Genomic DNA, 57,671 nt, shown 5'->3' with positions numbered 1-57,671 from the left:
CTTGATGTTATGGTGACAAAACGGAAGTCATCCTCCAGAGAATGCAAGATCGCAAAGCCAACATCACCAACTTTGATAGTCAGCTCTGCCTGAAGAGACGACCCCACGTTGCCAGCTTCACGCTCAACCTCAATTGCCTTGGTGATTTCAGAGCGAATTTCTCGAATACGACCCCACTTTGCAAGTAATTCATCGGCGTGAATAATTTCTGGGAACTGCCCAAACTCCTCCATAAATATCGATTCAGGAGCGTTGGTATTCGATCCGTGAGGGAAGTCCTTCCAGGCTTCTTCTGCTGTGAAGGTTAGGAATGGCGAGAGCCACTTTAATAGATTGCGGGTTATCTGGAATAAGGCATTCTGGGCGGCACGACGATCAGGCGAATTTGGCGCGCTTGTATAAAGACGATCTTTGAGGATATCTAAATAGAAACCTCCTAAATCCTCGGAGCAAAAAGTTAGCATGCGAGCTACTGCTGGCTGAAACTCATAAGAGTGGTAATGTGCTTCAACGTCATTTTGCAGTTGATTAGCCAGAGCAACTACGTAACGATCAATCTCAAGCCATTGTTCCGCAGGCATTGAATGTTTGCTCGGATCAAAATCAGAGAGATTGGCTAGCAAGAAACGTAAAGTATTGCGAATTCGACGATAACTTTCGGTTACGCGTTTAAGAATCTCATCAGAGATTGTCATTTCTCCAGAGTAGTCAGTTGAGGCAACCCATAAGCGAATAATTTCAGCACCGAGTTTGTCTGCTATCTGCTGTGGTGCGATGACATTCCCCACGGACTTGCTCATTTTGCGACCTTGACCATCGACGGTAAAGCCATGTGTCAGGAGGGCTTTGTAGGGAGGCTTGCCATCGAGCATCGCACCTGTGAGTAATGAGGAGTGGAACCAGCCGCGGTGTTGATCTGAGCCCTCTAAATATAAATCTGCTAGTCGGCCATCAGGTTTTTCTGCATCAGCGATAAGCAACTCGTCTCGATGTGAGCCACGATTAACGTGCCAATGCGTTGTGCCAGAATCAAACCATACATCTAAGGTGTCGCGATTCTTTTCATAATGTTTAGCTTCTTCGCCAAGAAATTCAGCAACTTCTAATTTTTGCCAAGCTTCAACGCCTTCTTTTTCAACCCGCTTAGCAATTTCTTCAAGTAACTCAATAGTGCGTGGATGTGGCTCACCACTTTCTTTGTGAACAAAGAAGGCCATTGGCACACCCCATTGGCGCTGTCGCGACAAAGTCCAGTCAGGACGATTTGCAATCATGCTCTTGAGCCGTTGTTTGCCCCATGCTGGAAAGAACCCAGTGCTTTCTATTCCAGCTAATGCTGTCTCTCGCAAGCTGGCTTTGTCATCCGCTGGCTTGTTATCCATGCTCGCAAACCATTGTGAGGTCGCACGATAAATAATGGGTGACTTATGACGCCAGCAATGCATATAAGAGTGGGTATACGTTTTATCGCGTAGCAAGCTTCCCGCTTCACGCATTGCTTCAACGATCTTTGGGTTTGCTTTCCAGATATATTCGTTGGCAAAGAGGGGTAACCAAGATGCATATACGCCATGACCCATGACTGGGTTCAGAATATCCTTATCAGCCAGTTTGTTTGATTTGCAGGATTTAAAGTCCTCTTCACCGTAAGCGGGAGCAGAGTGAACAATACCGGTGCCGGTATCTAGGGTGACATATTCTGCTGGATAGATTGGGGAGAGACGTTTATAACCTTCATGCAAAGGTGCAAGCGGGTGCCAGAAAGAGATATTGGCTAGCTGTTGTCCTTGGCAACTAGCAATGACTTTACCTTCTAGCCCATAATCTTGCAGACAAGTTTCTACACGATCTTGTGCAAGGATTAGGAGTTTGTCACCAACATCAACCAGAGCGTAGTTGAGCTCTGGATGAACATTCATCGCTTGGTTAGCAGGAATAGTCCAAGGAGTGGTTGTCCAAATGACAATTTGGCCTGGTTTGTTTGGAAGTTCGGTTAATCCAAAAGCTTTTGTTAGATGCGGACGCTGAGCATCGTCAAATGCAAATCCGACATCTACCGTTGGATCGGTTTTATCTTGGTACTCCACTTCAGCTTCAGCAAGAGCAGATCCGCAATCAAAACACCAGTTCACTGGTTTTAAGCCCCGGAATACGTAACCCTTTTCCCAGATTTTTCCTAATGCGCGGATTTCATCGGCTTCATTGCGGTAGTTCATAGTGAGATAGGGGTTGTTCCAATCACCCAATACACCCAAACGCTCAAAATCTTGCTTTTGTTTTTCTACCTGAACATGTGCATAAGCGCGGGCCTTGGATTGCACCTCAGCCGTCGGTAGATTTTTGCCAAATTCTTTTTCAATCTGGATTTCAATTGGCATGCCATGACAGTCCCAACCGGGAACATAGACAGAGTCAAAGCCCATGAGCCAGCGTGACTTCACGATCATGTCTTTCAGAATTTTATTGACAGCATGACCAATATGGATATCACCGTTTGCATAGGGAGGGCCATCATGCAAGATAAACTTTGGCTGGCCTGCATGGGCCGCACGAATTTTTTCGTAGAGCTTATTTTTTTGCCATTCGGCTACCCATTTAGGTTCGCGCTTAGCGAGGTCTCCCCGCATTGGAAACGCGGTATCTAGAAGATTAACAGGATAGGAGTTTTCTTTTTCAGACATATGTTTTTTTCTGGAAATAATTTCTGGCATGCGCTGCATCTGCTGCAATCGCTTTTGTAAGGGTTTCGAGATCGGGATACTTTGCCTCATCACGAATTTTTTCTAATAGCTCTACGGTGATGATCTTGCCGTAGACATCTGAGTTGAAGTCAAAGATATGCATCTCTAGTAATACTCTGCCTTCATCTTCTACGGTTGGTCTAACGCCCAGGCTAGCCACGGCCTGCAGGGGTTTATCAGCAAGCCCTAATACTTGGGCGGTAAAGATGCCGGTTGTTGCAGGCTTGCGATGATGCAAGTGATTAGCAACTGCTAAATTTAAAGTTGGGAAACCGAGTTTCCGACCCAGTTGTTGACCATGAATCACGTGACCAGAAATTCCGTATGGTCGCCCTAACAATTTTTCAGTTTGCTTCATATCTCCGCTAGCAAGTGCAGCGCGTAAAGCAGAGCTTGAAATGCGCGTGCCATTTTCTTCAATGGTTTGAAGGCTGGATACTTCAAAACCGTATTTTTCACCTGCTGCCTTAAGGTTAGAAAAATTACCCGCACGTTTTGCGCCATAGCAAAAATCATCGCCAATCAAAATCCATTTAGCATTCAGTTTTTTGACAAAAATTTCTGAAACAAATTCTTCCGGTGAGAGTTTGGCAAAAGCTGAGTTGAAATGTTCAACAACAACGCGATCAATTCCAATTTCGGCCAGTGCAGCTAATTTGTCACGCAAATTGAAAATGCGAGCTGGAGCCTGTTCAGGCAAGAAGAATTCCTTTGGGTGTGGCTCAAAGGTTATGACGCAGCTATCTAGACCCCGCTCTTTGGCGCCACCTACGAGTTCTTGAAGAAGGGCGCGATGGCCCCTGTGCACGCCATCGAAATTACCGATAGTTAGGGCACAAGCTGGTCCTACAGAAAACTGGGTGGGGCCACGGAATACGTTCACAAAATCGCTTTCAGGGTAGCTATCAATTATATTGTGGGCATGCCTTCTATCGTCACCTTAATCTCGGGCCGCGGATCTAATTTCGAGGCGATCGTTAAAACCGCTCAAAAAGAGCAATGGCCAGTTACATTTACTGGAGTGATCGCCAATCACTCAGCCGCTAAAGGCCTTGATTTTGCTCGCTCGCAGGGTATTCCTGCCTTTGCCATTGAGCATAAAGAGCATGTCTCCCGAGAATCTTTCGATGCGGCACTGATCCAGAAAATTGATGCCTTAGGCGCTGATTTAGTAGTCCTTGCTGGTTTTATGAGAATTCTGACCCCGGGCTTTATTCGCCATTTTGAAGGCCGTTTAATCAATATTCACCCGGCGCTTCTGCCAGCCTTTTCTGGATTGCACACTCATGAACGGGCTTTGGAGGCAGGCGTTAAAGAACATGGGGCCACGGTCCACTTTGTGACTGAAGGGGTGGATGAGGGGTCAATTATTTGTCAGGCTTCCGTACCTGTACTTAATGGCGATGATGCTGATACCTTGGCCGCTCGTGTTTTGGCTGCTGAGCATCTAATTTACCCACGGGCCGTAAAATGGTTTCTTGATGGACGATTGCGAATAGAGGGCAATCAAGTGCAGTTACAACCCCCAGAGTCGGAATTTTTTAAATTATGAGTACAGAACGTTTTCCCCTTAAATCTGGCGGCAGATTAGCTCCTCATAAAAGCTATGCCACCAAATTGAAAGAGTCTTTGCGTTGCTCGGAGCGTCGCAATGCTAGTGGCAATTTGATTGCGCCTGAAGGCCAAAAGAATTTCTCAAATGCAAAAGCGTTGCCGCAACATGCCATACATCTCGAGCGTTTACTACCAGAGTTACTGAGTTTTGAGCAACCCGCTGATCGAGTAGTAAGTCGTTATTTTCGCGCTGAACCACAACTCGGAAATCGTGATCGCGCTTTAATTGCTGAGAGTGCCTTTGCGATTCTTCGTCGCAAGAATGAGTTCTCGCAATTTGCTTCTAGCGGTGAGGGTTCCCAAGCTAGACGCTTAGCCCTCTTAGGTTTACTGTCTGCTCTATCAGAAGGCGGCTTAGGATCTGCCAATCGTGCAGAGAGTGCGATTGCCGACTTGGCCCATGTTCTCAAGCCCGGTGAATATGAATGGTTACAACGTTTTACAACCGTTGATCCCGCTGCGTTAAACCCTCTGGTTCGTAATAATTTGCCCGAGTGGTTATGGGAAGCATTTGGAAAATATCCTGGTGAAGAATCGCGCGAAGAACTCGCGAAGTCATTAATGCATCCTGCACTTTTAGACTTGCGTGCGAACACCATGAAAACCAATCGCGAAGAATTACTCGCGCAAATGAATGCATTGGGCGGACGTTATCAAGCAATACCCACTCCATATGCACCCGATGGTGTACGCATCATGGGTAAGCCCGCATTGCAAAATACTGCAGGCTTTAAAGCAGGCATGTTTGAAGTGCAAGATGAGGGTAGTCAACTCTTGGCCTACTTGTTGGCGCCTAAACGTGGAGAGATGGTTGTCGACTTTTGTGCTGGTGCTGGCGGTAAGACCTTGGCAATTGGGGCGCTGATGCGCTCCACAGGGCGCTTATATGCTCTAGATACCTCAGCGCGTCGTTTGGCAAATTTGAAGCCACGACAGGCTCGTAGCGGTCTCTCAAATGTCCATCCAATTTGGATTGATAGTGAGCATGACGCCAAAATTAAACGTTTGGCTGGCAAGATTGATCGTGTTCTTGTAGATGCCACTTGTAGTGGTATGGGTACCTTGCGTCGTAACCCGGACCTAAAGTGGCGCCAAACTCCTGTAGGGGTATTAGAGCTGAACCAGAAGCAAATGAGTATTTTGCACTCCGCCACTCGACTCCTGAAGCCAGGAGGACGGCTGGTTTATGCCACTTGCAGTCTTTTGCCTCAAGAAAATCAAGCAATTGCTGAAGATTTTCTGGCAAAACATCCCCAATTTGAGATCGTTCCTGCAGCAGACGTTCTTAAGCCATTGTTTCCTAAGGATAAATTACCATTGGGATGCAGTCTTGGTAATCCATGGTGGCAGTTATGGCCCCATATTCACGGCACGGATGGCTTCTTTGGGGCAGTCTTTCAAAAGAAGGCTGCTGCTCCAACTGCTGACTCTGTAAAACCCCCTCAAAAAGAGACTCAGATCAAACCCAAGAAGGCCCCTGAGGATTTAAAATCAAGTTTTAGACCTCTTTAGGGAGTCCCTTTTGAATATAGCTTCAAGTTTTGATTTATTTCTCCATTGGCTTGCTAATGGATATTTAGACTGGTCATGGTGGCAGATTACACTTTTCACTCTAGTCGCCACTCACATCACAATCGCCGCAGTTACGATTTTCTTGCATCGTTGTCAAGCGCATCGTGCTTTAGACCTGCATCCTGTTGTTTCCCATTTCTTCCGCTTGTGGCTATGGTTAACAACCGGCATGGTGACTAAAGAGTGGGCAGCGATTCATCGTAAGCACCACGCTAAATGTGAAACCGTTGATGATCCTCATAGCCCACAAATTTTGGGAATCAAGACCGTTCTCTCTCGTGGTGCTGAACTTTATAAAAAAGAAGCTGCCAATCAAGAGACTTTAGATAAATTTGGGCATGGCACTCCTGATGACCGACTCGAACACAATATTTATTCTAGGTTCTCCTGGCAGGGAGTTGCCATCGTGCTTATTATTGATGTGTTTTTATTTGGCGCGATTGGTTTAACTGTTTGGGCGGTCCAGATGTTGTGGATCCCAATTACTGCAGCTGGTGTCATTAATGGCATTGGTCACTACTGGGGTTATCGTAATTTCGATTGCGAAGATGCTTCTAGAAATATTCTACCTTGGGGCATTTTGATTGGTGGTGAAGAGTTGCACAACAATCACCATACCTTCGCTACCAGCGCGAAGCTCTCCAATAAATGGTACGAGTTTGATATTGGCTGGATGTATATCAAGATGATGAGTGCGGTAGGTTTAGCGACTGTGAAGAAGACTCCACCTAAGCCAGTATTAAGCGACTTGCGTCCAGCCGATCAGAATACTTTAGAGGCCATTATCGCAAATCGTTATGAAATTATGGCGCGCTATAGCAAGACCTTGCGTAGCTTCTTTAGTAATGAGGTGCAGCATATGCAAGTATTGGCAGCTCACTTGAGCGGTGAGCGTACCTGGTTATCCAAAGAGGAAACTCGTTTGACTGACGAAGAGAAGGCGAAGCTTGAGGAGCTGATGGCAAGTAACGCGCAGTTACGCAAGATGATTGAAATGCGTCGTGATCTTCAGGCGATATGGGGTCGATCGTCAGCCACCAAAGAGCAATTACTGTCTCAGTTACATACTTGGTGTCAGCGCGCTGAAGAAAGTGGTTTCACAAGTTTGCGTGAGTTCTCCTTGAGCTTACGCCGTTATGTATAAGCAGTGATCTATGAGAGTTTTTATTTGCATGAAGCGGTTGTTTAATTACTTCAGTTTTGACTCTTTGTAAGCAACGTGCTTGCGAATAGTTGGATCAAACTTCATGATCTCCATTTTTTCAGGCTTAGTACGCTTGTTTTTTGAAGTAGTGTAGAAGTGACCAGTACCTGCTGATGACTCCAGCTTGATTTTTTCTCTGCCGCCTTTAGCCATTTATGTGCTCCTTAAATTTCGCCACGTGCACGTAGATCAGACAACACGGCATCGATGCCGTTCTTATCGATAACGCGCAAACCAGCATTGGTTAAGCGCAAGCTAATCCAACGGTTTTCAGATTCAACCCAGAAACGACGGTTTTGCAAATTCGGCAAAAAGCGACGCTTCGTTTTATTGTTTGCATGGGATACATTGTTGCCAACCATCGGCTTCTTCCCAGTGACTTGGCAAACTTTTGCCATGACATAACTCCATTCATTAATTGCGAAAAAAGAAAATTGTATCAGTCCCAACCTATTTTGGGCTAGTCTTGAATGCTTTTAACTTTGGTCTGTGCAGTCAAAATCTGCTGAAATCAACCAAAAAACCACCAAAATATTCAATAAGTTATTAATTACTATCAATTTTATTCAATTTCTATAAGCTCAGCATCAGAAAAAGAGAAAAATCCGCTACCCCTCACAATGTAGTGATCCAGGAGCTGAATATCTACTAATTGCAGGGCATGGGCGAGGACCTTGGTGAGCTCTTGGCCGGCTGTGCTGGGCAGTGGATTGTCGCTAGGGTGATTATGAGCCACGATGAGGGCGCTGGCATTCTTGGCGAGAGCCTCTTGAAGGATTTCTTGAGGATAGATTGCTGTTTGACTAATTGAGCCTCTAAATAGCTCCTCGCATTCAATCATTTGGCGATGAAAAAATAGGGTCCTGGGAGAGGCCATCTTCTAGGCTTCGTTTAATAAGTCTTGATGGGTACAGGCTAAGAGCCTGGGGAGACTTCCAAAGTGATGAAGCAAGTCCTTGGCGAGGGCTGCAGCACTTTTTCCTTTGACCCCGACCCGCAAAGAAAGATGGCGAGCAACTCTGCATCTGAAAGTGCCGCTGCACCCTTTAAGCGAAGTTTTTCTCTGGGCTGCTCATTTTTTGGCCAGTGGGTAATTGGAGAGTGCATAGTTAACGCAGGCCTAGATACAATCACCTTATGACCAAGCTTACTGTTTTGCCTAATTCCTATTTGACTCTCAACTATCGGCTCATCTTGCCCAATGGGGAGGATTGCATCAATACTTTTGTTGATCGTCCTGCGACGGTTTTGATGGGGTCTGGACAATTTGCTCCTTGCTTCGAAAAGGTTTTATTGGGTCTAGGTGTTGGTGAGCAAAAAAGTGCACTACTTGCGCCTGAGGAAAGTTTTGGCGAGCGCAAAGAAGATGTAGTCCAATGGGTCTCTTGGAAAGCTCTGAAAGAAGGTCGTGATGATGATGTGGAATTTAACCCTGGCGATGTGATTGAATTTAATGCGCCAGGCGGGGCTCAATACGCCGGGGTTTTGCAATCGATTGATGATGAGGGTGCATGGTTTGACTTTAACCATCCTCTTGCGGGAAGACCTGTGACTTTTGAAGCAGAGATTGTGGCGATCCTGTAAACCATGACAGATACAAACAACGCAGAAATTTTGATGGCTCAACCGCGCGGATTTTGTGCGGGCGTTGATCGTGCCATCAATATTGTGAACGAGGCACTCATTCGTTTTGGCGCACCAATCTACGTTCGTCATGAGATTGTGCATAACGCTTATGTAGTGAATGAATTGCGCGGTAAGGGTGCGGTATTTGTAGAGGATCTGCAGGAAGTTCCCAAAGGTGGAATCGTTGTATTTAGCGCTCATGGAGTTTCCCAAGAAGTGCGCAAGAATGCTGAAGCGCGTGGTTTGAGGATCTATGACGCAACCTGCCCTTTGGTCACCAAGGTGCATCTTGAAGTGATCAAAATGTGTAAAGATGATTTTACCGTATTGATGATTGGTCATGCAGGACACCCTGAAGTCGAGGGAACTATGGGACAGGTCAAAGAAGGGGTGTTTTTGATAGAAAACATTGAAGATATCGATTCATTACCATTTTTTTTTGATGAAAGGATTGCCTTCGTTACTCAAACTACCCTTTCGGTAGACGAGACAAAAGAAATTGCTGAAGCATTAGCTAAAAAGTTTCCCAATATTGTGCAGTCGCGCAAGCAAGATATTTGTTATGCTACCCAGAACCGTCAAGACGCTGTGAAATTTATGGCACCTCAAGTTGAGGTTGTTATTGTGGTGGGAAGTGCATCTAGCTCGAACTCAAATCGTTTGCGTGAACTTTCTGAAAAGTTAGGTGTACCTGCTTACATGGTAGATGGCCCTGAGCAGCTTAAGCCTGAGTGGTTTGCTGGCAAAAGACGGGTAGGTTTAACTGCTGGCGCATCAGCACCAGAAAATTTGGCGCAGTCGATTGTGAGTCGTATTCAGGAGTTTGGTCCAAGGCAGGTGCGTGCATTAGATGGTGTTGTTGAGGATGTGACATTTTCTTTGCCGAAAAATTTAGTTGACTGAAGTATTCAGTCATAACAAAGGAGCGGTCAATGAGCAAATCAAATATAATTTTTGTGAAAAGCGCTATTGCACTAGCGGCAGTGACCTTGATGATGGTAGGTTGTGGCAAAAAAAGGGGGCGACAAGACTGCTGTGGCTCCTGCTGATGGAGTTGAGGTCAATATTGGACATGTGGCTCCGCTGACTGGAGCAATTGCGCATTTAGGCAAGGATAATGAGAATGGTGCACGCGCCCCTAGCCCTTGAAGAAATTAATAATGCAGGTTTAACCATCGATGGTAAAACAGTGGTTCTTACTTTAGTGCCCGAAGATGATGCTGAAGATCCGAAGACGGCTACGCAAGTGGCACAAAAATTAGTAGATGCCAAAGTGGTGGGAGTAGTAGGTCATTTAAATTCTGGAACAAGTATTCCAGAATCACGTATTTACAGCGATGCTGGCATTACTCCAGTTTCTCCTTCTGCAACTAATCCCGACTACACCAAGCAAGGTTTTAAAACAACCTATTGTTTGGTAGCAACTGATGCACAGCAAGGACCGGCTCTAGCAAATTACGTTGTTAATACCTTAAAAGCAAAAACGGTCGCCATCATTGATGGCTCCACTCAGTATGGTAAAGGCTTGGCCGACGAATTTGAGAAAATAGTTAAAGCAGCTGGTTTGAAGGTGGTCAACCGTGGTGAGGCGAGCAATAACAAAGCAACCGATTTCAAAGCCATTTTGACCAAGATGAAGGGTAGCAAACTAGATATCATTATGTACGGCGGTATCGATGCCACTGGCGGCCCTTTGACAAAATAAGCTGCTGAACTCGGTATCAAGGCTAAAGTAGTTGGTGGCGATGGTATGTGTCCAGAGAAGCTTGCTGCTGGTCTACGGTGTTCTTGGGATCATTAATTTTGCGCATGGCGAAGTGCAAATGATTGGCGCCATGATTTCATTGGCATTGCTTCGTGTAATTCTTGATCTCCCCAGCGGTCTGCCGGGGTGGCTAACACTTTTAATTGTCCTGCCAGTTACCATGGCAGCGTGTACTGGCTTGAGTGACTGGATTTGGCGAATAGCTTATCGTCCCTTACGGAAGGCTCCTCGTCTTGCACCACTAATTTTAGCAATGGGCATGTCTATTCTTCTGCAGACAATTGCAATGATGATTTGGTCTCACAATCCAATGACTTATCCGCAATTATTGCCCTCTACGCCAATCGACGTATTTGGAAACGGTGCCACGATTACAGGTAAAGAGATTGTGATCATCATTGTGGCTTTGCTGGTGATGTGAGGACTTCTATTTTTAGTGGAGAAAACAAAACAATTATGGCAATGTTCATTTTTATATGGGCTTTATTCCTGGGCTCAAAGCCTTTACTGCCGCTGTCCTTGGAGGCATTGGAAATTTACAGGGGGCTATGCTAGGTGGCTTGCTTTTTGGTTTAATTGAATCACTAGGCGCTGGGTATATTGGCGAGCTAACAGGCAGGGTGTTTGGTTCAATCTATCAAGATATCTTTGCATTTCTGGTTTTGGTGTTGGTTTTGCGACCCATTGGCTTCTTGGGCGAGCAGGTTTCAGATCGTGCCTAAAATTTTTTTCACCAATTGTCTGACTCGCACAACCTATCTATGGTTTGTGGCGATTGCCTTAATTCTCCTGCCCTGGGTGGCTGGTGCTGCTGGCGGTAACTACTGGGACGGGTACTCGACTTTGCTCTGCTCCACATTGTTCTGGCTCTGGAACTAAATGTGGTGGTGGTGGGTTTTGCTGATCTTTTGGATTTAGGTTACATCACCTTTTATGCACTTGGTGCGTACAGTTTTGCTTTGCTCGCTTCACCTCATTTACCTTCTCAGTTTGAAACTATTGCAGCCTCTGTTCCAGAGGGGATGCATTTTCACCTTGGAGGGTTGCGATTTTCTCTATCATTTTGGCTGCTTTATTTGGTATTGTTTTAGGTTTGCCAACCTTGCAGTTACGTGGTGACTATTTAGCAATTGTGACCTTGGGTTTTGGAGAAATTATTCGTATCTTTATGAATAACCTTGATCGCCCCATTAACCTGACGAATGGCCCAAAAGGAATATCCGGAATCGATCCTCTGCAGCTTTTTGGAATCTCGTTTACTAAGCCATTAGATTTAGGCTTTATGTAGATACTCGGTTTGTGCTGAGTGTTTTACTTATTTCTTTTGTTAGCAATTGTTTGTTTGCATTTATAAGATTCGCGTATCGGGCACGCTTGGATAGCCATTCGAGAAGATGAGATTGCAGCTAAGGCTCGCAAATATGAAGTTACTGGTATTTGCTATTGGCGCCTCTTTTGCTGGGGTTGCCGGTGTTCTTTTTTCTGCCTTCCAAGGCTTTATGTCGCCAGAGTTCTTACGTTTGGGAATCCATCGTTGTCTTAGCCATGGTTGTTCTCGGTGGGATAGGGCACATTCCTGGAGTGATCTTGGGTGCAGTTCTGTTGACAGTATTGTCGGAAATCTTGCGTGGGATTTCTCAACCCCTTCAGCCGTTCTTATTTGGTCACGTTGTCCTTGATGTGGAAATCATTCGTCAACTCATTTATGGCTTAGTTTTGATTTTGATCATGCTCTATCGCCCTGGCGGAATTTGGCAAAAGCGTGGAGGTGAACGATGAGCTCATCTTTGCTGTTAGATGTTGTAGACGGCTCTAAGCGCTTTGGTGGTTTGCAGGCGCTTGAGTCTGTTGGTTTACAAGTGCCCAACATGATGCAATCGTTGGTTTGATAGGTCCCAATGGCGCTGGTAAAACCACATTTTTTAATGTCATTACCGGTTTATATCCTGCAGATTCAGGAATTTTTTATTTGATAGTCAGTCCTATTTTCTAGAGTCAGTTTCTGCAGTCACTAAGGCTGGGTTGGCAAGAACATTTCAAAATATTCGTCTCTTTGGTGAAATGTCAGTTCTTGAAAATGTGATGGTGGGATGTCATTGCCGTACTGGTGCTGGCGTACTTGGGGCGATATTCCGCTTTCCATCCGCCCAGCGTGAAGAGCGGGCTATAGGTGACAAAGCGAAGCAACTGTTGACTTATGTTGGATTGAGTGAGTATGCGCAGATGGAGACGCGGAATCTCTCATATGGTCACCAGCGCCGTCTAGAGATTGCAAGAGCATTGGCAACTGAACCGAAACTTTTGGCGCTCGATGAGCCAGCTGCTGGCATGAATGTTACAGAGAAGCTAGAGCTACGCGATTTACTTTTACGGATTCGTGCTGATGTGATGGTAAGACCATTCTTTTGAATGAGCACGATGTCAGCCTGGTAATGGGTATTTGCGATAGTCTTACCGTACTTGATTACGGCAAAGTAATTGCTTCGGGTAAGCCCGCAGAGGTTCGGGTGCATCCAGAGGTAATCAAAGCCTACCTTGGGCAGAGGGCCGTCTAATGAGTACCTTGCTAAAAATGTGAAAGATCTAAAAGTGTCCTATGGCGGCATTAATGCTGTGAAAGAAATCAATCTATATGTGAATCAAGGGGAGTTAGTTGCTTTAATTGGCGTCAAGGGTGCAGAGCTCAAGTCTTAAAGCGATTGCAGGTTTGTTGGTTCCATTAGCTGGTGAGATTGAATGTTCTAAACAGCCCGCTAAAAAACGATCCGCTTATGAGTTGGTTCAACTTGGTTTGGGAATGGTTCCAGAGGATCGTGGAGTCTTCAAGCGCATGACGATCCTAGAAAATCTCCAAATGGGTGCTTATTTAAAATCGAATACTCAAGAAATTGAGCGCAAGCTTGAAGAGGTGTTTTTATGTTTCCCAAGACTTAAAAAGTGCTTATCTCAGTTGGCTGGCACCCTCTCCGGGGGTGGGCAACAAATGGTTACTATGGGTAGAGCGATGATGGCTGAGCCAAAATTACTATTGCTTGGCGAGCCCTCAATGGGCTTATCTCTCATCATGGTAGAAACGAGTTTTGATGTGATTTGGAGTTTGTCTGCGAGTGGAATGACTATTTTGTTAGTAGAGCAGAACGCTCGTTTGGCTCTGCAGATGGTAGAGCGGGCTTATCTCATGGAGAGCGGTTTGGTTACCCTAAGTGGATCAGGTAAAGATCTGCTTGAAGACACTAGGGTAAGGAATGCCTACTTGGGTGAGTGAGAAGGCAGAGCTGAAGACTCTTAAGCAACTTCTTTAAGCAGCTCACGCAACATGCTGCTCGTCTGAAGAATTTCTTCATCAGAGACATTTAAAGCGGGCATAAAACGGAGTAAATTTGGTCTTGGTGAGTTAATCAGCAAACCTTCAGGGTTGCGATCTCGCGCAAGTTCAACCAGTTTTGGGCCAATATCTTTACCCAGCATGAGGGCACGTAACAAGCCTTCACCACGTTCACCCTCTAAATTAAATTCTGCAGCCAGTTTGAGTAACTCGGATTTGAGCAATGCCCCTTTGGCTTTTACATTTTCCAAAAATCCAGGGGCAAGTAATTGTTCAATCACGCTGATCCCTACAGCAGCCATTAATGGATTGCCGTTATAGGTGCCGCCTTGATCACCAGGCACAAAGCAAGCAACTTCATTCGTTGCCAGTAGCGCTGCCAACGGAACACCACCACCAATTCCTTTACCCAAGGTCATGATGTCAGGCTCGATACCGTAGTTTTGGTAAGCAAAGAGTGTTCCAGTACGACCGCAACCTGCTTGCACTTCATCGGCAATCAATAGAATATTGTTTTTTTTGGTGAACTTGCGTAGTTCACGAATAAATTCATGGGTAGTTGGTATAACGCCACCTTCGCCTTGAACTGGCTCTAGCATGACTGCCACGGTTTTATCGGTCACTAGCCTTTGCACAGACTCTAAATCGTTTAAATCTGCTTTAGGAAATCCTGCCACCTGAGGGGCGAACATCGTATCCCAGTTTGGTTTTCCAGAGGCGCTCATGGTGGCCAAGGTGCGACCATGAAAGCTGTGATCAAAGGTAATGATTTCAAAGGCGCCAGCTTTGTTCAGTTGCCCCCACTTGCGGGCAAGCTTGATCGCACCCTCGTTAGCTTCTGCACCGCTATTTGCAAAAAAGACTTTGTCAAAACAACTATTTTCTGTCAGTAAATTAGATAGGCCAACCATAGGTTCGTTGTAAAACGCTGGGCTAGGATTGATTAGCTGCTTTGCTTGAGTGTTGAGCGCCTCAATCATGCCTGGATTGCAATGACCCAAGCAATTCACAGCCCAACCCTGTAAGAAATCTAAATAGCGTTTGCCATTATTATCACTTAGCCATGAGCCTTTACCTTTAACCATGATCACCTCAGGACGAGGGGTGATAAACATAACTGAATGGGTATCAATGGGCTGGATTGACTTATTCATGCTGGTTTAGGGTGATAGGTTGGTGAGGTTAAGTTTGTATTATCTCGCTAAATCGACTTTTACTGTTCTTAGACTGTGGCTAAATCAGCCGCGCTGGTAAAGGAGTTCGCAAAGAATTCTTCTTCAGGGAGATGACATTTAGATGAAAAGCCGTTTCGGCGGTATTAACCATTACCGGAGCCCCGCAGGGGTATACCTGGAAATCCTGTATATTGGGGTGGTCTACCATGACGGCTGATGGACAAAACCAGTGCGCCCTAGACGGCTGTCTTCCACTAAGGCAGCCGAAATCACAGGGGTGTATTTAAAGTCTGGCACTTCTTTTTCTCCAAGATTTGAATGGTTCATCTAAATACAAATCACTGGGACGTCTTCCACCCCAATATAAGTGCATAGGTTGTGCCATTTTCTTTGCTTGCATTTATTCGATGATGGATTTGATGGGGGCAAAGCCTGTACCTGCGACAACAAACAGAATCGGTTTTTTGGAGCCTTCTCTTAAAAAGAAGCTGCCTAGGGGCCCCTCAAAATGAAGAATATCTTTTTCTTTTAAGGCGGGAGTGACTGTCCCGAAGACAAAATCCGTAAATAAACCACCTGGAAGATGGCGGATATGCAGCTCAAGGGGCCCTCCTCTTGAGCTGGTGCGTTAGCAATGGAGTAAGCGCGACGCTGACCATCTTTGAGAAGAACTGCCCCGCTAAAAACTGGAAGCGTTCAGCGGCAGGTAGCTGGAGCTTTAGAATCGCTACAGCATCACTGGGTTTGCTGATGGTGTTGACTCGGCGCGGGATCTTACGAATAGCAATATCTGCCTGCACCTTGGACTTCCCGGGCCTCAATGAGGAGGTCCGATTGGGGATGGGAGCAGCAAAACAAAATGCTCCCAGCCGTTTCACTGGTCTTACTAAGAGCGCTATCGCTATGCTGACCATGACTCACTTGACCTTCTAAAACTTTATCCTTGAAAGAGTCACAGGCCCTATTTTTACAGCCATAGGGTAGGTTAATTCCTTGACGTAGGGCGGCCTTCCAGAAGCGTTTCGTCTAGATTCATAGTAAATGGTTTGCCGCTCGTTTTGAGCGTGACTTGATAAGACACTCTCATTCCTTTTAATAAGTCGTTACGATGTTACTTATGCAATCTTTTGGTAAACCTTCAGTCCTGATCATTGGTTGTGGAGATATCGGACGTCGCGTAGCTACCAGGCTTGTTCGAGGCCATCGTGTTTTTGCTCTGACTTCTCAACAAAATCGCTTTCAGGAGTTGAGGGAGGTTGGCGCAATTCCCATTTTGGGTAATCTAGATCATCCAGAATCTCTATGGCGTCTTGATGGTCTAGCGCAAACTGTTATTCATTTGGCGCCGCCTCAAAATAGTGAAAATCGTGATTGCCGAACCCGCAACCTAATTCGAATTTTAGCCCAAGGCTCTAATACCGTCAGGCGCCTCATTTATATCAGTACTACGGGTGTTTATGGTGATCAGCGAGGCGCTAAAGTAAGCGAGACAACCCTAGTCAATCCAGAGAGTGACCGCGCTAAAAGACGGGTAGATGCTGAGTGTGTACTTCGATTATGGGCACCAGCCCACGGTATTGTATTAACCATTTTGCGAGTGCCTGGAATTTATGCTGCCAATCGCCTCCCGATAGATCGTCTTCATGCGCAAACCCCTGCCCTAGTGCCAGAGGAAGATGCCTATTCCAATCATATTCACAGCGATGACTTGGCGCGGCTAATTTGTGGGGCTGTTTATCACGGCAAGCCCCAGCGCATCATTAATGCTTGCGATGGTGGTGAAACCAAAATGGGTGATTACTTTAATGAGATCGCTGATGCTTTTGGCTTGGAAAGACCCAAGCGCTTACCCGCTAGTGAGTTGCAGAAAATGGTGAGTCCTATGCTGTGGTCATTTATGCGCGAATCTCGCAGGGTCACGAGCACCCGCTTACAAGAACTCAAAACGCCACTACGCTATCCAAGCGTAGGACATTTTTTGAAAACTATTTCCAAGAATTCTTGAGACCAACCGTACGATTAAATACGGGTTTGCCAGGCTTGGAATCATTCATGTCTGCAATAAAATAACCATGGCGTTCAAATTGAAAACGATCTTCAGATTTGACATCCTTCATGCAGGATTCTAGGTAGGTAGAAATGGTTTGCTTGGAGTCAGGATTAATGGTGTCCAAGAAATTCTTATCGCCGCTGTCTGGATGTGGATCGGTAAAGAGGTGGTCGTATAAACGTACTTCAGCCGGAATAGCATCCGCAGCGCTGATCCAATGGATATTGCCTTTAACCTTATAGTTATTAGAGCCAGGCGTACCGCTTTTGCTATCTGGAAAGTAGATCACCTTGACTTGAGTGACAGTTCCCTGTGGATCAGTCTCAAAACCAGTGCATTCCACCACAAAGCCATGGCACAAGCGCACACGACTACCGGGTTGATCGCCAATCGGTGGGTATAGTCGGAAGAAGCCCTTTCCAGGCTCTTGCATAAAGTCATCGGCTTCAATCCATAACTCGCGTGTGAAATGGAATTCTCGATTACCCCATTCTGGATGATTAGGATGGCGAGGTGCAGAGCAGGATTCGCTTGTAGAGGCATCAAAGTTTTGCACAACTAGTTTGAGTGGTTTAAGTACTGCGGTAGCACGAGGAGCGCGAAGCTCCAGATCATCTCGGAGCGCTTGATCTAAGGTCCTCATATCAATCCAGCTATCGGCCTTAGAAACGCCAATGCGCTCGCAGAATAAGCGAATACTCTCTGGTGTATAGCCACGTCGGCGAATGCCAACCATCGTTGGCATTCTTGGATCATCCCAGCCCTCAACATGCTTTTCTTCAACTAACTGCAGAAGTTTGCGTTTGCTGGTGATGGTGTAGGTTAGATTTAGACGAGCAAATTCATATTGATGTGGCACGGGGTCTTTGAAGACGCCTAATTCTTTAAGTGAATTTACTATCCAGTCATAAAGTGGACGATTGTTCTCAAACTCCAGAGTACAGATGGAGTGAGAGACGTTTTCTAGGGCATCAGAGATGCAGTGTGTGAAGTCATATAAAGGGTATATGCACCACTTACTGCCAGTGCGATGATGATCAGTATGGCGAATGCGATAAACCACAGGATCACGCATCACGATATTGGGGTGTGCCATATCAATCTTCAAGCGAAGAACATGTTCACCATCTTTAAATTTAGCATCACGCATCTCTCGAAATAGCTGCAGATTTTCTTCTGGGCTGCGGTCGCGATAAGGGCTATTTATTCCTGCTTGGCCGAAGTGACCGCGATTTGAGTGAATGTCATCGGCGCTTTGACTATCAACATAGGCCTTGCTATTCTGAATCAGGATCTCAGCAAACTCATAAAGTTTGTCGAAGTAGTCGCTGGCATGATAAAGATGGGTGCCCCAATCAAATCCTAACCACTTCACCGCATCCAAAATACTGTCAGCGTATTCAATATCTTCTGTGACTGGATTAGTGTCATCCAGGCGCATATTGCAGCGCGCCCCTCCTGATTGATTGTTGTAATCAGCAGCCAAGCCAAAATTCAAGCAAATACTTTTGGCATGACCAATATGCAGATAGCCATTTGGTTCAGGTGGGAAACGCGTAATGATCGATGGGATCGCTTCGCCTGCTAAATTTGTACGTTGTGAAAAAGCCCCACTGGCTAAATCGTGATCGATGATCTGACGCAAGAAATTAGATGGCTCGGTAACTGCGCTGGTATTGGCTTTGAATGGTTTGCTATCTTGAGACATAGCCACATTGTAGAGAAAACCTCAGTCCATAAAGAAAAAGCCTGCAAACTACTGCGGCGGGCTCTTTTTTCGAGAGGAGCGGGAATTAATCCTCGACGAAAACCTCTTCACGAGGCTGCTTCACTGCTGGTAATACCACGATCACAACTAAGAGGGCTGCGGCAATCAGCAAACCTAAGGAGAGTGGGCGGGTTACAAAGGTTGTAAAGTCGCCCCGAGATAGCAATAAGGCACGGCGGAAGTTCTCTTCCATCATGGGTCCAAGAACGAAACCCAAGAGTAATGGAGGGGGTTCGCAACCCAGTTTGAAGAATAGGTAGCCAATCAAGCCAAAGCCTGCAGTGACATATACGTCAAACACGGTGTTATTCACCGTGTAAACACCGATACAGCAGAACACCAAAATTGCTGGGTAGAGAAAACGATACGGAATCTTCAAGAGCTTCACCCAGATGCCGATGAGTGGCAAGTTCAGGAGAATCAACATCATGTTACCTATCCACATAGAGGCGATTAGACCCCAGAACAATGCTGGGTTACTGGTCATTACTTGTGGGCCTGGTTGAATGTTATGAATAGTCATCGCACCAACCATCAAGGCCATTACCGCATTTGGTGGAATGCCTAATGTTAGCAATGGAATGAATGAGGTTTGTGCAGCAGCATTGTTTGCTGCTTCAGGACCAGCAACCCCTTCAATTGCACCTTTGCCAAATTCATGGCTGTACTTGGAGGATTTTTTCTCGACAGAATAGGCGCCGAAGGCTGCCAGAGCAGCACCGCCTCCTGGCAAGATACCCAGAATGGAACCAATGGTGGTGCCACGCAAAATTGAGGGAATCATGCGTTTAACGTCATTTTTAGTGGGAACCATGCTGGTGAGTGTGTTGAGGAATCCCTCATCATCACCGGATTTCTCCAGGTTGCCCATAATTTCGGCAAATCCGAAGACGCCCATGGCAACGGCTACGAAGCCAATACCGTCGCTCAACTCGGGAATATCGAATGCATAGCGTGAAACGCCAGAGTTCACATCGGTGCCAATCAAGCCAATCAAGAGCCCTAGGATGATCATGCCGATCGCTTTGATTAAAGAGCCAGAGGCCAACACAACCGCACCGATCAAGCCCAAGACCATCAGCGAGAAATACTCTGCTGGGCCAAACTGAAAGGCTAGTTGAGAGAGGGGTGCTGCAAAAGCAGCCAATACCAAAGTCGCTACGCAGCCTGCAAAGAAAGAGCCCATACCAGCGGTGAAGAGTGCAACACCAGCACGCCCATTACGAGCCATTTGGTATCCATCGATTGCGGTTACGACCGAGGACGTCTCTCCCGGAATATTGAGAAGAATTGCTGTGGTTGATCCGCCGTACTGTGAGCCGTAGTAAATACCAGCCAACATAATTAAGGCGGCGATTGGAGGTAACGCATAGGTCGCAGGTAACAGCATTGCAATTGTGACGATTGGTCCCAGGCCAGGCAAAACACCAATTAAGGTACCTAAGATACAGCCAATCAGGCAGTACAGAAGATTCTGGAGTGTGAACGCGGTATCAAAACCGAGAGCTAGGTTTGTGAATAAATCCATTTTTCAAAGTCCCGGTTTGTTATTGTTGTAGAAATACAGGCAGAAGCGGGAACTGAAGTTTCAATCCCAACGCAAATACTGAATAAGTAAAGGTCACCAAAAAGGCCGCATTAATAAGAGTGCCTTTCCAAGTAAATTCTTTGCTGGTGCTAGCGGCAACAAAAACCAAAACCACTACAGCAATCAAGAAGCCCAGATGCGGAAGTAAGAGGCCATAGAGAACTACTGCACCAGTTATTTGCGCCATGATGCGCCAATTAAATTTAGGGATAGATGCAATGGCTGCTTTTGCACCAAAGGCCTTCATAGTTACCAAGACGCCCAAGAGGAACATCAAGATGCCTAAATAGAAGGGAAAATAGCCTGGACCCATTTTGGCGGCAGTTCCCATTGGATATTGGGTTGCCACGATGGCAAAGAAGGCGCCGATGACTATGTACATGACCCCAGCCCCAAAATCCCGTTGATTGCGAATTTTCAAGATGCTCTCCCTGTTGTCGACTTACCTGCCAATTTTTATTGATGTCGTCGAATTGTAAGGCAGGTTTGGGCCTTATGACCTAGCGTTTGCCCTAGGCTAGTGCCAATGCGATAATTATTGTTATGAAAGTCTCCCAAATTCGCCAGACTTACCTGGATTTCTTTGCCCAAAATGGCCACCAAATCGTCTCCTCCAGCCCTGTAGTGCCGGGTGATGATCCTACCCTGCTATTTACCAATGCAGGTATGAACCAATTCAAGGACGTATTTTTAGGCTTTGATAAGCGCCCCTATCACCGTGCGACGACTGCCCAAAAGTGCATCCGAGCGGGGGGTAAGCACAATGACTTGGATAACGTCGGTTACACGGCTCGTCACCATACTTTTTTTGAAATGCTGGGAAATTTCTCTTTTGGAGACTATTTCAAAAAAGAGGCGATTCAATTTGCCTGGGATTTATTAACGCAGGTATTCATGTTGCCAAAGGAAAAGCTCTTAGTTACCGTATATGCCGAAGATGACGAGGCTTATGAGATTTGGAATAAGCAAATAGGTGTTCCAGCCGATCGCATCATTCGTATTGGTGATAACAAAGGTGCGCGCTATGTCTCTGATAATTTTTGGATGATGGGCGATACAGGCCCCTGCGGCCCTTGCACTGAAATTTTTTATGACCACGGCGAACATATTGCTGGCGGCCCCCCAGGCAGTCCGGATGAGGACGGTGATCGTTTTATCGAAATTTGGAATAACGTGTTTATGCAGTTCAATCGTGATGAAGCGGGTGTGATGCATCCGCTATCTAAACCTAGCGTTGATACTGGTATGGGTCTCGAGAGAATTGCCGCAGTTTTGCGGCACGTACACTCCAATTATGAAATCGACCTCTTTGTCAATCTCCTCAAGGCGGCAAAGGATGCGGTTGATGCAGCCGGAGGTGAAAACTGTGATGCTGATAGCCCTTCATTAAAGGTAATTGCTGACCATATTCGGGCATGTAGTTTTATTGTTGTAGATGGTGTGATTCCTGGTAATGCTGGACGTGGCTATGTGCTGCGTCGCATAGCACGGCGTGCGATTCGTCATGGCTATAAGCTGGGTGCGCGCAAGCCATTCTTCTATCAACTGGTGCCTGCACTTGTGAAAGAGATGGGTGATGCTTATCCAGAATTGCGTGCTGCACAAGACAAAGTTAGCGCAATCATTAAGCAAGAAGAAGAGCGCTTTTTCCAAACGATTGCCAATGGCATGGAAATTTTAGATGGCGCCTTAGCTGGTGGTGCAAAAGTAGTGGACGGTGAAACAGCGTTCCGTCTGCATGATACCTTTGGCTTCCCCTTAGACTTGACTGCTGACGTTTGTCGTGAGCGGGGTGTTTCTGTCGATGCGGGTGGGTTTGAGGTGGCGATGCAAAAGCAGCGCGACCAAGCGAGAGCAGCTGGTAAGTTCAAAGTAGCACAGGGACTGGAATACAAAGGTAAACCTACCCAGTTCCATGGGTATGACACTCTAAAACATGAGGGTGCCAAGGTAACCGCACTCTATGTGGATGGTTCCGCTGTGCAGTCGGTTAAAGCGGGCGATGCAGTAGTTATTGTTTTAGACAATACTCCTTTCTATGCTGAATCCGGTGGCCAGGTCGGCGACAAGGGTGAGCTTCGTAACGAAAGCGTCCGCTTTGCCGTAGAGGATGCCTTCAAGATTCAGGCCGACGTATTTGGCCATCAGGGCGAAGTCCTTGAAGGTGAGATTAGGGTGGGTGATTCTCTGAATGCCCTAGTTGATGCTCAACAAAGAAGCGATACGATGCGTAACCATAGTGCAACCCATATCTTGCATAAAGCATTACGCGAAGTGTTGGGTGACCATGTGCAGCAAAAGGGATCTTTAGTTGATGCAACAAAAACCCGTTTTGACTTTACGCATAACGCCCCGATTACGGCTCAACAAATTCGCCGTATTGAAGACATCGTTAATCAAGAGATCTTGGAAAACACTGCAACCTCAGGCAAAGTGATGTCATTGGATGACGCTCAAAAAACTGGCGCAATAATGCTCTTCGGCGAAAAGTACGGCGAAGAGGTACGCGTTTTAGAGATTGGTAGCTCGAAAGAGCTGTGTGGTGGCACTCATGTTGCCCGTACCGGCGATATTGGAAGTTTGAAGATTGTTTCAGAAGGCGGTGTTGCTGCCGGTATTCGTCGCGTTGAGGCAGTCACAGGTAATAATGCACTGCATTTCTTGCAAGGCTTGGAAGATAAGATTAATGAGGCTGCAAGTATTCTTAAAACCCATCCCGGGGATTTGGTAAATCGCGTTGCCCAACTACAAGAAAATCTACGTCAAGCTGAGCGCGAATTAGAGAAGGTAAATTCGAAGTTAGCTGCAAGCCAGGGCGATGAGCTAGCTGGGCAAGCGATTGAGGTAAACGGCCTCAAAGTTCTTGCTGCGCGTCTTGATGGCGCAGATGCTGGCGTACTTCGTGAAACTATGGATGCGCTCAAGGCCAAGTTGAAAACTGCAGCGATTGTGTTGGCATCTGTACAAGGCCATAAAGTCCACTTGATCGCCGGAGTGACTGCCGACGCTATTGCTAAGGTAAAAGCAGGTGATCTCGTGAACTTTGTGGCTCAGCAAGTAGGCGGCAAAGGAGGCGGTAAGCCCGAAATGGCTATGGCTGGCGGTACTGATGCAAGTAAATTAGGCGCTGCATTAGCAAGCGTAAAAGATTGGGTGGCTCACAAATGAGTGATACTGTGAATATTGCATTTAATGCGGAAGTTGATGCTATTGGCATGAACTGCCCCTTGCCTATTTTGCGGACCAAAAAAGCGTTGGCTACTATGCAGTCTGGCGATGTACTAAAGATCAAAGCCACAGATGCTGGTGCTACTCACGATTTCCCAGCATTTGCCAAGCAGACAGGCAATGAGTTGCTGGCGAGCACCACAGAGGGTGATGTGTTGGTTTTCTTTATGAAGCGTAGATAACGGCAAATACTTTTGCTCAAAATCAAAAGGCAGAGACTGATCTCTGCCTTTTTAATACCTGCTAGAAAGATTTAAGTTAAGGAGCGGCTCTTTAAGTAGGCTGCAAAGTCTGTGGAGACTTCTGGGTGACGCAAGGCAAACTCTACTGAGGCCTTGAGATATCCCAATTTGCTGCCGCAGTCATAGCGCACACCATCGTACTCATATGCAAAAACGGCCTCCTCTTTCAACAAAGAGGCGATTGCATCAGTCAGTTGAATCTCCCCGCCAGTGCCTGGCTTGAGATTACGAATATGGGTAAAGATATCAGATGAGAGAACATAGCGTCCGACAACAGCAAGGTTCGACGGCGCATCTTTGGGTTGCGGTTTTTCTACGATTCCATCTAGGCGATAAATCCCTTGAGAAACCTCAGATCCCGAAACAATGCCATAAGAGCTACTTTTAGCTGGATCAATGTTTTCAACTGCGAGCACTGACCCATTCTGCTCTTCAAATACTGTCAGCATTTGCTTCAGTACAGGAGGCTGACCATCCAAGAGGTCGTCAGCCAAAATGACAGCAAATGGCTTATCACGAACTAATTTTTCAGCGCACAAGACGGCATGACCCAAACCCAATGCTTCAGGTTGGCGAACATAGACGCAGTCGACATGACTGGGTTTAACACTACGCACAATCTCGAGAAGAGCTTGTTTATTTTTTGCCTCTAATTCAGCTTCCAGCTCATAAGCTTTATCGAAGTGATCTTCAATAGCACGTTTGCTACGACCGGTTACGAAAATCATCTCTGTAATGCCGGCTGCAATCGCTTCTTCAACAGCGTACTGAATCAGCGGCTTATCAACCACATTGAGCATCTCTTTTGGGCTGGCTTTGGTGGCTGGCAAAAAGCGTGTTCCTAAACCCGCTACTGGGAAAACTGCTTGAGTCACTGCTCTAGTACGTAGTGGCATTTCACTTCCAATCGCTGTGTAAGGCTACGGTTTATTTCAGACGCTCTAATTGTGCAACAAGCTTCTGATGGTTTTTCTCAAAACCTGCAAGACGTTGTTTTTCTTGAGTTACCACCTCGGCTGGGGCACGAGCTACAAAGCTCTCATTGGTTAATTTGCCCTTAGCTTTATTCATTTCATTGGCGAGGCGCTCAATTGCTTTGCCTAGACGAATACGCTCAGCAGCAACGTCAACTTCAATCTTCAGGAGTAGTTTGATATCTCCAACTAGCGCGATTGGTGCTCCAGGAGCATCTTTTTCTAGAGCAGACTCGTCGTTGTAGATTTTGACTTCAGTTAGCTTAGCAAGCGCCATGAGGTAAGGGGTGGCTTTTTCCAAGAAGACTTGCGGCCCACAAATCCAGAGGGGCACTTTTTGACCTGGAGGGACTTGCATCTCCCCACGCAAATTACGACAAGCATCCACAATTGCTTTGATCTGTGTAACCCAAGCTTCACTTTTTTCATCAATCTTCTCAAGTTGCGCAGTAGGGTAGGGCTGCAGTGCAATGCTTTGTTTGCTTTGCTTTGCTAGCTCTTTCCCAGACTTGGGTCCTACGGTTTGCCAAAGTGTCTCGGTAATAAATGGGATCAATGGATGCGCCATGCGCAATATCGTTTCCAAAACACGCAACAGGGTCCGACGGGTAGCGCGTTGTTGTGCTGGCGTACCAGTTTGTAATTGCACTTTGGCAAGCTCAAGATACCAATCGCAATACTCGTCCCAGACAAACTGGTAAATACTGCTTGCGATATTGTCAAAGCGATACGCTTTAAAACCTTTTGCAACTTCAGCCTCAGTTCTTTGGAGTTGTGAAACGATCCACTTATCTGCAGGTGAAAAATCGAGGTAGCCATCTGGTCCGCATTGATTATCGCATGGGGCAAAACCATTATCTTCATCGCCACCAGGGCAGTTCATCAAAACAAAGCGCGATCCATTCCAAAGCTTGTTGCAGAAATTACGATAGCCTTCACAACGTTTTTGATCAAAATTGATATTGCGCCCGAGCGAAGCTAGGGACGCAAAAGTAAAGCGCAAGGCGTCAGCACCAAATGCCAGAATACCTTCTGGAAATTCTTTTTTTGTTTTTTTTCTAATGCTCTCAGCTTGTTTGAGATTCATGAGGCCAGTTGTTCTTTTGCCTACAAGCTCATCAATCTGAATGCCGTCAATGAGATCAATCGGATCCAGAGTATTACCTTTAGATTTGCTCATCTTTTCGCCTTCAGCATCTCTGACCAAGCCATGAACATAAACCGTATGGAATGGTACTCTTCCTGTGAAGTGGCAGGTCATCATGACCATACGAGCTACCCAGAAGAAGATGATGTCAAATCCAGTTACTAAAACAGATGAGGGTAGGAAGTGATTTAAGGCAGGCATTTCCTCTGGCCAACCTAGGGAGCTAAAGGGAACCAGTGCGGAGCTAAACCAGGTGTCCAGAACGTCTGGGTCTCGGGTAAGATTGCCTGAGTAACCTACTGCTGCTGCATTACTCCTGGCTTCCTCTTCGGATCGAGCAACAAAGATCTGACCGTCATCTCCGTACCAAGCGGGAATTTGATGGCCCCACCAGAGTTGGCGAGAGATACACCAATCCTGAATATTTTCTAACCACTGAGTGTAGGTACTGATCCAGTTTGCTGGAACGAGCTTAATGTCGCCTTTTGTTACCGCATCTAATGCTGCGCCTGCGATTGAGGAACCAGGTTGATACTTATTATCTGGACTTAGCTTGGACATCGCTACAAACCATTGATCTGTGAGCATTGGTTCAATGATGGTTTGAGTGCGATCACCACGAGGCACCATTAATTTGTGCGGCTGAACTTTTTCTAATAAACCTGCAGCATCGAGATCCGTAACCACTTGCTTGCGAGCGGCAAAACGTTCCATACCTTGATAAGCGGCTGGAGCATTTTCATTTATTTTGGCATCCAAAGTCAGAATATTGATCATGGGTAACTGATGACGTTGACCTACTGCATAGTCATTAAAGTCGTGAGCAGGAGTTACTTTCACAACGCCAGTACCACAGTTCAAATCTACATAGTCATCTGCAATGATCGGGATGTGACGGTTACATAAGGGCAAGTTGACGGACTTGCCAATGAGGTATCTGTAGCGCTCATCTTCTGGGTTTACCATGACGGCGACGTCACCAAATAAGGTTTCAGGGCGTGTAGTGGCAACAGTCAAATGGCCAGAGCCATCGGTTAATGGATAGCGGATGTGCCACATCGAGCCATCCTCTTCTTCGCTCACAACTTCTAAGTCTGAAACTGCAGTACCGAGTACTGGATCCCAGTTGACTAAGCGCTTGCCGCGATAAATTAAACCTTGCTCGTGCAAGCGCACAAAAACTTCAACCACGGCTTTGGACATCTTACTGTCCATAGTGAAATATTCTGTACCCCAATCGATCGATGCGCCAAGACGACGCATTTGTCTGGTAATCGTATTGCCAGAAGTCTCTTTCCACTCCCATACTTTTTCTAAAAACTTTCCACGACCTAAGTCATGACGAGAAATTTTTTGCGCATCGAGTTGACGCTCAACCACGATTTGAGTGGCGATACCAGCGTGATCTGTGCCTGGCACCCACAAAGTATTTTTGCCAGACATGCGGGCGTGGCGAACCAAGCTATCCATGATAGTTTGGTTAAACGCATGACCCATGTGGAGGGTGCCTGTCACATTAGGTGGTGGAAGTTGAATAGAAAAATTCCCCTTGCTTTCATCCATGGTGGCATCAGCAATGCCTCGGCGCTCCCACTCAGGACCCCAATAGGCCTCTATCGGGGCTGGTTCGTAGGATTTGGCGAGCGCGTCCGCTGAGCTGATCGCTGGTGAATTAGGGGTATTTGAGGCGTTTGGCATAAGAGGTTAATTATAATTGGGCCGATGTACTCAGACTTGCTCGCGCACCTCAATCCAGAACAGCGCGAGGCAGTGACCCTTCCGCCTGTTAATGAAAATGGCCAAGCCCAGTCTGCCTTGATTTTGGCAGGGGCGGGGGGAGCGGTAAAACCCGCGTCTTTACCCCCGTATAGCCTGGTTGATTCAGACTGGTCAGGTATCCCCTATTGGCGTCTTAGCAGTCACATTCACCAATCAGGCCGCCAAGGAGATGCTGTTACGCCTAAGTGCCATGCTGCCAACGAATACTCGTGGCATGTGGATTGGCACTTTTCATGGCCTCTGTAATCGCTTATTGAGAGCGCACCACAAAGAGGCTGGGTTGCCCTCTATATTTCAAATTCTGGATACACAAGATCAATTATCTGCCATAAAGCGACTTTTAAAGGGTCTAAAGGTAGATGATCAAAAGTATCTCGCAAAGCAATTGCAGTCTTTCATTGCGCATGCCAAAGCGCGCGGACAGCGGGCAAAAGATTTATCGATAGGTGATGACTTTCAGGCCAAGATGGCACAACTTTATGCGGCTTACGATGAGCAGTGTCAGCGTGAGGGTGTAGTTGATTTTGCCGAGCTTTTATTGCGTAGTTACGAATTACTGAAACACAGTGAAGCGATTCGTACGCACTACCAAGAGCGTTTTCGTCACATCTTGATTGATAAGATTCAAGATACTATTGCTTTGCAATGTGCCTGGTTGAAGTTGTTATCAGGGTATGATGCTAGTCGCATCAATGTGAGCGGTATGGGTAGTGGTTCGGTATTTGCAGTGGGTGACGATGATCAAAGTATTTATGCTGTCCGCGGCGCTGATGTAGAAAACATGCGTCTCTATGTACTTCATTTTCTCGGGTGGTTCATTTCCCCACTCGCGGAATCGGAGCAAGATCAATTGAAGCATTACAAGATGCTGCTAGAGCGCAACAGTGTTCTCTCTATTTGGCAGCATCTACTTTAGAGGGTAAGCGGGTGCGGCACTGAGTGGATTTGTGCGCTTAGTAGATCACATGCGTGAGGCTACTCGTCACAATACCCTCCCAGAAACGGTTGAGTTTGTGATTCATTATTACTTGTCAGAGCGCGAATGGCAAGATCGCGTGGAAAACTTACAAGAATTGATTAATGCTGCAACTGCCTTCATTGCAGAGGAAGGGTACGGCCAAGACGCAGCAGCAATGTTGCCAGGCGAAAATGCTCCGGGCGATATTGAGATTTCACCTTTAGCTGCTTTTTTATCGCATGCTTCACTCGAGGCTGGAGATAATCAGGCCCAAGCGGGGCAAGATGCAGTGCAATTGATGACAGTGCACTCTGCAAAGGGTCTAGAGTTCACCTCGGTATGTATTACCGGTCTTGAAGAGGGATTGTTTCCTCATGAGGATAGCGTGAATGAGCAGAACGGCCTCGAGGAAGAGCGGCGTCTCATGTATGTCGCCATCACTCGAGCCAAAGAACGCCGATACCTGTCGCATACTCAATCACGCATGTTACATGGCCAAGTTCGTTACAACATGCCATCTCGATTCTTAGAGGAGCCGCCCTCAGACTTAGTGAAGTGGCTTACTCCTAAGGTAAGGGATGCGCGCTGGGGAGGCGGTAATTTAAGAGCAGGCGTAACTTGGCAAGATGGCTATACCCGTCAGCGCGATGATGAGTCCAATGACTTTTTTTGAGTCTGGTTCCGAACATCAAAGACCTGCTAAACGAGTAGGCTCTGCTTCAATGGAAGTAAAGCGTTTAGCGTCGCCCCCGCGAGGTAGCTACCTATTCAAAATTGGGCAGAATGTATTTCATACTAAGTTTGGTGAGGGTCAAGTGACAGTGTTAGAAGGTGTTGATGCTGATGCTAGAGCATCAGTCAATTTCAAGCGTCATGCCATTAAATGGCTGTAACTCAGCATTGCCAAGCTGGCAGCAATTGATTAACTAGGCATCCAATACAACTTCGTCTTCGGCAAAGCAAGCCTTCCAAGCAGCATAGACAGAGCAGTGCATGATAGTAAGAGCCACCATGGATATGGGAGCAATAATGAATGAGGCGGCTTGACCTAAATTCATCGCATCAAAGATCATTCCGATCATTAAAGGAATGGCGATCAAAATGACGCTCCAAATAGAGAGGTAGTAAAAGAATGCAGCTTTGTTCGTCCAGAAGGCTAAACAGCTAGAAAAAAGGGCCTGAGCGACTGACATATCAGCCCAAGCGATTAGGACTGGTGAGAACCACATCACCATAGCAATAGGCACATAAAGCATTGCACCGAAAAAGAGGATGAGGTACACCTGTCGCAGTGCTTCGGGAGTGATGGGTTTATCACTCGTCATTAATGGCAGAAGTAATTCAAAGTCTACTAAGAGGCTTAGGATAAAGCTCATTAGTAAGATCATGCCTGCGTATACCAAACCTAACTGCAGAATTCTTTTTCGCACAACCGAGCTAGATTGCAGTGCAATTAAGTAGACCATCGGTCTAATGTGTTCCTTTTGTATCGCTTCGCGACAGGCCGTCATAAATCCAACGGAGAGCGTTGGATTTAGCAATAGAACTACGAATACGCCAATGACTGGAATGATGACTCCCAGTTGTGCGGCGAATATATACATAAATACGAGCATTAAGAAGCCCAGAGGATTGTGCTTAAAAAGCCAAATGCCTTGTCTTATCCAGGTGTAACCCTCTTTAGGCGCTACGGAATTCAGTTTCATAGAGATCGACGGCTCAATAAGATGTGTTCAAAGTGGGTGGGGTCATGTGGGGTTAGCATCTGCGCATCCCGTGGCATATGGAAATCCCATAATCTGGAAACCCAAAAACGCAAAGCTGCAGCGCGAAGCATGAGTGGCCAACACGCTTGTTCTTCCTTGGTAAAAGGACGCACTGCTTGATATGCCTTAAGAAAGGCATCTAAACGTGCTGGATCGAAATCCTGTTTATCACTGGAAAGGCACCAATCATTTGCGGTGACAGCAACATCAAATAACCATTTATCAGTACCGGCAAAGTAAAAATCAAAGAAGCCGCCTAAATGATCCTGTGAAACCCCATTTGATTCGTTGACATCAAACAAAACATTGTCGCGAAAAAGATCGCAATGACTTGCGCCTTGAGGGAGCCCATCATAAGCAGCTGAGGAAAAGAAATTCTCTTGAGTCTTAAGCTCATGAGTAATTAACTCTCTCTGTGAGGTCCTGAGGTGGGGTAATACGGAAGGAATTGTTTTTTGCCACCACCCAAGACTGCGAAGATTTTCTTGCGAATGAGGATAGTCTTTTCCAGCCAAGTGCATTTTGGCCAGCTTGTCACCAACAAGTGCGCAATGATTAGCATCCGGCTCAAGCCTGGAGCGCCCTGGCAGTTTAGTGACAATCGTGGCTGGCTTGCCCTTGAGGCTAAAAAGTATTTCGCCTTGATGGTTTGCAATAGGCTTGGGAACTGGAATGTCTTTGTTTGCCAGATGACACATTAACTCCAAATAAAAAGGGAGTTGCTGTGCGGACAGTCTGTCGAAAATAGTTAAGACATACTCTTGCTGCTTACCATCTTGAATAGTGTCTAAGAAAAAATTGGAATTCTCAATGCCACCATGAATGCCGCGAATTTCAGTTGCTTGGCCGATATCAAAGTCTTGAGTAATCCATGTGGAGATATCCTCAAGCTCGATTGGGGTAAATACGGCCATAAACTGGTTGCAATAAACAGTTTTTATCTCAGCGGAATGCTAATGCTGGGAACGCTGATCAGATCAGTTTCTTTGGGTGGGCCTGGCATGACTGATGTTGGGGGTGCCATCTCATAACTAGTGTATGGCATTTTCACATCAACTTGTGTTGGTGCATTCATATCCCTGTACTCACTAATAGTGGTGCCATTTTTATCTTTGTACTGATAGTTAGGCTTACGTTGTTCGGGGTTATTCATTGCACCACTTCCGCTGACCGCTGGGGCAAGGGGTTGATTGTTAATGCGATTTAATTCAGCTGGGCTAAGGGCTTGGCTGTTATTCTGAGACTGTGCTGATGTGGCAACGAAAAGCCCAAAAACCACTAAAACACCCTTCATGGCTTGGCTTTGACTCATTCTGCGGCCAACTAAGTTCGTTAAATAATGCATTTTTTCACCTTTTTAAACCTACGCTCGAGCGGTTCCGTAACCGGACCGGTAGGTAATTCACAACTAGATTGTACGATTGCGGTATGACTAAACATAGACTCTTGTTGGTAGACGGCTCAAGCTACCTTTATCGCGCCTTTCATGCCATGCCAGACCTCAGAAATGGGGCTGGAGAGCCCACGGGGGCTATCTATGGCATGGTCAATATGATGCGTCGGGCTAGGTCTGAGCTTAAAGCTGACCATATCGCCTGTGTTTTTGATGCCAAGGGCAAAACCTTCCGCGATGAAATGTACTCTGAATATAAGGCCTATCGCTCCCCTATGCCTGAGGATTTGGTCAAGCAGATTGAGCCTATTCATGCCATGGTTAAGGCTTTGGGTTGGCCGGTACTTATGGTTTCGGGAGTGGAGGCTGATGATGTGATTGGCACTTTGGCATGTCAAGCTATCCAAGCGGGTTGGGAGACGATCATCGCTACTGGCGACAAAGATTTGGCGCAATTAGTGAATTCTTCCGTTACGCTTATCAATACGATGACAAATGAGAAATTAGATATTGATGGTGTCAAAGAAAAGTTTGGCGTTCCCCCTGAATTAATTGTGGATTATTTATCCATCATCGGTGATGCGGTAGATAATGTGCCAGGCGTACCTAAAGCAGGTCCTAAAACAGCCAATAAATGGCTGACAGAATTTGGTAGCCTCGATAACTTGATGGCTAATGCGGATAAGGTAAAGGGCGTTGTTGGTGAGAATTTGCGTGCGACATTAAGTTGGTTGCCCCAGGCTCGCCAACTCATTACGGTAAAAACTGATTGTGATTTATCGTCACATTTACCAAGCTTAGATGATTTACATGCAAAGCAAGAAGATGCGCCATTACTTCGAGAGTTAATTGAGCGCTATGCATTTAAGACCTGGTTGCGCGATGTGGAGAAGCAGCTTACAAGCCCACAGATGCAAGATGAGGGAGCCGCTTTTGATTTAATGGGCACTCCGATTTCATTTTCTGAAACTGATATAGACGGAGAAAAGAAGCCTCGCATCATTGCGAGTTCTACAACAAAAGATTTATCACAAGAAACACGCGATTCTCAGGGCGCTATTGAGCGTCACTATGAATGCGTGGTCGATGAAGCCGCTTTGGAGAAGTGGTTAACGAAGATTGAAGCTTCGCCTTTAACCGCAGTCGATACTGAAACTACGAGTCTTGATGCACTTGCTGCCGAGCTTGTTGGAATCTCTTTGTCAGTAAAGCCGGGTGAGGCTTGTTATATCCCAGTTGCGCATCGTAATGGTGAAGTGCAACTTGATCGTAACTTGGTTCTTGCGCGCTTAAAACCCTGGTTAGCAAGCACTAATCATTTAAAGGTAGGGCAAAACCTCAAGTACGACACTCACATTTTTGCCAACTATGGAATTCGCTTGACTGGGGTTGCGTTTGATACTTTGCTTGAATCCTATGTCCTCGAATCGCATATGCCACACAATATGGATAGCCTAGCCGAACGACACCTGGGCATGAAAACGATTCGCTATGAAGAGGTTTGTGGCAAAGGTGTTCATCACATCGGCTTTGATCAGGTTGATCTCAAAATAGCTACAGAATATGCCGCAGAAGATGCTGACATCACACTGCGACTGCATCTAGAGTTATGGCCGCAAATTCAGGAAAGTTCTGGACTTCTCTATATCCATGAGAATGTCGAGATGCCAGCTATGCGAGTGTTGGGCATCATGGAACGCAATGGCATTCGGATAGACTCGGCGTTTTTGGCTAAGCAAGGTCAGCAGGTGGGTAGACGTCTATTAGAGTTGGAAGGTGAGATACATAAACTAGCAGGACAACCTTTTAATATCCAGTCGCCCAAGCAAATTGCAGAAATTTTATTTGTACAGCTTGAGCTACCGGTGATCAAAAAGACACCCTCAGGTGCGCCATCTACAGATGAGGAAGTCTTACAAAAGCTGGCAGAAGACTACCCACTTCCAGCGCGGATTCTTGACTATAGAAGTTTGGCAAAGTTAATGTCGACTTATATTGAAAAGTTGCCACGCATGGCCGATCCCAAAACGGGGCGTGTGCATACTAATTTCTCTCAAGCTACCGCTGTTACAGGGCGCTTAGCTTCAAGCGATCCAAACTTACAAAATATTCCGGTGCGTACTGAAGAAGGGCGTCGCATTCGGGAGGCTTTTATTCCCGCTGAGGGATGTAAATTATTATCAGCAGATTACTCGCAAATTGAGTTACGCATCATGGCCCATATTGCTGAAGATGAAAACTTGCTTGCTGCATTTAGGGCAGGTAAAGATGTTCACCAGGCGACTGCAGCTGAGATCTTTGGCATTCCCTTAGATGAGGTAAATTCCGAGCAGCGACGTTATGCCAAGGTGATTAACTTCGGTTTGATTTATGGCATGAGTGCTTTTGGCTTAGCGGGTAACTTAGGCATCGAGCGTTCTGCTGCACAAAACTATATTGCTAAATACTTTGATCGCTATCCAGGCGTTGCTCAATACATGGAGCGTACGCGTTTTGAGGCGAGAGAAAATGGATATGTAGAGACTGTTTTTGGTCGCCGCCTTTGGTTGCCGGAAATCAAGGGCTCTAACGGGCCTCGTCGCCAAGGTGCAGAACGTGCGGCAATTAATGCGCCGATGCAAGGAACTGCTGCTGACCTGATCAAGCTAGCCATGATCGCAGTGGAGAATTGGCTGGAAAAAGAGCAGTTAAAAACGAAGATGCTCCTCCAGGTGCATGATGAATTGGTGTTTGATGTGCTCTTTGATGAACTCGAGCTGGTTCAGGCGAAGTTGCCTGATTTAATGTGCCATGTCGCCGATTTGAAGGTTCCTTTAGTCGTTAGTATTGGGATTGGGGATAATTGGGAAGAAGCCCATTAAATTCCAGTTGTTTAATATATGAAAATGAGAAGCGAGGAGACACGTGTTATGAGTAAAGAAATTCAAAACAGTCGACGCAATTTTATGAAGACATCGGCAATTAGTGCTACTGCAATTGGCGTGGGATTTGTGGCAGCCTCAGAACCTGTGATTGCTGCTGCGACCGAAACACACTTTAAAGGCCTCAAAGCAGGCGAGTAAATGATCCCAGTTGGCAGTTTGCAGATGCCATCTTATGTATCACGTCCAGAAAAAGCGAAAGGCTCTTGACCCATTGTGATTGTGGTGAGTGAAATTTTTGGTGTGCATGAATATATTGCGGATGTCACAAGACGCTTTGCAAAATTAGGTTACCTGGCAATTGCGCCAGAATTCTTTACCCATGCTGGTGATCCCAATGCTTATGGAACCGTGGCAGAAATTCAGCAAAATATTGTGGCCAAAACTCCAGACGCACAAGTGCTAAACGATTTACAAGTTGCCCTAGTTTGGGCTGGCAAGAATGGTGGCGACCTTAAGCGCGTTGGCATAACTGGCTTCTGTTGGGGTGGTCGCATTACTTGGTTGTCTGCTACTTTGCCGCAAGTGCGAGCTGGTGTGGATTGGTATGGTCGTGTGATTGGCGAGAAGACTGAAAACAGTCCGCGCCATCCCGTCGTAGATATTGCCGCAGATTTAAAGGCCCCGGTACTCGGTTTATATGGTGCCGCTGATACCGGTATTTCTCTAGAGAGTGTTGAGCAAATGCGAGCAGCGTTAGCGCAAGCAGCCCCTAAAAATCCTGCTGCTAAAGCCTCCATGATTGCAGTCTATCCAGATGCTCCGCATGTATTCCACGCAGACTATCGCGCTACCTACCCTAAATATGGTTGGGAAAAATGTTTGGCATGGTTTAAGAAAAATGAGGTAGCTTAATCTGTATGTCGGTTTTACAAAGCATTCTTTTAGTCACTGCCTTCGCTGGAACAGCTAGCGTCTTGGTAGCCGCTAGCTGCTCATTGGCTTTGTTGTCCAAGATGGTCAACAACATGGTGAGTTTGTCAGTTGGAATTTTGCTGGCGACTGCCTTATTACATTCATTGCCTGAAGCATTCAGCATGGAGGGCACAAGCTCCCAGCTTCTGTTTGCTACTTTATTGGCTGGCTTGCTGGGCTTTTTCTTTATGGAAAAGATTGCTTTATTGCGCCATGATCATCATCACGAAGGTGATGGCCATCATCATCATCATGGGCATGATGCAGAGAATGCAGGTCGTAGTGGTTGGATGATTTTGGTAGGCGATGGTATTCATAACTTTGTGGATGGCATCTTAATTGCCGCCGCTTTTATGACTGACTATCAAGTGGGTATCTTCACTGCAATCGCGATCATTGCTCATGAAATCCCTCAGGAGATTGGTGACTTCATTGTTCTTCTTAATGCAGGATTTTCGCGTGCCCGTGCCTTGTTTTACAACTTCATATGCGGCTTAGCGGCGGTTGCAGGTGGAGTATTGACTTATTTCTTTTTGGAAAAAGCCCATGCAGCAATGCCATATTTGTTAGTGATTGCTTCTAGCAGTTTTATGTATATTGCAGTCAGCGATCTCATTCCGCAAATGCATCGTCGTCCACATTGGGCAGAATCTTTGCGTCAAGCGCTTTTGATAGCATGCGGCGTAGGTTTTGTCGTCCTGCTCTCTATGTTGCATTGAGACGGATTAAGGAGTCTTAGAGCTTAATCGGCCTTTTAGGATCTGCACACCATTCACTCCAGCTGCCTGCATAAAGGCGTGAGCCTTTAAAGCCCGCTAACTCCATGGCTAGAATGTTGTGGCAAGCGGTTACTCCAGATCCACATTGATGAATAATCTCAGAAGCTTTCATTAGCCCAAGGACATCTGAAAACTCTTTAAATAACTGCTCGGGGGTTTTAAAGGCAGTCGCGCTCAGATTATTTTTAAAGAAGCGATTTGTGGCGCCTGGAATCTGTCCCCCAACCGGATCTAAAGTTTCATTTTTTCCATGAAAGCGATCTTCTGTACGGGCATCCAAAACTTTGCATTTTTGAGAGCTGAGGTTTTCAACAACTTCATCGACTAGAACGAGTCCTGCATATGGCATTGAAGCAATTGCCTGGGCGCAAGGTGTAGGCACCCTCGGAATTGTTCCCATCGGTCCATGCCAGGCATCAAGACCACCATCCAGAACACGCACATTGGCATGGCCCGTTGCTTTTAGCATCCACCACAAACGGCTAGCGTAGACGGAGTCTTGGTTGTCGTAAGCAACGACTAAGGTGTTGGGGCTCATCCCAAGACACTTTTTAGTTTGCGCCCAAGCCTCAGGACTTGGAAGAGGATGTCGCCCATTGGAGCCATTTTTTTTTCCGGAGAGATCTTTATCTAGATCGACATAGATTGCGCCAGGGAGGTGACTTTCTTCATAAGATTTTTTGCCGATCAAGGGATCAACTAAATCAAAGCGGCAATCGCAGAGCAAAACCTCTTCGCCACTATTCATGATTTCTTCTAATTGGTTTGCGGTGATTAGAGGACTCATATCTACTTCCTATTAAGTGGTGAGGAAAAATTTTAACTACTTAAATTGTTACTGATTATGTACCTGCAAAGTTCATTACGCGTCGGTACCATTCATGGAAATGCTGCATACCATCTTCCATTGGACTTTGATAAGGGCCTACCTCATTAACGCCACGGGCTAATAGTGCTGCGCGCCCTTGATCCATACGCTCGGCAATTTCATCATCCTCAATGCAGGTTTCCATATAGGCTGCACGCTCTGCCTCTACGAATTCACGTTCAAATAAAGCGATCTCTGCTGGATAGTAGAACTCAATGATATTGCGTGTTCTATTTGGACCCATTGGGTGAAGTGTGGATACGCAGAGTACGCCTGGGTACCACTCCACCATGACATTTGGATAATAGGTCAGCCAAATAGCCCCGTGGCGCGGAGCTTTGCCGTCAAATTGACGTAATACTGCTTCATGCCAATTGCGATAGGTTGGTGAGCCTGGCTTTTGAAGTTCTCTGTGGATGCCAACGGTCTGTACGCTATGCCAATCACCAAATTCCCAGTGGAGATCTTCGCAAGAAACAAATTTTCCTAAACCTGGATGAAACGGAACAACGTGGTAGTCTTCGAGATACACCTCGATGAAAGTTTTCCAGTTGTAGTTGCAATCATGTACCTCAATATGATCGAGCATATAGCCATCAAATTTGAGATCATCTGCTACACCTAATTTAGCCAGCTCTGAGCGAACATCACGAGAGCCCTCGAACAGCAATCCTTGCCAATTTTGTAGTGGTGACTTACCAAGGTTCAAGCAGGGCTTATCCTCAAAATGAGGAGCGCCTAATAATTGACCGCTCAGGTCATATGTCCAGCGATGTAACGGGCAAACAATATGTTCTGTTTTGCCGCGACCATTTAGCATCAGGGCTTGACGATGGCGACAGACATTTGAAAGTAGCTCTACTCCCGATCCGTTGCGGACAAGGATGCGACCCTCGTTTTCTGCGCTAATAGTTTGATAGGAGCCAATCTCGGGCACCATGAGTGCGTGGCCGACATAGCCAGGACCTTGCTTAAATAGCAGTTCAATTTCCCGCTGATACAAATCAGCGTCAAAATATGCCGAAACCGGCAGTTGTAAATTGGACGGCGCAAGCTTCTGCGCGGTAGCCAGATTAGTCATTCTCCCCACCCCCGAAAACGTCAGCCAATAACCAATCCAACCATCGACGGATCGATATTGGAAAGGAAGGGGTGGATTATACCCATCCAAATGGCTTCTCGCTTTAATATGTATGGCAATCCATGTGGGAGATACCAAGGAAAACAGCTTATGCCAGCCAAGAGGTCAGATACTCAGCAGTGCGGTCTTGAGGTCAAAATTGACCCAAAACTGCGCTATGAACAAGCCGTAAAGGAGCTTGAAAAGCTCATTTCCGATATGGAATCCGGAAAATTTTCTTTAGAGGAAACTTTATTGGCCTATCAACGCGGCGCCGCCTTGTTAAAACATTGCCAAGGAATGTTGGCTCAAGTTGAACAACAAGTTCGAGTTTTCGAGGCTTAATTGAGCTCCGTTTTTCAAGTTCAGGAGTGGATAACTTCTCACTCTGAGCGAACTGAGTTGGCGTTAGATCGTTTACTCGATTCCGCACAAATGACTCCTCATCGCTTGCATGAGGCAATGCGGTATGCAGCACAAGGTGGTGGTAAGCGGATTCGTCCGCTATTGGTTTATGCAGCTGGACAGCTTGGCAATTTTTCTGAGGCTGATAAAACAGCGTCATTAGATGCTGCGGCAGTTGCCATTGAATGTATACATGCTTACTCATTAGTGCATGATGACTTGCCGTGTATGGATGATGATGATTTGCGTCGTGGTCGACCAACTGTCCATAAAGCATTTGATGAGGCGACTGCGTTATTAGTTGGTGATGCCCTACAAACACGCGCCTTTGAAATCCTAGTTAATGCTAGTTGTGATGCGCACGTGCGTTTAAAGATGATTACATTATTAGCGGCCGCCTCAGGTTCTCGCGGTATGGCTGGCGGGCAAGCAATCGATTTAGAGAGTGTTGGCAAGAAATTAGATCTTCCCGGTTTAAAGCAAATGCATGCAATGAAGACCGGTGCTTTATTGTCATGCGCGGTAGGATTAGGAGGTATCGCAGCACAACTCAATTTAGCGCAGATGGCTTGCCTCGATAGTTATTCGAAATCCTTAGGATTGGCTTTTCAGATTGTGGATGATGTTTTGGACGCGACCACTGATAGTCAAACCTTGGGAAAAACAGCTGGCAAAGACGCTGTCGCGAATAAGCCCACCTATGTAACCCTGATGGGTTTAGACTACGCACAGCAACAGGCAAAAGAGCTTCAGGAAGAGGCAATCGCTAGTTTAGATAGTTTTGGCGCATCATCGGCGCAGGCATTAAAAGATTTAGCTCTTTTAGTTGTTAATCGTGGCAAATAAAAGAGAATCATTTGTTCAGAATATTTAGATTCAATGACTTTAGATTCCATTCGCTCCCCTGATGACCTTAAAAAACTCTCGCGTGAAGAGTTACCAGTGCTAGCTGATGAGCTTCGTGAGTTCATTGTGGATTCTGTATCCAAAACCGGAGGGCATCTCTCATCCAACCTAGGTACGGTAGAGCTATCTATAGCCTTGCATTACGTTTTTGATACCCCGGCAGATCGTATCGTTTGGGATGTGGGGCATCAAAGTTACCCGCACAAAATATTGACTGGCCGCAAAGAGCGTATGAACACTTTGCGGCAGTATCAAGGCCTTTCAGGCTTTCCGCATCGAACTGAGAGTGAATTTGATGCTTTTGGAACCGGACATTCCTCTACAAGTATTTCTGCGGCAATGGGTATGGCGCGCGCCTTTCAGACCAAAGGTGAGCGACATGTAGCTGTTGCTGTGATTGGTGATAGCGCGATGACTGGTGGTATGGCTTTTGAGGCTATGAATAATGCAGGCGTATATGACGATATCCCTTTAGTGGTCATTTTGAATGACAACGATATGTCGATTTCACCGGCAGTAGGTGCGCTGAATCGACACCTTGCACGATTGCTGAGTGGCAACATTTACTCTGCGACCAAAAAGGGTATTGATAGCGTTCTTTCCATTGCCCCGCCACTGCGTGAATTCGCAAAACGTCTTGAAGATCATGCCAAAGGAATGGTCTCACCATCGACCATCTTCCAAGAGTTTGGTTTTAATTATTTTGGGCCAATTGATGGCCACGATCTTGATGCACTTGTGCCGATGCTACAGAATGTGCGTCGCTTAGTTTTAGAAGGCCGCGGCCCCCAGTTTTTGCACGTAGTAACTACAAAAGGTCAGGGATATGAGTTAGCCGAAGCTGATCCCGTCCTCTATCACGGCCCAAGTAAATTTAATCCTGAAGAGGGTGTCAAAAAAGCGGTAGCGAGTAAGAAGACTTTTACTCACGTGTTTAGTGAGTGGCTATGTGATATGGCTCACGTCGACCCTTTATTAATTGGCATTACTCCTGCGATGCGTGAAGGTTCTGGTTTAGTCGAATTTGAAAAGCACTTTCCAAAACGTTATTACGACGTCGGTATTGCTGAGCAGCATGCGGTCACTTTTGCGGCGGGCATGGCTTGTGAGAGTATGAAGCCTGTTGTAGCAATTTATTCCACCTTCTTACAGCGTGGATACGATCAATTAATTCATGATGTGGCTTTACAAGATTTGCCAGTGTTATTTGCGTTAGATCGTGCTGGACTGGTTGGGGCAGATGGTGCTACTCATGCAGGCGCATATGACATTCCTTACTTGCGTTGCATTCCGAATATGTTGGTGATGACGCCCGCGGATGAAGCTGAATGTCGCGATTTATTAACGACTGCTTTTCATCAGCCGCATCCAACTGTAGTGCGCTACCCTCGCGGCTCAGGAGTTGGCATTATTCCTTCTAAAGAGTTACGCACTTTACCAATGGGCAAAGGCGAGATTCGTCGAAAATCAACCGCACCTGCTGGTCAACGTGTAGCCATTTTGGCCTTTGGCACATTGCTTTATCCTGCCTTAGAGGTTGCCGAAGGAATTGATGCAACAGTAGCAAATATGCGTTTTGTTAAGCCGCTCGATATCGATTTGATTGAATCTTTGGCAGCAGATCATGATTATTTGGTGACGATAGAGGATGGTGCAATTGCTGGTGGTGCAGGTAGCGCTTGTTTGGAGGCGCTCGCAAAGTTAAGTGTCGCTAAACCCCTCTTGCAATTAGGTTTACCTGACCAGTTCATTGAACACGGCGATTACAACTTGCTAATGACCAAGTGTGGCTTGGCTGTAGAAGGTATCGCAAACTCTATCAAACAGCGTTTTCCGAGTGTATTAAGCACGAAATCAGTAGTTTTGGGTAAATAAGCCGGTTTTGCCTGAAAATAGAGCTACGAATGACATGAACCCCGCCTTTTTCAAACTAAGCGCTATGCCCGATGTGCAATCCACTCGGGATGAGCGTGCTTTACCAATTGAGCAGGTTGGTATCCGTGGCGTACGCCATCCACTGACTATTCGGATGGGAGACGGATAACTTTCCATCCGTAGGACTTTTCGAGATGGATGTCGCTTTGCCTGCGCATGTAAAAGGTACACACATGTCCCGTTTCATGGCCTTATTACAAAAACAAGATATCGCCGTGGATAGCACTTCGGTTGTAGCGATGGCGCATGAAATGCTGCCATTGCTTGATGCTAAAGAAGGTCATGTGCAATTTACCTATACTCACTTTGTTAAAAAAGCAGCGCCAGTGTCGGGTGTAGAAAGCCTAATGGATTACGAAGTGACTTGGATGGCAACTGCAAAGCAAAATAGCAACGGCAAATCCGAGGTTGAATTAGGTTTGCGTGCCCAAGTTCCTGTAATGAGTTTGTGCCCTTGCTCTAAAGAGATTTCTGATTTTGGTGCTCATAATCAGCGCTCACATGTAACGATGTCTGTAGTGTTGGATGCCAATACACAGATGACTGTGGAAGATTTGGTTGAGGCAGCCGAAAGCGAAGCCTCTAGTGAACTTTGGGGGTTGCTCAAGCGTCCCGATGAGAAGTGGGTCACTGAACGCTCTTACAGTAATCCGAAGTTTGTTGAAGACTTAGTTCGTGATGTGGCTGGGCGTCTCAAGACGGATGAGCGGATTCTCGCATTCGTAGTCGAGGTCGAGAATTTCGAATCTATTCACAATCACAGCGCCTTTGCCCGTATTAGTCTCACTAAATAATTAGGCAAGCAAGTCCTAAATTACTTCAGGTTATTGGTTTCCAAATGCCAACGAGGTTTGACATTAAACGCACCTGATTTTGTGGCGCCATGACCTTCACTTAGCAAACGTAGCGCTCCGGCAAATGCGATCATCATACCATTATCAGTGCAAAGTTCTAGTGGTGGGTAATGTACTTCAAAATGATTTTTCTTTGCTTTGTCATTGAGTGCAGTACGAAGTTGTACATTGGCACCCACGCCACCTGCAAGCACTAAATGTTTGCAGCCTGTTTGCTTTAGTGCTTTCTCTGATTTGCTGACGAGTACTGCCACAATGGCACCAACAAAACTTCTCGCAAGGTCCGCATGAAATTGCGCGACGATGTTTACGTCAGCAATATTTTGTTTTGCAAACTTTTTGGTTTGATTGAGAACGGCAGTCTTTAAGCCTGAGAAAGAAAAATCCAAATCGCCTGAATGCAACATAGGTTTAGGTAGATCAAGCATTCCGAGACGACCTTGTTCCGCCAATTTCGAAATCGCTGCACCGCCAGGGTAGTCTAAGCCTAATAGTTTAGCGGTCTTATCAAAAGCCTCACCCGCAGCATCATCCAAAGTTTCACCCAGCAGTTCATATTGGCCAATTCCAGAAACCTTCATAAGCTGAGTGTGACCCCCAGAAACCAATAAAGCGATAAATGGGAATTGAGGGACTGTTTGACCCAAAAGCGGAGAAAGAAGGTGTCCCTCGAGGTGATGCACCCCCATTGAGGGCAAATTGAGGCCTTGGGCGAGGGATTTTGCAAACGCACTGCCCACTAAGAGGGCTCCAGCCAATCCGGGTCCCTGAGTGAAGGCTACGGCATCAATATCGCTTAATTTAAGGCCGGATTGGTCTAAAGATTGCCCTAAAAGGGGTAAGACACGACGAATATGGTCGCGCGAGGCTAATTCAGGGACTACGCCCCCATAGTCCCGATGCATAGCAATTTGAGAGTGCAAACCCTGTCCCAATATGCCCTCGAAGGCTGGTTTACCATCTTCCCAAGGCCTGGTGTTGTATAAAGCCACCCCAGTTTCATCGCAAGAAGTTTCTATTCCTAAAACAATCATTTTTTGGTTTGGTCGTGCTAGAATCGCAATTAAGTTAATTTTTCGATATCTATCGAGCATATACGAGTTAAATAAGTATGACTACAGTCCGCCTCCGCGAAAATGAACCATTTGAAGTGGCATTACGCCGTTTCAAGCGCACCATTGAAAAGAATGGCCTTTTGACAGACTGGCGTGCACGCGAGTTCTACGAGAAGCCAACTGCTGAGCGTAAGCGCAAGAAGGCTGCCGCTGCCAAGCGCCATTACAAGCGTATTCGCAGCCAAATGTTGCCTAAGAAGCTTTACTAATAGAATTTACAAGCTCTCTTCACCGAGAAGCTTTGAAACCCGTTGACGGTGAAACGCAGCGGGTTTTTGCTTTTTAATCGCCATTCAACATTGAATTTAATATCAGGAATATAGCGATGCGCCTCAAAGATCAAATCACTGAAGATATGAAAAGTGCTATGCGAGCAAAAGAAACGGGACGTTTGGGCATAACTCGGCTTTTGTTGGCAGCGATAAAGCAGCGTGAAGTCGATGAGCGGATTGTGGTGGATGATGCAGGAGTGATTGCTACTGTTGAAAAAATGGTTAAGCAACGCAAAGACTCGATCTCTCAGTTTGAAAAAGCGGGTCGTGATGACTTGGTGGCGATCGAAGGTGCCGAAATGACTATTTTGCAAACCTACTTGCCTGCACAGTTATCTGATGCTGAAGTTGAAGCGGCAGTGGCTGCTGCTGTTTCCTCCACGGGAGCTTCTGGACCCCAGGATCTGGGCAAGGTGATCGGCGTTCTTAAAGGCCAATTGGCTGGCAAAGCAGATATGGGTACGGTATCTGGCTTGGTAAAAGCCGCGCTAGCAAAGTAAGAAACATCCTTACATACTGAGCATATGGCGCTCATCCCACAATCCTTTATTGTCGATCTCTTGAATCGGGTGGACATCGTTGATGTAGTTGGGCAACATGTCAAGTTGAAAAAAGCGGGCGCGAACTATCAAGGTTTGTGCCCGTTTCATTCTGAGAAGTCTCCTTCATTTTCGGTATCTCCCACTAAGCAGTTCTATCATTGCTTCGGTTGTGGTGCGCATGGATCTGCTATTAGCTTCCTAATGGAATATTCTGGTCTAGGTTATGTGGATGCGATTGAAGATCTGGCACGCTCAGTAGGATTAGATGTTCCTCGCGAGGAGCGAACAGCGAATGACGTAGCAAGACAACAGCAAGCGATGGCCTTAAGTGAAGTAATGAGTTCTGCGGCAGATTGGTATCGCCAGCAACTCAAAGGAAATACTAGAGCTGTAGAGTATTTGAAGGGCCGCGGTCTTACAGGTGAGATTGCCAAACGCTATGCACTTGGTTATGCACCTGATGGTTGGCAAGGCTTAGAAGCAGTCTTCGGCACTTACTCAAATGATGAAGTGGCTAAGACCTTGCTTGAGGGTGGCTTAATTATCCAAGGTGAGCAAACGGAGGGTAGTCAGCCCGTAAAACGCTACGATCGTTTTCGTGATCGGATTATGTTTCCGATTCGCAATCCCAAAGGGCAAAAGATTGGTTTTGGAGGTCGCATTCTCGATCAAGGCGGGCCGAAGTATTTAAATTCTCCAGAGACACCGTTGTTTTCCAAAGGAAATACGCTTTACGGATTATTTGAAGCAAGACAAGCAATTCACACACAAGAATATGTTCTTGTGTGTGAAGGTTATATGGATGTTGTTGCTTTAGCGCAATTAGGATTTCCGAATGCCGTAGCTACATTGGGGGCAGCCTGTACTGCAAACCATGTGGGCATGCTCTTGCGCCAAACAGACAAGATAGTCTTTTCATTTGATGGCGACACTGCTGGCCAAAGAGCAGCACAGCGTGCGCTAGAGGCATGTTTGCCATTAATGTCAGACGATAAAGAAATTCGATTCTTATTTTTGCCGACGGAGCATGATCCTGATAGTTATGTGCGCGCCTATGGAGCGGCAGCATTTGAGAAAGTCATGAAAGAGGCAATGTCTATCTCCAGTTTTTTCTTTAAAGTTGCCAGCGAAGGACATGAGCTTACAACCCCTGAAGGCCGTGCCCACACACATCATGCCGCTAAGCCACTCTTGCTCTCAATGCCACCAATTGCGCTGCGAACGCAAATCTTACGTGAGTTAGCCATCCGCACCAACTCTACACCGGCAGAGCTCGAAGCATTTTGCGGTTTAACAGTTGCGCCAGCGCCAGTTCGACAAACACTGTATCAGCCTATGCAAGCAAGAGTTCAAGGTGGAGCTGCGATTCAGAATGGACACAGTAATTTCAACAACAATAGCCAAGGTGCTCCTTGGCAAGCATCTAAAGGATCTGCAAAGCGAGTTGCTACACAAAATATTGAGCCACCGAAAGCGCCAACGGATCTAGCCGAGCAGATGTTGCGAGTGATGATTCAGTTTCCGCACTTGGGAAAAGCATTAGATACGTATAGACGTGCGCTAGCATTAAAGGCAGCAGAGCAGAGGTCTGCTAAAGCACATGCCTTGATGCAGGATCTTTTATTGCAATGTGATTTAGTTGAGTTGATTCCAGGTGATGTTAATAAGCCTGCCATGGTAGGTGCAGGTACATTTGCTATGTTTCAAGAACAACTTTCTCGCAGTGAGTTTGCAACGTTGTATGAGGTCCTAAGCAATCGCGTGATGGGGTCTAATTTGGAGCTTGATGGAGCCATCGCCGATCTAGAGGGGGCATTCAAAAAACTGGAATTAACCCATCTCAAGCAAGAAATGACTGCAATTGCCCAAAAGATCGCGGCAAGTACTGCTTCCGATCAAGATCGGGCCCGTTATCGAGAATTAGGCGAAAAGCTGAAATTCACTTAAGAATTTCTTCAAATACCCCTAGACATCCCCTAAAAGGGCCTCATATTTTTTGGGGAAGTAGGGGTAAAAAAGTCGCAATCGACTATAATCCTCTCTTCCCAAGAAAAAACCGCTTTAATTCAGCCACTTGCGCTTTATTTTGATGAAATTTGAGGTAAGTGGGTAAGTGAGTTCCGGGGGGGGGCTGTGCTTAATCAGTCGATATCAACAACAGTAATGTGAGTAAGTGCTAATAAATGCCGAATACCAAGACCAAAAAACCAGCTCCAAAAGCGAAAACACGAGCTAAACCTATAAAGGTTGCTGCTAAACCCGCTGCCAAAGCAAAGGCGCCAGCAAAACCTGCGCCAAAAGCCAAGATTCCTGTAAAAGCAACGAAGGCTAATGTCAAAGTTGAGCCATCGAAAAAAGGTAAGGCTGTTGCAGCGCCAAAGGTAGAAGCAGTTAAGGTTGCCAAAGAAAATAAAGGTAAAAAAGCTCAAGTTGTAGATCTTGAGACTCCAGTGGTTGAAGAAGAAAAGAAGCGTGGTCGTAAAGCAAAAGCTGAGACACCTGCAGATGCTGCAGCGCCAGTATTAACAGATCGTCAAAAAGCACGTGAGCGCAAGGCTAAAGAGAAGGCGCTCTTAAAAGAATTTGCTGCGCAACAGCTTGGAACTGAAGAGCAACAAGAATTACGTCGTGCTCGCTTGAAGACTTTGATCAAGATGGGTATGTCCAAGGGGTATTTAACTCATGGCGAAATGAATGACGTCATGTCTGATGAGTTGTCTGATGCAGATGCATTAGAAACGTTGATTAGCTTACTCAATGACATCGGTATTACTGTGTATGAGCAAGCGCCCGATGCAGAAACATTGATTCTGTCTGATAACACTGCTGCTGCCGCTTCTGAAGAAGAGGCTGAAGAAGAAGCAGAAGCCGCTTTATCCACTGTAGATTCGGAGTTCGGACGCACTATTGATCCTGTACGTATGTATATGCGTGAGATGGGTACCGTAGATCTCTTGACTCGTGAGGGCGAGATTGTCATTGCGAAGAAGATTGAAGCCGGCCTAAAAGATATGGTGATGGCTTTGTCTGCTTGTCCTGTAACGATTGCTGAAATTTTGACAAACGTCGACAAGATTGCCAGCGGTGAAATAGAAATCGATCAGTTTGTGGATGGCCTAGTTGATCCTAATGCTGAAGAGGGTGAAGATGATGGCGACGACGAAGGTAGCGGTAGTGGCGGCGGCGGTGCTGCAACAGCTAGCGCAAAGCAATTAGAGGAGTTGAAGCAGATCTCCTTGGAGAAGTTTGCGATCGTTCGTACTCAAGCGGAAAAAATGCGTCGCGCATTTGACAAAGATGGTTATAACTGTCCTGCATATCTCAAGGCTCAGGATGCAATTCGTGCTGAATTGCTAGATGTCCGTTTGACGGCCAAGAGTGTTGAGAGGCTATGCGATACGATGCGTTCACAGGTAGATCAGGTATGGAAGCTCGAGCGTGGCATTGTAAGCTTGCTGGTAGATAAGGTTGGCGTTAATCGTGGTGAAATATTAAAAGACTTCCCTAAGATGTCGATGAACCTGACTTGGACTGATAAGTTGCTCAAAGAAAACAAGCCATATAGCGCTCTCTTACAACGTAACGTTCCTGCAATTCAAGAGTTGCAACAGAAGTTGATCGATATTCAGAAGAATGTTGTTATTCCACTTCTAGAATTAAAAGAAGTAAACAAGCAAATGATCGCTGGCGAGAAGCGTGCGCGCGAAGCTAAGCGTGAGATGACCGTAGCCAACTTACGTTTGGTGATCTCGATTGCTAAGAAATACACCAATTGTGACTTGCAGTTCTTAGACTTGATTCAAGAAGGTAATATTGGCTTGATGAAAGCAGTAGATAAGTTTGAATACCGTCGTGGTTATAAGTTCTCTACTTATGCAACATGGTGGATTCGTCAGGCGATTACGCGCTCTATTGCAGATCAGGCACGTACGATTCGTATCCCTGTGCATATGATTGAGACCATCAATAAGATGAGCCGTATCAGCCGTCAGTTCTTGCAAGAAACTGGTCATGAGCCAGACGTTGCTACTCTGGCGTTGAAAATGGAGATTGCTGAAGATAAGATCCGTAAGATTATGAAGATTGCCAAAGAGCCTATCTCTATGGAGACTCCAATCGGCGACGACGAAGATTCTCATTTAGGTGACTTCATTGAAGATGACAACACATTGGCTCCAGCAGAAGCTGCATTGCATGACTCAATGCGTGATGTGGTGAAGGACGTACTTGATTCATTAACACCACGTGAAGCAAAAGTATTGCGTATGCGCTTTGGTGTTGAGATGAGTACTGATCACACCCTTGAAGAAGTTGGCAAGCAGTTTGACGTGACTCGTGAGCGTATTCGTCAGATTGAAGCCAAGGCCCTCAGAAAAATGCGTCACCCAAGCCGCAGTGACAAACTGAAGACCTTCCTCGAGGAAGGTTGATCTAAGACTAACGGGCCCATAGCTCAGTTGGTTAGAGCAGAGGACTCATAATCCTTTGGTCCCAGGTTCAAGTCCTGGTGGGCCCACCAATGAAATCAACGACTGAGGGAGAAATGCCTAAGTCGTTTTTTCTTTTTTCGCCACTAAGTGTATAAGCTATCGTCACATATTTTCCATGGCAAACCCAATAGATACATAGGTCTATTGGTAGTAGAGCAATGAACTATTTGCTGATTGTGATGTGGAAAACCTGTAACCACCGACCATTGGCAATCTTTCTTGCTTTTTCTTCTAGGCTTTTATGAATCATTACGCCCATAGCGCGAATCATTTCTTGCGGACGTGGATTCATAGTGTGCAGAGTAGCAAATAAAAATATTGCATCTTCAGGTTTATCAGACACTTGCCAATCTTCCAGGGCAACTACGCGATTTTTAAAGTCATCGAGGCGTACAAAATCTGCATGCGCTAACTTTATTAAATGAAGATTTTTAAAGAGTGCCTTCCAGTCAAGTTGACCTTCCAGTGTTGGCGGAATTTCTACTGTGATGTGAGGCATTTTATTAATCTACCGTTGCATTAGATTTGCGTGGCGCATCGCCCCAAACCCTTGCTTCAGCTAGTGACATCGGGGTGGCAACTAAGCCCATCTCTTGCATACGAGCTGCAACATCGGGCCGGCGCAGAACAGCACTGATTTCTTTATTGAGTTTTTCCGTAATTGGTGAAGGCATATTGCCTGGGCCCATGATTCCATACCATGGCGCTGCAACCAATCCAGTCACCCACGCTTCACGGAGGGTTGGGGTATCAGGCAACGCTGCTGAGCGACGATCACCAGTTTGTGAGCGAGAACACGCAATTTACCATTTCAAATATGCTGCATTAAAGGGCCTGGATTATCAAACATTAATGGAACTTGATTTCCAAGTAAATCTGTAGTGGCTGGAGTAGAACCCTTGTAAGGAATATGTAATAGTTGGACATTGGCAGATTGTTTAAACATTTCTCCAATAATATGCTGCCGCGTTCCATTACCTACAGAGGCATAGGCAAAATAGTATTGGGCTTTGCTTTGGCTGCGGCAATGAGATCCGCTACATTTTTATATGGCTGATCTGGATGAACCACCACCACAAATGGTGCCCGAGTAATAATAGCAAGTGGCGTTAAATCTTTCGCAGGATCATAGCGTAGTTGAGGATATAGGGCTTTGCCAACTGAAACAGGACCGGCTGCACCCAATCGCAAAGTGTATCCATCGGGTGTGGGGATAGCGCTACTTGTTCTGTGCCAATTGTGCCGCCAGCGCCTACTTTATTTTCAACAAGTACGGTTACTCCAAAACTTTCATTTAAGCCCATCGCAATAATACGACCAAGGGCATCGGTGACGGCACCAGCGGAATAAGGAACGATAATTTTAATTGGGCCTTTAGGATAAGAGTCTAGTGTTTGTGAAAATGATAAGTTAGTAATGCCAAATGAAATAATTGCAATCAAAAGTCTGATAACGCTTTTGAGATTAGCTCCAGGCATTTTTGTCTCCGTATCTGTTTTATTAGTAAATGCTTGAGTTCAAGAGTAATGGTTTGTAGCTTATCAGTACAGTATGTAAACCCTCTTTTTAATGAGTTTCTTAGTCTGCTACAAATTTAGTGGAAATTGGTTATGGATGTTTGGCTAGGATTAGATATTCAAGGTTGAATAGCTATGCTAGGATCATCAACAGCCAGATCCGCGCCATGTAACTTAGCGCAGCCAAAGAGGACAGATATGAAACTCAAATTACTTGTATTGGTTTTATGTTTCTTTTCGCTAAGGCAGGAACCGAAGCAAATTCTGGGATGAAGTGTTCTACTCCCATTGCTCCAGGCGTAGCTGTGCCAAACAAAATAGAAAGTTCTATTGGTGCGCTTAACTTAAATTATGGCTATCCCAAAGCCGATACTGTAGAGAAAATATACGATAACCTGGATCGCTCGCGAGTCCAGTAAGCCGATCTCATGGCGATATCAATCGTAAATCAAGCTGGTATGCGAGATTCTTTGGGTAAATTTGGCCCCGTTAACCGCATTGATGTGATCTGGGAAAACGTGGTTGATGCGCGTTCCGTAGAGCTGACGGCAAACGATAATACGATCTACAACTTTATTTGGCTCGACACCAAAAAGGGGCCATGAGTAATTGAGATCCCTCCAAAAGTTTTAGGGGGTGTTAATGATTTTTGGTACCGCTGGGGTGACCAATATGGATGGTTATATCTTCTATTGCTACTTTGCTACAGGTGTTACTCCGGCGATGGAAATGAAGATGGTTGGGCAGGGATCTCAATACCAATGGTCAGTGCAGGCTTCGAAAGGAAATCCATTCGATGGTAACAAGACCTACAAGATGCGTCTGCCACCTAATGTGCCTGTAAAGGATTTTTGGTCGGTGATCGTATATGACAATCAGACCCGCTTAATGGTGCAGATGGATCGATTGATGTGTATTTTGGTCCAAAAGCCCCTCTAGGTTACGAAAACAACTGGGTGCAAACACTTCCTAGTAAAGGTTGGTTCATGATTTTGCGTCTTTATGGACCTTTCTTTTGAGCCCTGGTTTGATAAAACCTGGCGACCCGGGGTGAGATAGAGTTACAAAAGTAAATTAAGTGACGCCTTAGTTTTGTGAATCACTCATCAGATCATGTGCGCTGGTTATAAACTATGATCACTTAGACTAGGGTGATCATCTGGCCTTCTTCCTAGGGGCCAGAAAAATTTTCTATCTGATTCTTTGATTGGTAAATCGTTAATGCTGGCAAATCGACGCATCATGAAACCGTTTTTATTGAACTCCCAATTCTCATTCCCGAAACTTCTGGTCCAGTTTCCAGAGTCGTCATGACACTCGTATGCAAAGCGGACTGCGATGCGATTATCTGTAAATGCCCAAAGCTCTTTAATGAGTCGGTAATCTAACTCTTTAGCCCATTTACGACGAAGAAACTCTTTCACTTGCTCACGCCCTTTTGGGAATTCAACACGATTTCGCCAAATAGTATCTTCTGTATAGACTAGCGCCACTTTTTCTGGATCACGTGTATTCCATGCGTCCTCAGTCATGCGAATTTTCTGAATCGCTATTTCCTTAGTAAATGGGGGTAAGGGGAATTTTTGTTCCATTTTTATTTCCATGAAGGTTGGGTTTGGGGATGTTATTGTTAACTTAGGTCAGCAATTCTAGAAATTTCATGAGCTTGTTTTCATATGGATCCAGGGCATGCAAGCTTACCTTTTATTATTTTTGATGTAACCAAGGCTGTAGATTGCGAATCTATTGTTGTAAATGGACTTAATTCTGAGAATCGCTCTTCCGGGCTCGTAATTTCTTGATCATTCGATGGTAGAAAATGCATTTCAGGCAACCTTTGCATGGTTGCCGTTGGTTCGCCCTCACTCCCCCTCATTAGCATTCCATTTGAAGAACGAAGTTGAAAAAACTCTCGTAATTTTTCTGGATATTCTAGGTGAGTGTAGTTAGAAATCTGCCATGGATCCTGAAGAGTTGGAGTTATGAGTTTTGCCAGTACCTGACCAGTATTCCTTAAGCCGATTCTCTCTGACGTCTAATAATTTCTGAAGCGCCAGAGAAATCACATTGAGCGGGCAAAAGATTGGCCGTTGAGTATTGAGAAGTGTTTCAAATTCATTAATCGTTCTAAGAATTGGCCAGTCAAGTGAGTTAAAAATTTCATGACTAGTTACTCTGGTCTGATCTCTCTACCCCTTGAACCAGAACGGTAAAACCATTACTAGTTAGCCTTCCGGCAAGAAGAGGTGTGAGGTTTGCTTATTTTCTAGCCCAGTTATAACTAGGCAAGACAATTGCTGGCTTTGATCCAATATTGAGTAAATTCAGATGCGGTTGTAGGGTATCTATAAAACCCATCAGCTCAGATGCCGTCTCTCCTTTGATGCGCATTGCAATACAAAATGCACCAAGCTCGAGATCGCTAACATTGCCCTCAAGAATGTGAGTAAAGACTTCTTTGGACTGAATACGATCAAGAGTGCCTGCACAAGCAATACTCATTGGGATATTATGCCGTTACTTCCAGTTTTGAGAGGAAGCTGGTAATCATTTGCTTGACTTCCGGTTTGTAGGATCCACAATTAGTTCCGCATTGTGTTGTAGATTGAAGGGTATTCATAGCATCTTCAAGAGTGATCTTTGGCGGTAATTTACTTAGGTATTCTTTCATTGTGTCAGCAGATACATTAAAACAGTTACAAATTGATTTGCCCTTAGATCTAATTTCTATTGGAGGCTTACTGACTGGCATTAGTCATGAACGACCTAGTGACTTTGCATCCAAACCACTCTCTCAGTACTCTCTGAGCCACGCAGAGCTGGCTAGACTCTCAATGGGTCCAGTTAACATTGTGTGCAGATAGAACCTTCTCTTTTGCGCGTATAAGGCGCACCACACCTCTTCGTTTATCGCTGTAGCGCATCACAGGCTCGCCACATGTTTCATCTAATTTCAATTTTTTCATCACATCTTTTAAACCGAATTCTGGAATAGAATCTAATTCTTCAAGAGGATCAATATGATGGGCGGCTTTGAATGAAACCCTAATGAGATCGCTATCCTGCTCTCTGCCAAATAGGACGCATTGGGCAGAATCGAAGGAAGGCAAAGTGCTTCGTAAACTATTTGGAATAGAAAAAACTTCGTCTTTAGGAAATAATCCAAAAGCAACTAATTGCCAAGGAAGATTTGCTGGCAAAATTTTGACAGCAGAGCGCTTGAATTCTGGTTGGTCTGATACGGGATCAATCAAACTGCAAGTAAGCCCATTAACTCCGCGCCCTGGGGTTTTTCCAGCCGCACCCAAAATAAATTCGGAACCCCAGTGCATAGCAATCAATGCTTGAGAAGAGGCAACATCATCTGAGATTTTGATTGGGAAGATCTAGCTACCTCTACGGCTAGTGACATGAACTAAAGCACCATTTTCTAGATTCATTCTCCCAGCATCTTTTGGCGATATCTCTATGCATGGTTCGGGCGAGTGGCCATAAAGTGTTGCAATAGTTCCAGTTCTGCTCATACCGTGCCATTGATCTCCGGGATATCCGGTATTGAGGGCAAATGGAAAGCGAGCGTCAACTGATTCTACAGTTGCCTTATATGGTGCTGCAATAAAGTGAGCCTTTTATCTTTCGTTGGAAAAACCCCATTTTTATAAAGTCTCTTTTTACCAAAGCAATTTCTGTTTGGCATTGACCATTGTTGTGGTCCACCCTCCTCGAGGATTTGATAACTTAGACTAGTGTTATCAAGATCGCGACCAGAGGTGCTTTCACGATGTTCATTCCAAATATCTTCAGGCCCACAATCAGAACATAGAGTAGAGACCCCATTCATCTTGTTATCTCTTAATAGTTCTTCAAGAGCTCTTGCAACTTCTAAGGCGATCTGCCAATCATGCTTAGAAGATGCGTAGAGTTTAATTGCTGGATTTACTTGAGATATGCGCCGCTCTGAATTGGTGACGGTCCCAATTTTTTCAGCCAAAGTAGTGGCTGGTAATAAGATATCTGCATAGAGAGTTGTCGCTGTATGTGCGTATGCCTCTTGAACGACAACAAATTCTGCGTTACTAAGTCCATCATGAACTGTATTGAGATTCGGCATAGATTGTGCAGGGTTTGTATAGACAAGCCAAATGGCTTTTAATTCTTTTGTGCGCAAAACGCTTCAAACATAGGAATGGCGCTGAGACCCGGCTTCTCAGGAATCGAATGGACCCCTCAAAAATTAGCAACTTCAGCGCGATGTTCTGGGTTAGCAAGATCGCGATGTGCAGACAGAAGGTTGGCCAAGCCACCAACTTCGCAACCGCCCATAGCATGCATTGGGTTGTCCAGTCGGAGAGCATGGACCTGCACCAGTCTTACCAATCTGACCCGTGGCCAAATGCCGGTGTACTAATTCGGCATTTTTAGCCGTCCCAGAGGCTGATTGATTCAGCCCTTGACAGTACAGTGAGAGAGTTGCGGGTGAAGTGGCAACCCATTGTGCTGCCTGAAATAAATCTTTTTTGCTAATACCGCAGATCTGGCTTACTGCTTTTGGTGTGAAGTCTCTTACTCAATCACGCAGGGCGTCAAAGCCTGCAGTATATGCGTTGATAGATGGTTCATTCATCCATTTTTCTCAAAGCATGATGTAGTAGAGCATGCCGTGCGAAAGGGTGACGTCAGTGCCGGGTTGAATTTGTAAATATCAATCTGCTTATTTTGCGGCATTGGTTTTGCTAGGGTCAACAACAATAACCTTGAGATCAGGATTATGTTTACTTGCATCCTCAAGACGTCTATATAGAACTGGATGTGCAAATGCAGTATTCGACCCAGTAATAAAAATAGTAGAGGCAGAATCAATATCTTCATAACAGCAGGGCGGAGCATCCATACCTAAGGTTTGCTTGTAATCCGCGCCACTGCACTTGACATACAGAGCCGCGAATTGGTATCAATATTACTTGAGCCAATCAGGCCCTTCATTAGCTTATTGAAGATATCGTAGTTTTCTGTCAGCAATTGGCCAGAGACATAAATCCCCACAGACTCAGGACCATGCTCTTGAATAATGGAGGCAAATTTCTTAGCAACTGTTTGACTTGTTTCAGGCCAAGAAATGTCTATCAGTTCCTCACCTCTTGCATTGCGGATTTGTGGCGAATCAAGCCTTGCTTGTATCTGAAGGTCTGGGTTTGCTGCAGTGAGATGAAGGGTGGATCCTTTGCTACAAAGTCTGGGGATGATCTGGGTCACTACGAACACCGGTTACCTCGATTTCCCCATTGCTCGATGCTGTAGTTTCAATAATGACACCACAGCCCACACGCCACAATAGCGGCAGGTGCTTTTAACATCAGCCATCGGTGGTTTGTAATTCCTCGCGACTTAACCATACCACCCCAGACTCAATCTTGACCGAAAATGATTTAGCGTAGCCTTCATCTGGAGCAACAGCGCATCCGGTGGAAAAGTCTATATTCCAGGAGTGCAGAGGGCAGGTTACAGATCTTCCATGAAGAATACCCTGTGAGAGAGGTCCACCATTGTGAGGGCACTTATCTAATACGGCAAATACTTCATCTTCTGTATTTCTGAAAATCGCAATTTGACCAGCAGGCGCTTGAATAATACGAGAACCCAGTACTGGTATCTCCTCAAGAGCTGTGACTTTAAGCCACTGGTCAAGGTGGGCTGTATTAGACATTTCCAACCTCGACAATAGGAATGGTTTTAAATTGACGCACATCCACGCGCCGGCGCGTTCAAATTCCTTCCAGGGATCTGGGGCATCTTTTAGATCAAACAACAGTCTTTCATAAAGTGCTTTGCGGCTGTCTGCGTCTTCAACCACCTTTTGCTTGATGTACTCCATGCCAACACGAGCTAGGTAGTGAACGGTTCGATCAAGATACCAGGCTTCTTCACGATAAAGTTGTAGGAATGCGCCAGAATACTCACGTACTTCTTCATCAGTTTTAACTTTGCATAGGAATTTAGCACCTTCAGTTTTGATACCCCCATTGCCGCCGATGTAAAGTTCCCAGCTCGACTCAACGCCGATGATGCCAATATCTTTGATGCCTGCTTCAGCACAGTTTCGAGGGCATCCTGAAACTGCAAGTTTTACTTTGTGAGGCGAGCGCATTCCAAAAAGCATACGCTCAAGCTCTACACCCATCTTCATAGAGGATTGGGGTCAAAACGGCAATGTTCATCACCTACACATGTCTTCACTGTACGAATGGATTTGCCATAGGCATGTCCTAATGGCATATCTCATTCTTTCCATACTGCCGGTCATCCTTCTTTATGTCGAGTAAGTCAATACGCTGACCACCAGCAACCTTCACCGTTGGAACTTGGTATTTCTCTGCGACATCCGCAATACGGCGTAGCTCTGCTGGTGTGGTTAATCCACCAAACATCTTTGGTACAACAGAGTAGGTGCCGTCTTTTTGAATATTTGCATAAGCACGCTTATTTATAAAACGGGATTGTGGATTATCAACTGCTTCATGCGGCAACGTTGAAATGAGGTAGTAGTTCAGTGCAGGACGGCAAGTTGCACATCCGTTAGGCGTTCTCCAATTTAATTCAGTACGAACTTGCTCCTGAGAAATTAAATGGCGAGTACGTATTGCTTGATGAAGCTCGTCATGTGATAAATCCGAGCACCCGCAGATTGATTTCTTTCTTGTGGTTGCTGAGTAGTCTGTGCCCAAGACATTCATAAGTACCTGTTCAACTAAGCCAGTGCATGAGCCGCAAGGGCTCCTAGCTTTAGTGCATTTCTTGACTTCATCCAGCGTAAAAAGACCTTGCTCACGAATAGCTTTCACAATCGTGCCTTTGCTGACGCCATTGCAACCACAGACTTCATTTGCATCAGTCATTCCAGCCGCTTTATTGTGGCCTTGATGACCTATATCACCTATGTTCGATTCACCAAACATACAATCGCCAATCAAGCGATCATCTTTAAGAACTAATTTTTTATATACTCCACCAATCGGATCTGTTAAGGTGATTTCTTTTGTCCCCTCACTAGACCCATAAAATTTCCCGCTGAAAACAGATCAACCCCAGTTACTTTTAACTGTGTTGATGTTACAGAGCC

The 57,671-nt window shown here is 45.8% G+C and carries 50 protein-coding genes, 1 tRNA gene and 12 pseudogenes (2 of these 63 cut by a window edge); 30 read left to right on the top strand and 33 right to left on the bottom strand.

Translation table 11 applies throughout. The annotated features are described in order from the left end of the window. Both ileS and DXE31_RS02045 read right to left on the bottom strand, forming a co-directional pair. A protein-coding gene (gene ileS, locus DXE31_RS02050; protein ID WP_415078056.1) for an isoleucine--tRNA ligase crosses the window boundary here: on the bottom strand, positions 1-2,699 show its 5' portion. It extends 181 nt beyond the left edge of the window; 2,699 of the gene's 2,880 nt are visible here — the first part of the coding sequence; its start codon is at positions 2,697-2,699; its stop codon lies off the left edge, out of view. Continuing rightward, a complete protein-coding gene (locus tag DXE31_RS02045; RefSeq protein ID WP_114697634.1) occupies positions 2,674-3,624 on the bottom strand; it encodes a bifunctional riboflavin kinase/FAD synthetase in 951 nt (316 codons plus the stop codon). The genes ileS and DXE31_RS02045 overlap by 26 nt, the downstream gene beginning before the upstream one ends. A gap of 39 nt (positions 3,625-3,663) precedes the next feature. On the opposite strand from DXE31_RS02045, the gene purN reads away from it, so the two are divergent. Genes purN through DXE31_RS02030 form a run of 3 tightly spaced genes read left to right on the top strand, consistent with a single transcriptional unit; the run spans position 3,664 to position 7,071 of the window. Beyond that, positions 3,664-4,293 carry a phosphoribosylglycinamide formyltransferase gene (gene purN / locus DXE31_RS02040; RefSeq protein ID WP_114697633.1) on the top strand — a complete coding sequence of 210 codons (630 nt, stop codon included), beginning with the start codon at positions 3,664-3,666 and terminating at the stop codon, positions 4,291-4,293. Further along, a complete protein-coding gene (locus DXE31_RS02035) occupies positions 4,290-5,867 on the top strand; it encodes an RsmB/NOP family class I SAM-dependent RNA methyltransferase (protein ID WP_114697632.1) in 1,578 nt (525 codons plus the stop codon). Before purN ends, DXE31_RS02035 begins: the two co-directional genes overlap by 4 nt. 10 nt (positions 5,868-5,877) lie before the next feature. Continuing rightward, positions 5,878-7,071 (top strand): DesA family fatty acid desaturase, encoded by a 1,194-nt coding sequence (locus DXE31_RS02030; protein WP_114697631.1) that lies wholly within the window; start codon positions 5,878-5,880, stop codon positions 7,069-7,071. A 45-nt stretch (positions 7,072-7,116) separates the two neighbouring features. Here the strand turns inward: DXE31_RS02030 and rpmG are convergent, their stop codons facing one another. The 4 genes from rpmG to DXE31_RS12300 form a co-directional block, all read right to left on the bottom strand. Next, positions 7,117-7,284, bottom strand: coding sequence for a 50S ribosomal protein L33 (gene rpmG, locus DXE31_RS02025; protein ID WP_114697630.1), 168 nt, complete (start codon positions 7,282-7,284; stop codon positions 7,117-7,119). Positions 7,285-7,295: 11 nt separating this feature from the next. Continuing rightward, positions 7,296-7,529 carry a 50S ribosomal protein L28 gene (gene rpmB / locus DXE31_RS02020; protein WP_011903570.1) on the bottom strand — a complete coding sequence of 78 codons (234 nt, stop codon included), beginning with the start codon at positions 7,527-7,529 and terminating at the stop codon, positions 7,296-7,298. Positions 7,530-7,693: 164 nt separating this feature from the next. After that, positions 7,694-7,972, bottom strand: coding sequence for a JAB domain-containing protein (locus tag DXE31_RS10945; protein ID WP_231969289.1), 279 nt, complete (start codon positions 7,970-7,972; stop codon positions 7,694-7,696). Positions 7,973-8,046: 74 nt separating this feature from the next. After that, positions 8,047-8,238, bottom strand: coding sequence for a UPF0758 domain-containing protein (locus tag DXE31_RS12300; RefSeq protein WP_331851977.1), 192 nt, complete (start codon positions 8,236-8,238; stop codon positions 8,047-8,049). Positions 8,239-8,268: 30 nt separating this feature from the next. On the opposite strand from DXE31_RS12300, the gene DXE31_RS02010 reads away from it, so the two are divergent. From DXE31_RS02010 to DXE31_RS01980, 7 genes and pseudogenes are all read left to right on the top strand, one after another. Beyond that, a complete protein-coding gene (locus DXE31_RS02010) occupies positions 8,269-8,715 on the top strand; it encodes an FKBP-type peptidyl-prolyl cis-trans isomerase (protein ID WP_114697629.1) in 447 nt (148 codons plus the stop codon). A gap of 3 nt (positions 8,716-8,718) precedes the next feature. After that, positions 8,719-9,660, top strand: a complete 942-nt coding sequence (ispH, locus tag DXE31_RS02005; RefSeq protein ID WP_114697628.1) for a 4-hydroxy-3-methylbut-2-enyl diphosphate reductase — start codon at positions 8,719-8,721, stop codon at positions 9,658-9,660. Positions 9,661-9,749: 89 nt separating this feature from the next. Beyond that, positions 9,750-10,528: pseudogene (locus DXE31_RS02000) on the top strand (branched-chain amino acid ABC transporter substrate-binding protein); the annotation flags it as partial. Continuing rightward, a pseudogene (locus DXE31_RS01995) lies at positions 10,503-11,244 on the top strand (branched-chain amino acid ABC transporter permease). The pseudogenes DXE31_RS02000 and DXE31_RS01995, both read left to right, overlap by 26 nt. Beyond that, positions 11,237-12,301 (top strand): annotated as a pseudogene (locus tag DXE31_RS01990) (branched-chain amino acid ABC transporter permease). The pseudogenes DXE31_RS01995 and DXE31_RS01990 overlap by 8 nt, the downstream one beginning before the upstream one ends. Further along, positions 12,298-13,077 (top strand): annotated as a pseudogene (locus DXE31_RS01985) (ABC transporter ATP-binding protein). The pseudogenes DXE31_RS01990 and DXE31_RS01985 overlap by 4 nt, the downstream one beginning before the upstream one ends. A 19-nt stretch (positions 13,078-13,096) precedes the next feature. Then, positions 13,097-13,787: pseudogene (locus DXE31_RS01980) on the top strand (ABC transporter ATP-binding protein). A gap of 20 nt (positions 13,788-13,807) precedes the next feature. On the opposite strand, the gene DXE31_RS01975 reads toward DXE31_RS01980, so the two are convergent. Both DXE31_RS01975 and DXE31_RS01970 read right to left on the bottom strand, forming a co-directional pair. Next, on the bottom strand, positions 13,808-15,001 hold the full coding sequence (locus DXE31_RS01975; protein WP_114697627.1) for an acetylornithine transaminase: 1,194 nt from the start codon (positions 14,999-15,001) through the stop codon (positions 13,808-13,810). Positions 15,002-15,069: 68 nt separating this feature from the next. Further along, positions 15,070-16,103 (bottom strand): annotated as a pseudogene (locus tag DXE31_RS01970) (CDP-6-deoxy-delta-3,4-glucoseen reductase). A gap of 27 nt (positions 16,104-16,130) precedes the next feature. On the opposite strand from DXE31_RS01970, the gene DXE31_RS01965 reads away from it, so the two are divergent. Further along, the gene (locus DXE31_RS01965; RefSeq protein WP_231969288.1) at positions 16,131-17,027 is read left to right on the top strand and encodes an SDR family oxidoreductase; all 897 of its coding nucleotides are present in this window, start codon (positions 16,131-16,133) and stop codon (positions 17,025-17,027) included. Here DXE31_RS01965 and DXE31_RS01960 read toward each other — a convergent pair. From DXE31_RS01960 to DXE31_RS01950, 3 genes are all read right to left on the bottom strand, one after another. Continuing rightward, positions 17,008-18,780, bottom strand: coding sequence for a glutamine--tRNA ligase/YqeY domain fusion protein (locus DXE31_RS01960; RefSeq protein ID WP_114698621.1), 1,773 nt, complete (start codon positions 18,778-18,780; stop codon positions 17,008-17,010). The two genes, DXE31_RS01965 and DXE31_RS01960, sit on opposite strands and share 20 nt — an antisense overlap. 85 nt (positions 18,781-18,865) lie before the next feature. Next, positions 18,866-20,368, bottom strand: coding sequence for a tripartite tricarboxylate transporter permease (locus tag DXE31_RS01955; protein ID WP_114697626.1), 1,503 nt, complete (start codon positions 20,366-20,368; stop codon positions 18,866-18,868). 19 nt (positions 20,369-20,387) lie between these two features. Continuing rightward, a complete protein-coding gene (locus tag DXE31_RS01950; protein WP_114697625.1) occupies positions 20,388-20,849 on the bottom strand; it encodes a tripartite tricarboxylate transporter TctB family protein in 462 nt (153 codons plus the stop codon). A 122-nt stretch (positions 20,850-20,971) separates the two neighbouring features. On the opposite strand from DXE31_RS01950, the gene alaS reads away from it, so the two are divergent. Further along, entirely contained in the window at positions 20,972-23,596 is a 2,625-nt protein-coding gene (alaS, locus tag DXE31_RS01945; RefSeq protein ID WP_114697624.1) for an alanine--tRNA ligase, read from the top strand. Continuing rightward, positions 23,593-23,838 (top strand): sulfurtransferase TusA family protein, encoded by a 246-nt coding sequence (locus DXE31_RS01940; protein ID WP_415077795.1) that lies wholly within the window; start codon positions 23,593-23,595, stop codon positions 23,836-23,838. Before alaS ends, DXE31_RS01940 begins: the two co-directional genes overlap by 4 nt. Positions 23,839-23,909: 71 nt before the next feature. Here DXE31_RS01940 and galU read toward each other — a convergent pair whose 3' ends face one another. Together galU and DXE31_RS01930 are read right to left on the bottom strand one after the other, a co-directional pair. After that, positions 23,910-24,794: a UTP--glucose-1-phosphate uridylyltransferase GalU gene (gene galU, locus DXE31_RS01935; protein WP_114697623.1), complete on the bottom strand. Its 885-nt coding sequence runs from the start codon at positions 24,792-24,794 to the stop codon at positions 23,910-23,912. A 31-nt stretch (positions 24,795-24,825) separates the two neighbouring features. Beyond that, a complete protein-coding gene (locus DXE31_RS01930; RefSeq protein WP_114697622.1) occupies positions 24,826-27,717 on the bottom strand; it encodes a valine--tRNA ligase in 2,892 nt (963 codons plus the stop codon). A gap of 24 nt (positions 27,718-27,741) precedes the next feature. Between DXE31_RS01930 and DXE31_RS01925 the strand changes: the two are divergent. Beyond that, positions 27,742-29,429 (top strand): annotated as a pseudogene (locus tag DXE31_RS01925) (UvrD-helicase domain-containing protein). Beyond that, positions 29,416-29,649 carry a hypothetical protein gene (locus tag DXE31_RS12295; protein WP_114697621.1) on the top strand — a complete coding sequence of 78 codons (234 nt, stop codon included), beginning with the start codon at positions 29,416-29,418 and terminating at the stop codon, positions 29,647-29,649. Before DXE31_RS01925 ends, DXE31_RS12295 begins: the two are co-directional and overlap by 14 nt. Before the next feature lie 33 nt (positions 29,650-29,682). Here the strand turns inward: DXE31_RS12295 and DXE31_RS01915 are convergent, their stop codons facing one another. The 3 genes from DXE31_RS01915 to DXE31_RS01905 are packed head-to-tail and all read right to left on the bottom strand — an operon-like array spanning position 29,683 to position 31,834. Then, positions 29,683-30,462: a BPSS1780 family membrane protein gene (locus DXE31_RS01915; RefSeq protein ID WP_114697620.1), complete on the bottom strand. Its 780-nt coding sequence runs from the start codon at positions 30,460-30,462 to the stop codon at positions 29,683-29,685. Next, positions 30,459-31,436: a homoserine kinase gene (locus tag DXE31_RS01910; RefSeq protein WP_114697619.1), complete on the bottom strand. Its 978-nt coding sequence runs from the start codon at positions 31,434-31,436 to the stop codon at positions 30,459-30,461. Before DXE31_RS01910 ends, DXE31_RS01915 begins: the two co-directional genes overlap by 4 nt. A 23-nt stretch (positions 31,437-31,459) precedes the next feature. Next, complete coding sequence (locus DXE31_RS01905; RefSeq protein WP_231969287.1) at positions 31,460-31,834, bottom strand: hypothetical protein; 375 nt, start codon at positions 31,832-31,834, stop codon at positions 31,460-31,462. Positions 31,835-31,950: 116 nt separating this feature from the next. On the opposite strand from DXE31_RS01905, the gene polA reads away from it, so the two are divergent. The 4 genes from polA (at position 31,951) to DXE31_RS01890 (ending at position 36,470) form a co-directional block, all read left to right on the top strand. Beyond that, on the top strand, positions 31,951-34,776 hold the full coding sequence (gene polA, locus DXE31_RS01900; protein WP_114697617.1) for a DNA polymerase I: 2,826 nt from the start codon (positions 31,951-31,953) through the stop codon (positions 34,774-34,776). 48 nt (positions 34,777-34,824) lie between these two features. After that, entirely contained in the window at positions 34,825-34,977 is a 153-nt protein-coding gene (locus tag DXE31_RS10940) for a twin-arginine translocation signal domain-containing protein (protein ID WP_231969285.1), read from the top strand. 75 nt (positions 34,978-35,052) lie between these two features. Next, positions 35,053-35,691 (top strand): dienelactone hydrolase family protein, encoded by a 639-nt coding sequence (locus DXE31_RS01895; RefSeq protein WP_331851976.1) that lies wholly within the window; start codon positions 35,053-35,055, stop codon positions 35,689-35,691. A 5-nt stretch (positions 35,692-35,696) separates the two neighbouring features. Next, positions 35,697-36,470, top strand: a complete 774-nt coding sequence (locus DXE31_RS01890; protein WP_114697616.1) for a ZIP family metal transporter — start codon at positions 35,697-35,699, stop codon at positions 36,468-36,470. Positions 36,471-36,486: 16 nt separating this feature from the next. Here the strand turns inward: DXE31_RS01890 and DXE31_RS01885 are convergent, their stop codons facing one another. Further along, on the bottom strand, positions 36,487-37,317 hold the full coding sequence (locus DXE31_RS01885) for a sulfurtransferase (protein ID WP_114697615.1): 831 nt from the start codon (positions 37,315-37,317) through the stop codon (positions 36,487-36,489). Positions 37,318-37,372: 55 nt separating this feature from the next. Beyond that, a complete protein-coding gene (locus tag DXE31_RS01880; protein ID WP_114697614.1) occupies positions 37,373-38,479 on the bottom strand; it encodes an aromatic ring-hydroxylating oxygenase subunit alpha in 1,107 nt (368 codons plus the stop codon). A 150-nt stretch (positions 38,480-38,629) separates the two neighbouring features. Between DXE31_RS01880 and xseB the strand changes: the two genes are divergently transcribed. The 4 genes and pseudogenes from xseB to folE2 all read left to right on the top strand — a co-directional run bounded on the left by xseB (position 38,630) and on the right by folE2 (position 42,558). Continuing rightward, on the top strand, positions 38,630-38,863 hold the full coding sequence (gene xseB, locus DXE31_RS01875) for an exodeoxyribonuclease VII small subunit (protein WP_114698619.1): 234 nt from the start codon (positions 38,630-38,632) through the stop codon (positions 38,861-38,863). Then, the gene (locus DXE31_RS01870) at positions 38,864-39,769 is read left to right on the top strand and encodes a polyprenyl synthetase family protein (protein WP_114697613.1); all 906 of its coding nucleotides are present in this window, start codon (positions 38,864-38,866) and stop codon (positions 39,767-39,769) included. A gap of 33 nt (positions 39,770-39,802) precedes the next feature. After that, a complete protein-coding gene (dxs, locus tag DXE31_RS01865; RefSeq protein ID WP_114697612.1) occupies positions 39,803-41,704 on the top strand; it encodes a 1-deoxy-D-xylulose-5-phosphate synthase in 1,902 nt (633 codons plus the stop codon). 34 nt (positions 41,705-41,738) lie between these two features. Beyond that, positions 41,739-42,558: pseudogene (folE2, locus tag DXE31_RS01860) on the top strand (GTP cyclohydrolase FolE2). Positions 42,559-42,578: 20 nt separating this feature from the next. Here folE2 and tsaD read toward each other — a convergent pair. Next, positions 42,579-43,652, bottom strand: coding sequence for a tRNA (adenosine(37)-N6)-threonylcarbamoyltransferase complex transferase subunit TsaD (tsaD, locus tag DXE31_RS01855; protein ID WP_114698618.1), 1,074 nt, complete (start codon positions 43,650-43,652; stop codon positions 42,579-42,581). 77 nt (positions 43,653-43,729) lie between these two features. Between tsaD and rpsU the strand changes: the two genes are divergently transcribed. The 5 genes from rpsU to DXE31_RS01830 all read left to right on the top strand — a co-directional run bounded on the left by rpsU (position 43,730) and on the right by DXE31_RS01830 (position 49,066). Next, a complete protein-coding gene (rpsU, locus tag DXE31_RS01850) occupies positions 43,730-43,942 on the top strand; it encodes a 30S ribosomal protein S21 (RefSeq protein WP_114697611.1) in 213 nt (70 codons plus the stop codon). A gap of 116 nt (positions 43,943-44,058) precedes the next feature. Then, positions 44,059-44,505, top strand: coding sequence for a GatB/YqeY domain-containing protein (locus DXE31_RS01845; protein WP_114697610.1), 447 nt, complete (start codon positions 44,059-44,061; stop codon positions 44,503-44,505). Between the two features lie 24 nt (positions 44,506-44,529). Beyond that, positions 44,530-46,494 (top strand): DNA primase, encoded by a 1,965-nt coding sequence (dnaG, locus tag DXE31_RS01840; protein WP_114697609.1) that lies wholly within the window; start codon positions 44,530-44,532, stop codon positions 46,492-46,494. A gap of 236 nt (positions 46,495-46,730) precedes the next feature. Continuing rightward, positions 46,731-48,977, top strand: a complete 2,247-nt coding sequence (gene rpoD / locus DXE31_RS01835) for an RNA polymerase sigma factor RpoD (protein ID WP_174222254.1) — start codon at positions 46,731-46,733, stop codon at positions 48,975-48,977. A 12-nt stretch (positions 48,978-48,989) separates the two neighbouring features. Beyond that, positions 48,990-49,066 (top strand) — tRNA-Ile (locus DXE31_RS01830). Positions 49,067-49,200: 134 nt separating this feature from the next. Here the strand turns inward: DXE31_RS01830 and DXE31_RS01825 are convergent. From DXE31_RS01825 to DXE31_RS11930, 5 genes and pseudogenes are all read right to left on the bottom strand, one after another. After that, a complete protein-coding gene (locus DXE31_RS01825) occupies positions 49,201-49,536 on the bottom strand; it encodes a tautomerase family protein (protein WP_114697608.1) in 336 nt (111 codons plus the stop codon). Between the two features lie 4 nt (positions 49,537-49,540). Then, on the bottom strand, positions 49,541-49,840 hold the full coding sequence (locus DXE31_RS11935; protein ID WP_114697607.1) for a tripartite tricarboxylate transporter substrate-binding protein: 300 nt from the start codon (positions 49,838-49,840) through the stop codon (positions 49,541-49,543). Positions 49,841-49,848: 8 nt separating this feature from the next. Next, positions 49,849-50,022, bottom strand: a pseudogene (locus DXE31_RS12720) (tripartite tricarboxylate transporter substrate-binding protein); the annotation flags it as partial. Further along, positions 50,016-50,222 (bottom strand): tripartite tricarboxylate transporter substrate-binding protein, encoded by a 207-nt coding sequence (locus DXE31_RS12715; protein ID WP_162785520.1) that lies wholly within the window; start codon positions 50,220-50,222, stop codon positions 50,016-50,018. The gene DXE31_RS12715 and the pseudogene DXE31_RS12720, both read right to left, overlap by 7 nt. After that, positions 50,147-50,515, bottom strand: a complete 369-nt coding sequence (locus DXE31_RS11930; protein WP_114697604.1) for a tripartite tricarboxylate transporter substrate-binding protein — start codon at positions 50,513-50,515, stop codon at positions 50,147-50,149. The genes DXE31_RS12715 and DXE31_RS11930 overlap by 76 nt, the downstream gene beginning before the upstream one ends. Before the next feature lie 467 nt (positions 50,516-50,982). On the opposite strand from DXE31_RS11930, the gene DXE31_RS10080 reads away from it, so the two are divergent. Both DXE31_RS10080 and DXE31_RS10075 read left to right on the top strand, forming a co-directional pair. Continuing rightward, on the top strand, positions 50,983-51,159 hold the full coding sequence (locus DXE31_RS10080) for a hypothetical protein (protein ID WP_197712102.1): 177 nt from the start codon (positions 50,983-50,985) through the stop codon (positions 51,157-51,159). A gap of 37 nt (positions 51,160-51,196) precedes the next feature. Next, positions 51,197-51,573, top strand: a pseudogene (locus tag DXE31_RS10075) (DUF1214 domain-containing protein). Positions 51,574-51,678: 105 nt separating this feature from the next. On the opposite strand, the gene DXE31_RS01795 reads toward DXE31_RS10075, so the two are convergent. The 9 genes and pseudogenes from DXE31_RS01795 to DXE31_RS01775 all read right to left on the bottom strand — a co-directional run. Beyond that, a complete protein-coding gene (locus DXE31_RS01795; RefSeq protein WP_114697603.1) occupies positions 51,679-52,146 on the bottom strand; it encodes a nuclear transport factor 2 family protein in 468 nt (155 codons plus the stop codon). A gap of 667 nt (positions 52,147-52,813) precedes the next feature. After that, positions 52,814-53,056 (bottom strand): hypothetical protein, encoded by a 243-nt coding sequence (locus DXE31_RS01790; protein WP_114697602.1) that lies wholly within the window; start codon positions 53,054-53,056, stop codon positions 52,814-52,816. A gap of 329 nt (positions 53,057-53,385) precedes the next feature. Further along, complete coding sequence (locus DXE31_RS12710; RefSeq protein ID WP_415077794.1) at positions 53,386-53,886, bottom strand: hypothetical protein; 501 nt, start codon at positions 53,884-53,886, stop codon at positions 53,386-53,388. A 54-nt stretch (positions 53,887-53,940) separates the two neighbouring features. Continuing rightward, positions 53,941-54,078 (bottom strand): molybdopterin dinucleotide binding domain-containing protein, encoded by a 138-nt coding sequence (locus DXE31_RS12705; protein ID WP_415077793.1) that lies wholly within the window; start codon positions 54,076-54,078, stop codon positions 53,941-53,943. 65 nt (positions 54,079-54,143) lie between these two features. After that, the gene (locus tag DXE31_RS12700) at positions 54,144-54,722 is read right to left on the bottom strand and encodes a molybdopterin-dependent oxidoreductase (RefSeq protein WP_415077792.1); all 579 of its coding nucleotides are present in this window, start codon (positions 54,720-54,722) and stop codon (positions 54,144-54,146) included. A gap of 543 nt (positions 54,723-55,265) precedes the next feature. Next, complete coding sequence (locus tag DXE31_RS12695) at positions 55,266-55,445, bottom strand: molybdopterin-dependent oxidoreductase (RefSeq protein ID WP_415077791.1); 180 nt, start codon at positions 55,443-55,445, stop codon at positions 55,266-55,268. A 2-nt stretch (positions 55,446-55,447) separates the two neighbouring features. Beyond that, positions 55,448-55,807 carry a molybdopterin-dependent oxidoreductase gene (locus DXE31_RS12690; protein ID WP_415077790.1) on the bottom strand — a complete coding sequence of 120 codons (360 nt, stop codon included), beginning with the start codon at positions 55,805-55,807 and terminating at the stop codon, positions 55,448-55,450. A 100-nt stretch (positions 55,808-55,907) separates the two neighbouring features. Further along, a pseudogene (gene nirD, locus DXE31_RS01780) lies at positions 55,908-56,222 on the bottom strand (nitrite reductase small subunit NirD); the annotation flags it as partial. A gap of 28 nt (positions 56,223-56,250) precedes the next feature. After that, positions 56,251-57,671, bottom strand: a pseudogene (locus DXE31_RS01775) (FAD-dependent oxidoreductase) (it continues 884 nt past the right edge of the window).

The sequence above is a fragment of the Polynucleobacter necessarius genome (assembly GCF_900095185.1).
In the GTDB taxonomy this organism is placed as follows: Bacteria; Pseudomonadota; Gammaproteobacteria; order Burkholderiales; family Burkholderiaceae; genus Polynucleobacter.
Note: the sequence above shows the minus strand (reverse complement) of the source record. Positions and strands in the feature narration are given on the sequence as shown.

Coding starts and splice junctions, on each gene's coding strand:
- purN (WP_114697633.1), top strand. CDS start 3,664: ATGCCTTCTATCGTCACCTTAATCTCGGGCCGCGGATCTAATTTCGAG.
- DXE31_RS02035 (WP_114697632.1), top strand. CDS start 4,290: ATGAGTACAGAACGTTTTCCCCTTAAATCTGGCGGCAGATTAGCTCCT.
- rpmG (WP_114697630.1), bottom strand. CDS start 7,284: ATGGCTAAAGGCGGCAGAGAAAAAATCAAGCTGGAGTCATCAGCAGGT.
- rpmB (WP_011903570.1), bottom strand. CDS start 7,529: ATGGCAAAAGTTTGCCAAGTCACTGGGAAGAAGCCGATGGTTGGCAAC.
- DXE31_RS10945 (WP_231969289.1), bottom strand. CDS start 7,972: ATGATTGAATGCGAGGAGCTATTTAGAGGCTCAATTAGTCAAACAGCA.
- DXE31_RS12300 (WP_331851977.1), bottom strand. CDS start 8,238: ATGCACTCTCCAATTACCCACTGGCCAAAAAATGAGCAGCCCAGAGAA.
- DXE31_RS02010 (WP_114697629.1), top strand. CDS start 8,269: ATGACCAAGCTTACTGTTTTGCCTAATTCCTATTTGACTCTCAACTAT.
- ispH (WP_114697628.1), top strand. CDS start 8,719: ATGACAGATACAAACAACGCAGAAATTTTGATGGCTCAACCGCGCGGA.
- DXE31_RS01975 (WP_114697627.1), bottom strand. CDS start 15,001: ATGAATAAGTCAATCCAGCCCATTGATACCCATTCAGTTATGTTTATC.
- DXE31_RS01965 (WP_231969288.1), top strand. CDS start 16,131: ATGTTACTTATGCAATCTTTTGGTAAACCTTCAGTCCTGATCATTGGT.
- DXE31_RS01960 (WP_114698621.1), bottom strand. CDS start 18,780: ATGTCTCAAGATAGCAAACCATTCAAAGCCAATACCAGCGCAGTTACC.
- DXE31_RS01955 (WP_114697626.1), bottom strand. CDS start 20,368: ATGGATTTATTCACAAACCTAGCTCTCGGTTTTGATACCGCGTTCACA.
- alaS (WP_114697624.1), top strand. CDS start 20,972: ATGAAAGTCTCCCAAATTCGCCAGACTTACCTGGATTTCTTTGCCCAA.
- DXE31_RS01940 (WP_415077795.1), top strand. CDS start 23,593: ATGAGTGATACTGTGAATATTGCATTTAATGCGGAAGTTGATGCTATT.
- galU (WP_114697623.1), bottom strand. CDS start 24,794: ATGCCACTACGTACTAGAGCAGTGACTCAAGCAGTTTTCCCAGTAGCG.
- DXE31_RS01930 (WP_114697622.1), bottom strand. CDS start 27,717: ATGCCAAACGCCTCAAATACCCCTAATTCACCAGCGATCAGCTCAGCG.
- DXE31_RS12295 (WP_114697621.1), top strand. CDS start 29,416: ATGACTTTTTTTGAGTCTGGTTCCGAACATCAAAGACCTGCTAAACGA.
- DXE31_RS01915 (WP_114697620.1), bottom strand. CDS start 30,462: ATGAAACTGAATTCCGTAGCGCCTAAAGAGGGTTACACCTGGATAAGA.
- DXE31_RS01910 (WP_114697619.1), bottom strand. CDS start 31,436: ATGGCCGTATTTACCCCAATCGAGCTTGAGGATATCTCCACATGGATT.
- DXE31_RS01905 (WP_231969287.1), bottom strand. CDS start 31,834: ATGAGTCAAAGCCAAGCCATGAAGGGTGTTTTAGTGGTTTTTGGGCTT.
- polA (WP_114697617.1), top strand. CDS start 31,951: ATGACTAAACATAGACTCTTGTTGGTAGACGGCTCAAGCTACCTTTAT.
- DXE31_RS10940 (WP_231969285.1), top strand. CDS start 34,825: ATGAGTAAAGAAATTCAAAACAGTCGACGCAATTTTATGAAGACATCG.
- DXE31_RS01890 (WP_114697616.1), top strand. CDS start 35,697: ATGTCGGTTTTACAAAGCATTCTTTTAGTCACTGCCTTCGCTGGAACA.
- DXE31_RS01885 (WP_114697615.1), bottom strand. CDS start 37,317: ATGAGTCCTCTAATCACCGCAAACCAATTAGAAGAAATCATGAATAGT.
- DXE31_RS01880 (WP_114697614.1), bottom strand. CDS start 38,479: ATGACTAATCTGGCTACCGCGCAGAAGCTTGCGCCGTCCAATTTACAA.
- xseB (WP_114698619.1), top strand. CDS start 38,630: ATGCCAGCCAAGAGGTCAGATACTCAGCAGTGCGGTCTTGAGGTCAAA.
- dxs (WP_114697612.1), top strand. CDS start 39,803: ATGACTTTAGATTCCATTCGCTCCCCTGATGACCTTAAAAAACTCTCG.
- tsaD (WP_114698618.1), bottom strand. CDS start 43,652: ATGATTGTTTTAGGAATAGAAACTTCTTGCGATGAAACTGGGGTGGCT.
- rpsU (WP_114697611.1), top strand. CDS start 43,730: ATGACTACAGTCCGCCTCCGCGAAAATGAACCATTTGAAGTGGCATTA.
- DXE31_RS01845 (WP_114697610.1), top strand. CDS start 44,059: ATGCGCCTCAAAGATCAAATCACTGAAGATATGAAAAGTGCTATGCGA.
- dnaG (WP_114697609.1), top strand. CDS start 44,530: ATGGCGCTCATCCCACAATCCTTTATTGTCGATCTCTTGAATCGGGTG.
- rpoD (WP_174222254.1), top strand. CDS start 46,731: ATGCCGAATACCAAGACCAAAAAACCAGCTCCAAAAGCGAAAACACGA.
- DXE31_RS01825 (WP_114697608.1), bottom strand. CDS start 49,536: ATGCCTCACATCACAGTAGAAATTCCGCCAACACTGGAAGGTCAACTT.
- DXE31_RS11930 (WP_114697604.1), bottom strand. CDS start 50,515: ATGCCTGGAGCTAATCTCAAAAGCGTTATCAGACTTTTGATTGCAATT.
- DXE31_RS10080 (WP_197712102.1), top strand. CDS start 50,983: ATGGCGATATCAATCGTAAATCAAGCTGGTATGCGAGATTCTTTGGGT.
- DXE31_RS01795 (WP_114697603.1), bottom strand. CDS start 52,146: ATGGAACAAAAATTCCCCTTACCCCCATTTACTAAGGAAATAGCGATT.
- DXE31_RS01790 (WP_114697602.1), bottom strand. CDS start 53,056: ATGAGTATTGCTTGTGCAGGCACTCTTGATCGTATTCAGTCCAAAGAA.
- DXE31_RS12710 (WP_415077794.1), bottom strand. CDS start 53,886: ATGCACTGGGGTTCCGAATTTATTTTGGGTGCGGCTGGAAAAACCCCA.
- DXE31_RS12705 (WP_415077793.1), bottom strand. CDS start 54,078: ATGAGCAGAACTGGAACTATTGCAACACTTTATGGCCACTCGCCCGAA.
- DXE31_RS12695 (WP_415077791.1), bottom strand. CDS start 55,445: ATGGATGCTCCGCCCTGCTGTTATGAAGATATTGATTCTGCCTCTACT.